The organism is Archangium violaceum (assembly GCF_016859125.1).
Lineage (GTDB): Bacteria > Myxococcota > Myxococcia > Myxococcales > Myxococcaceae > Archangium > Archangium violaceum_A.
The window spans coordinates 11,973,849-12,030,222 of the sequence record NZ_CP069338.1 but is presented as its reverse complement, the minus strand read 5'-3'; the positions used below and the strand labels follow the sequence as shown (position 1 = coordinate 12,030,222).

Sequence of the window (56,374 nt, the reverse complement as noted above, 5' to 3'; positions counted from 1 at the left end):
GAAGGACCGGCAGGCCATCACCCGGCAGCTCCTCTCCGTGCCCGCTCGGGCCGAGGCGCGCGTCGCGGACTTCACCCTGGATGGCGTGCGCGTGCTGTGGACGCGGCGCCATGGCAACAAGCTGCGCACCGGACACCTCAAGGGAAACCGCTTCCGGCTGCGCCTGAGGGGCGTGAAGGACCTGGGGGCCGCTCGCGAGAGCTTCACCCGGCTGAGCGCCGGGGGCGTGCCCAACTACTTCGGCGACCAGCGCTTCGGGCGCGAGGGCGACAACGCGGACTTCGGCCGGCTGCTGGTGCTGGGCCAGCGGCTGCCGCGCCGCCCCGACAAGTTCCAGCGCAAGCTGTACCTCTCGGCCTTCCAGTCCCGCCTCTTCAACCGCGCCCTGGTGGACCGGCTGCGCGCGGGCACCTTCGACAAGGCGCTCCTCGGTGACGTGCTGCGCCGCGAGGACTCGGGGGGCCTCTTCGTCTGCGAGTCCCCCGAGGTGGATGGGCCTCGCGTGGCCGCCTTCGAGGTGAGCCCCGCCGGGCCCCTCTTCGGGCCGAAGATGACCTCGGCCGCTCACGCCGTGGCCGAGGCCGAGGCGAAGCTGCTCGCCGACGAGGGCGTGACGCTGGATGACTTCAGACGTGGAGGCGACGAGACCCAGGGCGGGCGCAGGCCCTACCGGGTGCGGCTCGGGAACCCCTCGCTGGAGGTGGAAGGGGAGGACCTGGTGCTCACCTTCGAGCTGCCCAAGGGGGCCTACGCCACCGAGGTCCTCCACGAGCTGCTGAAGGACGGGTGAGGAAGCGACAGCGGATTGCTGGCGAGCCCTCCCGCCAGCCGTCCCGTGGAGCAGGAGATCAACCAGGCGCTCCCTGACGGGAATGGACCTGCTGAGCAGCTTTCTGGCTCACATCGCTTCCTCTCAAGGAGAGACACCATGTCCAGGACCAGGCTTCTTCTGACCGGCCTCCTCGCTGGCGCCATGGCCTTCGGTACCGCGTGCAAGTCGGACAGCGCCGCGCAGCGGGGTTCGTCCACGGATCCGGCGCAGACCCCGGCCGAGAACCAGGGCGGCACCACTCCGGACTCCACCAGTCCCGGAGGCACGGGCGGCGCCGGCACCGAGGAGCGTACCCCTGGCATCTATAAGGGCTACACGGTGCCTCAGGAGGACCGGGGAAGCACGGGCGGCTCCGGTTACGAGGACCCCGTGACCGACCCGGATGCCATCGATACGAGTGGCTCCAGGCTCGAGCCCCGCTCGCAGGACGACCTGGGCACCGGCGGTGCCGGCGCCGAGGAAGACGACTCCTCAACCACGCAGGAGCCTCAGTAGCCGATCGGATGCCGGAGAACGGAGTCGAGCGGGTTCTCCGGCATCCCCGCCGGGCTCGAGTCAGGGCGCCCAGGGGGCGGCCACGCTCCAGCTCACGTCCTGGTTGAAGCTGGTGGGGCTGTTCCAGGTGCTCCCCGCGCCTTCGGTGCTCCACAGCTCCGCGCTGTAGTGGCGGATGAAACGGCCGGGGTAGTTGTAGGACTCGAACGAGACGCCGCTACCGGCGCGACCCGGCTGGGCACAGAACGTGGCGTCCTGATCGAACAGCGCCGAGCCATCGCGCGCATCGTTGCGGATACGGGAGTTGGCATGCCGCAGGTAGCGGCCGGGGTAGTTGCGCGACTCGAAGGAGTAGCAGCTCCCTTCTGCCAGGCCGGCCACGATCTTGAAGGTCGCGTCCTGCTTGAGCGTGCCACTGCTCGTGGCGCTGACGAGCGCGGTGGCGCCCAGACTGTCGGCGTGGCGCACGTAGCAGCGGTCGGTGTAGCCCGGTGTCACCACCTGGAGCGAGCGGTACTGGTTGAGGGGCAGGGGACCCTGGTTGTTGAGCTGTCGCGACGCGGCGATCAGGGTGTCGTGGACCGCGCGCACCTGGGCGGCGTCTGGCTTCACCACGGCCCGATCGTAGGTCAGGATGCCGTTGATCTCATTCTCCACGTCGGTGATCACGGAACGGTGAAGGTGCGCCGGTACCACATGCGATCCTGGTGACGCTGGATGCCGGAGAGCGCCGACTCGATGGGAAATGGGACCAGCACACTCTCCGCCAGGTTCTGGCCGAAGGGCGGTGTCTGGCCCGCGGTGGCATTGGCGAACTGCCACTCACCATTGAGGTTCAACCAATGGGCCCGCACCATCTGCGGGCGCGGGTACTCCGGCAACGCGTTGCTGGGGGAAACCTGGGCAGTCCGAGGCGTCGACAGCGGAGGCGTCTTGGGCGCCCAGGCCCGCGAGTGAGCCCCCGGGCGAGAACAACCCGCCCAGCAGCGGTAGCAGCACCAGGAGACGCCCGCCGACGTTCGTGGCTCCAACGTGACGATTCATGACCTATCCTTTAAGCGGGAAAGACGGGATGTCCCCGTATTCCCCGAGGAGGTCCATGAAAACGTGACGTTTGGTTGAGTAGTGGATGGATGTCTCGAGCGAGGCGGCGCGCTCGAGAGTCGCTATCTCACCGTGACGCTGTCCATGTTCGAGTAGGCGGAAGACGTCGCCCCCTGGAAGGCCTTGGCCCGGTACAGGTAACTGCCCGGGACCACCGTGTCCACATACGTCGTGACGTTGGTGCTCACCCGCCCGATCTCCACGAACTGTGGAGGCCAGGTGTCGGGTGAACGCTCGAGGATGAAGCCCTCTTCCGTCAGGGAATTGTCCGTCCAGCGCAGCGTCACCGTCGGGCTGGTGTACTGGGTGTAGAAACCGGTCGGTGCCGCCAGTGGGATGGGGGTGAGCACCGAGATCGTCACGGTGTCGGAGGCGGAGGCTCCCTCATTGTCCGTCACCGTGAGCGTCGCGGTATAGGTACCCGGCTGTGTATAGGTATGGCTCACCGTGGAGCCCGTGCCCGACTGGCCATCGCCAAAGCTCCAGGCGTACGACACGATCGTTCCGTCCGAGTCCACCGAACCCGCACCGCTGAAGCCCACCGTGAGTGGCGCCGGGCCCGAAGCGGGGGTCGCCGTGGCGTTCGCCACCGGGGGCTGGTTGACGCGGCCGGCCGCGATGACGAAGAGCGTGACGCTCTGCGGAGGCACGCGGGTGGTCACCTTCCCAGCCGAGACGGCGACATCCGGCAGTCGGGTGATCGTGTTGGCCGACGTGAGCTGCCAGCGCTGCGCCCCCCCCGCATGGGTGAAGCCCGGCAGGCTCAACGTGACGGGGGTCTCTCCCGTCAGCACCTTGTTGATGACCATGACGGTGAGGGCTCCATCGCTGGAGCGCTCGGAGGCGAACGCCGAGAGCGTGTCCGGGTTGGGCACGGTGCACGAGACGCTCACGTCCCCGAAGGTCGAGTTGAGACCGTCATAGTTGCGGTACAGCTTCATCGCCTTGAAGGTGGGCGTGGAGGCGGCTGGCGACTCCCACCGGACACCATAGTCGAGCCCCTCGCGCCCGAAGAGGCCCAGGATGTCGGCCTGCGCGGTGGCTCCGTTGATGTGGGCATCCGCGCCCCAGTTGTATTCGGTGATGCCAATCCTCGTCCCGGGGTAGTAGCTCTGGACCCAGCTCTTCAGACGGGGAATCAGCATGACCTCGTCCTGGATCCACGACTCGTCCGTGTAGCTGGGATCCCACAGCGCACGCGTCGAGCGGTTGCGCCGCAGCTGCATGGCGGTGGTGGTGTCGCTGCTGAATTCGCCGCCCTGGGGGTAGTAGTGGACGGTGAAGATGTCCAACAGCCGCCGCCCGGTGGACTGCTCGTTCTGGCGGAACTGGTCGAGCAGCCACGGCAGGTAATCCCAACCGCCATGGGCGATGCGATCCGGAAGCCAGCCCCACCCGTTCGCGGCGCCATATTGCTGGTCATACCCGCTGTAGATATAGCCGCTCCACCCCCACTCCTCGGGTCCGAGCACGAGCGCCCCCGGAGCCGTGTCCTTCACCATGGCCGCATGGTTCAGCAACCGGTTGCGCACCTCCTCCATGGTGGCTCCCGTGGGATGGACGTCGCGGTGGGTGACGTGCCAGATGCTCGGTTCGTTATCCATCGTGAAGAGTCTCACCCCACCGGAGACTGGCGAGCCCCAGCGCGCGAGGAGGTGGAGCACCCAATCCCGCTGGAAGAGCTGATCCACCGGCATGTTGGCGTCGTTGGGGTCGTTGTTGGTGATGTACTGCCCATTGGTCCGGATGCCATTGCCCGCGTCGGGGAACCACTGCACGTCGCGATCCTGCTGCGGGCCATATTTGGCGATGGAGAAGCTGGCCAGGCCGGAGCGGTTGGCTCCGAGCCGTGCCACCCACCCTATCATGGGCACGGTGATGAGGGGCTCGGCACCCGCGGCCCGGGTGCTGGCGATGAAGGCATCCACCTCCGCGCCAGGTTGCGTGCCGGAGGAGAGGGGGAGGCTCTCGAAGTACCAATCCCTGGCCCGACTGGTGGCGTTCAACCGCCAGTTGTAACGGGTGGTGGCGTTCCCTCCGCTGCGGTTGAGTGGAGCATTGAGCTCATCCAGATCGGCCTGGCTCGCATGGGCCACGCCGTAGATGAAGGGGCTGATGGGATGCCTGCCGGCGCTCACGTCCACGTTCACGGTCACGGCCGGGTTCTGCTGCGCGAAGGCGGGAAGGGCCATGATGACGAGCAAGCCCGCGAGCCAACCCGCCATCCCCGTCCGTTGTCCGCAATGCCTGTCCTCTTGTGTTTCCATGGTACCCCCCGCGCTACGAGTTACACGGCTAGGTGCGCTTTCCTGTCGCGCGCGTGCGGAGATTGTCGAGCAGCACCGCGAGCAGCAGGATCACGCCGCGAACGACGTATTGGTAGAAGGCCTGGATGTTCATCAGGTTCATCACGTTCTCGGCGATGCCCATGATGAGCACGCCCACCAGCACGCCGGAGATCGCGGCCCGCCCGCCGGCCAGCGACACACCACCCAGGACGCAGGCGGAGATCACGGACAGCTCGAGTCCCTGTGCCGCGTTCGGCTGACCGCTGGTGATGCGTGAGGACAGCAGGATGCCCGCGACCGCGCAGGCCAGTCCCTGGAGGGTGAAGATCCAGATGCGGATGGTGCCGACGTTGACGCCGGCCAGCCGCGAGGCGTCCGGATTGCCGCCGATCGCCAACGTGTTGCGCCCGAAGACCGTGCGGTTCAGCACGAAGCCGAAGATCAGGAAGAAGAGCCCCATCACGACGATGGGCCGCGGGATGCCGAACAGGGCCGTCTGCGCGATGTCGAAATACGCCGGGTCGTCGACGCCGACGGCGCGCCCATCCGAGGAGATCAGCGCCAGACCGCGGACGATCTGCATCGTCGCCAGCGTCGTGATGAGGGCGTTGATCCGCAGCCGGGCAATCACCAGGCCATTGATGGCGCCGACCACCACTCCGGACAGCAGGGCGGCCAACAGGCCCAGCCCGATGTTCTCCGTGTGGTTGGACACCATCACGGCGATCATTCCGGAGAAGGCCACCGTCGAGCCGACGGAGAGATCGAAGTCACGCGACGCCAGACAGAGCATCATCGTGCAGGCGACGATGCCGATGGTCACCACCGATTGCAGCAGACCCAGCACGTTGCGCTGGGTCATGAAGTTGGGGACGGTGACGGAGACGATCACGAGGGCCAGCAGGAACAGGATGACCAGCCCCTGTTCTCCGAGCACGACTCGTTTCAGGCGATTCATTGCAAATCCTCTTGAGCCGCCGAGCGGTCGGGCAGTGCCGCCGCCAGGAGTTTCTCCTCGGCGAAGTCGGGGCGTTGGAATTCCGCGGCGATGCGGCCGCCGCACATCACGAGAACGCGGTCGCAGATGCCCATGACCTCGGGCAGTTCGCTCGAGATGACGATGAGGGCGATGCCCTGCTCGGCCAGCCCGTAGAGCACCTCGTAGATTTCGCTCTTGGCGCCGACGTCGATGCCTCGGGTCGGCTCGTCGATGATGAGGACCTTGATGCCGCGCTCGGCCAGCCAGCGTGACAGGATGACCTTCTGCTGGTTGCCGCCCGACAGGTTGACGATGTCCTGGTGGCGCGAGGGGGTCCTCACCCCCATCCCCTTGATGAAGTCGTTCGCCGTTTCGGCTTCCCGGGCCATGTTCAGCACGCCGAGAGGCGAGAAGTGTCGCCGGCAGGAGATGTTGATGTTCTCCTCGACGGACCGGCCCTGGAGGATGCCGTCGCTCTTCCGGTCCTCGGGGCAGAGGACGAGCCCGGCGCGCACCGCCTGCCGGGGGTTGTCGATCCGCACCACCCGACCGTCGATCCGGAGCTCCCCCGCATGGCGCTCGTCGGCTCCGTAGAGCAGTCGCGCCAGCTCGCTGCGTCCCGCTCCCACCAACCCGAAGAAGCCGAGGATCTCCCCGGCGCGGACCTCGAAGCTCGCGGGGGCCGACAGCCGCGCGCCGCTCACTCCCGACACGGAGAGGCGCACCGGGCCCAGGGTCCGGGGCCTCCAGCCCCAGATGTTCTGGATCTCCCGTCCCACCATCTCGCGCACCAATGTCTGGCGCGTCAGGCCCTCCATGGTCTCGTGCCAGGCGACGAGCCGGCCATCGCGCAGGACGACGCAGCCGTCACACAGGCGGAAGAGCTCGTCCAGACGGTGCGAGACGTAGAGGATGACCTTGCCAGCCTTCCGGAGACGGTCGACCAGCCGGAAGAGGATCTCGCTCTCGTGCGCGGAGAGCGACGAGGTCGGCTCGTCCAGGGCGATGACCGAGGCGTCGAACATGGCGGCCTTGGCGATCTCCACCATCTGGCGGGCGCCAATCGACAGGTCCACGACCTTGGTGCGCGGATCCACGTCGATGCCGAGGTCCCGCAGCACCGCGCCCACCTTGGAGAACAGCTCCCGATAGTTGATGACGCCGAACCGCTTCGGGAAACGGCCCAGCATGAGGTTCTCGGCCACCGTCAGCTCGGGCACCAGTTGCAGCTCCTGGTGCACGACCGAGACCCCCGCGGTGATCGACGCGCGCGTCGAGGCGAAGCGGTGGACCTTGCCGGCGATGCGGATCTCCCCGGTATCGGGCAGATGGTCGCCGCCGAGGATCTTGATGAGCGTGGACTTGCCCGCTCCGTTCTCACCCAACAGACCGATGACGCGTCCGGCTGGAACCGTGAAGCTCAGATCCTTGAGGGCTCTGACGCCAGGGAAGCTCTTGGAGATGTTCGTGAATTCGAGAAAGGCCGTCATGCACCCTCGCCACGTTCCGGGACCACTGCTACTGCAGGCCGAGCTCCTTGCGGACGTCCTTGTACGTGTCGCGGGTGGCGAGCTTGCCGGAGGTGAGGATGAGCCTCTCCGGCTCCTTGTTGGCGGTCACCCAGTTGTACATGTTGAGCGTGGTCTCGTAGCCGTGACGCTTCGGCGAGATGATCACGCTGCCGTAGAAGCCGGTGGGAGAGGGCTTCTTGAACTCGTTGATGGCCGCGTCCGAGCCGCCGATGCCCACGGCCACCACGTCCGTGGCCTTCAGGCCGGCCACCTCGGTCGCGCGGACGGCGCCCAGCACGGCCTCGTCGTTGAGGCCGAACGCCACCCACTTCTTGATGCCGGGATTCTTGTTGAGGACGACGGTGGCGGCGTTGAGCGCCGCCTCGGTGTCCGTCTTGCTCTGCGGCGCGTCGAAGATGTTCTGCGCCAGGAAGCCATTCCGCTTCAGCACGGAGATGGCGCCCTCGACCCGGTCCTTCGCGGTGGGGAGCTGATCGTAGGACACGCGGATGGCTCCGACTTCCTTCATGTTCCAGCCACGCGCCTTGATCTGATCCACGATGGCCTGGCCAACGGTCTCGCCAATCCTGGTGGCGGAGATGCCCATGTGGGGCACGTTCTCGAGCGGCTTGCCCTTGCTGTTCACCAGGCGGTCATCGACCGTCATGAGCTTGAGCTGGTTGGCGTTGGCCCGGGCCACCAGCCCCGGGCCAAGCTTGACGTCAGGGGTGCAGATGATGACCCCCTGCGCGCCCTGGACACCCAGGTTGTCGAGTGCGGAAAGGGCCTTCTCTCCGTCCTCGGCGGCAATCTTTACCAGGGTGAAACCCTTCTCCTTGGCGGCGATGTCCGCGAACTTCCACTCATCCTGGAACCACGGCTCCTCGGGCTGCTTGACGACGAAGCCGATCTTCACGTCGGCGGCAGCCGCCACGGCCGACACCACGAGCACGGACATGGCACCAGCCATGAGCAGATTCTTCCAGAGGCGCATTTTTCCTCCCTGAGCTGTCAATCTCTGACGCCTGGGTGTTGTGTGGTCCACGATTGGCGGGGATCAATCGTACGACGAGCGTAGTGTACGGACGGTATGAGTCAATACAAACCAAGGGGCTGTACCCGTGGAGCGCGATTCGCGCCGCGCAACGCTCGTCTGTAACGCGAGGCGTCATCCTCGGGACGGGCCTTCCCGTGTGAGGTATTGGACAGAGTGCTCGAGGGCGGGCGGTGGTGGGTGTCTGTGTTTTTGATGCGGGCAAGTACAGACACTTGTGGATGTATGGATTTTCAGCGGTCCGAATGGAGCCTGGAAAGAGGCTTCATCACGGAGTAGGGGGTGGTCTCACTCAGGAGGGTGATGTGACGACACTGTTGGGTGGCATCGAAGCGGGTGGGACCAAGTTCGTGTGCGCGGTGGGAACGGGTCCGGATGACATCCGGGCCATGGTGCGCATCCCCACCACGACGCCCGAGGAGACGATCGGTCAGGCCCTGGCGTTCTTCCAGGAGCAGACGCGCCAGCGGGGTCCTCTGGCCGCCCTCGGCATCGCGTCCTTCGGCCCCGTGGAGCTCCACCCGGGTTCACTCCAGTACGGCTTCATCACCTCCACGCCCAAGCCGGGCTGGAGGAACGCCGACGTGGCCGGTCCGTTCCGGCGGGCCCTGGGGATTCCGGTCGGCTTCGACACCGACGTGAATGGCGCGGCCCTGGGCGAGCATCACTGGGGCGCGGCCCAGGGGCTCGACACGTTCGTCTACCTGACGATCGGCACCGGCATTGGCGGGGGAGGTCTGCTCAACGGCCGGTTGATGCACGGCCTCATCCATCCGGAGATGGGCCACATCCGCCTGCCGCGAGACCCGAAAGCGGATCCCTTCCCGGGCGGCTGTCCCTTCCACGGCGACTGCTTCGAGGGACTGGCCTCCGGTCCGGCCCTGGAGAAGCGCCTGGGCCAGCGCGCCGAGTCCCTGCCGGTCGACCATCCGGTCTGGGCGCTCGAGGCGCACTACATCGCGCTCGCCCTGACCAGCTACATCTGCACGCTCTCACCCCAGCGCCTCATCCTCGGCGGAGGGGTGATGGCCCAGCAGCACCTCTTCCCGCTGGTGCGCGCCGAGGTGCGGAGACTGCTCAACGGCTACATCCAGTCTCCCGCCATCCTCGAGCACATCGAGTCGTACATCGTCCCGCCCGCCCTGGCGGAGCGCTCCGGGGTGTTGGGGGCCCTCGCGTTGGCTCGCGCCGGGCTCTCCTCCCCAGCCCCCACGAGGTAGGGGAGCGCGCATGCTCCCTCTCCCTCTGGGAGAGGGGAGCTCGCCTCAGGGCTGGAGCTGCGCCGTGGCGCAGGCGCTCGCGTAGGCACCCTCGCAGATCTGCGCGGCCGTCCAGAATCCGTCCGCGATGACGGTGCTCTTCACGTTGTCCTTCGTCACGATCTGGGCGGGCAGGAGGATGGACGGCACGTCCTTGGTGCCATTGTTCACCTTGCCGTTCACCCGGCCCTCGGGCGGCTGGCCCCCGCGCATCAGCGCCACCGCGACCTCGGCGGCGATCTCTCCCTCCTTCTTGATGGCCTTGTAGACGGTCATGTACTGCTCGCCGGTGATGATGCGCTGGATGGCGGCCAGCTCGGCGTCCTGACCCGTGACGGGCGGCAGCGGGTTGATGCCGGCGGCCTTCATGGCCGAGATGGCCCCGCTGGCCGTACCGTCGTTGGCCGCGTACACGCCGACGATCGTGTCCTTGCCGAGCCGGGTGAGCGCCTGCTCCATCTGCTGCTGCGCCTTGTCCGGGCTCCAGTCGGGGGTGTCGTACTCGACGCCCACCTTCAGGCCGCTGCCGTCGATCACGCTGTGCGAGCCGGACTTGTAGAGCTTCGCGTTGTTGTCGGTGGGCGAGCCGTGGATCATCACGATGGTGCCGGTGCCCTTGCCGTCCGCCTTCAGCTTGTCGACCAATGCCTGGCCCTGGAGCTTGCCCACCTGCTCGTTGTCGAAGGAGATGTAGTAGTCCACGTCCGCGTTGAGGATGAGACGCTCGTAGCTGAGGACCGGCACCTTGGCTTGTTTGGCGCGCGCCACGATGGCGGCCGCCGAGGCCGAGTCCACCGGATCCAACACGAGCACCTGGGCGCCGTTGGTCAGGGCCGCCTCGGCCTGGTTCTGCTGCTTCGAGGCGTCCTGCTCCGCGTTGCTATAGAGAATCTGGCAGTCCGGACACAGCTCCTTGACCTTGCGCTCGAAGTGCGGGCGGTCCTGGGTCTCATAACGCGCGGTCTTCGATTCCGGCAGCAGCAGGGCGATCTTCCCGCCGGAGGCGGCCTTCTCCGCGGCCGGGGCCGCGTTTCCCTTCGCCTCCGTGTTGTCACGCTTGCAGGCCGGTGCGAGGAACATCAGCGCGGTGAGCACCCCCACGGTGCGAATACGAGACGTCGATGAATGCATGTCCACCCGTCCTTCTCCGATGAGAAGATCCCTTCATGGGACCGGGGCTCATCCTGTGATTCTCCTTGTCGATGCGACAAGTTTCTCTGTGTTCATGCGGCACCCAGGGATGCAACTCCGCTGCAAACTTCTGTCTCTGGCTTTGGCGGGATGCGTCACGCTGGCATTGACACATCATTTCTACCTTTGACCCTCAGGTTTTTGAGTTCGACAGGGCTCGGTGGGCGGGCGCTTCCGGGGTCCGTTCCTCTGGAGCACCGGACGGGGTGGCCATGGCATCCGGGTTGCTTCATGAGGAGCGTCTCTCTTTTGGAGTCCTTCATGGAATCGCCTCTGCTTCGCCGTATCTTCTCTCGCGCCCTGCGTGCGTCACTCGCTTCGCCGTTGGTGCTGGCTGGATGTGGGCACCTGGACCTGTCAGATTACTCCGCGCCCGTCTGCGAGGGCGGGTCGCTCGCGGTGAGCGGATTGTCACCCGCGTCGCGGACGGACTTCGTGCAGCTGCGGCGCATCTACTTCTCCCCGGGAGCCGATGAGAGGAATGAGGTGGCGACGTCATCCTCGGGCACGGCCTGCGCGACAGCCTCGGACCGGGGGGCTTGTGAGTCGGCCCTGAGCGCCCTGTCCTCGCGCAGCGGCTTCAATTCCTCCTGCGTGGATGCGTGCACTGCGTACTACCTCGCGGTGACACGGGGCGACGAGGTGGCGGCCCTCACGACGTTGGAGTCGCTCAGGAGCTTCCTGGGTACCATCGAAACGCAGCAGGAGGCCGCGCTGCTCGCCTTCGCGGAAGGCTACGACCTGAGCTGTGGCAACCTGCAGCGTGGCGCGGTGAGGGCGAACGCCGACGGCAGCTTCAACGTCGTCGCCACCCGGGGTTTTGCCTGTGGGGAGAACACGGCGGTGACGCGCTTCGTCCTGGAGGTATCCGCCTCGGGCGACGTGAGGGAGGCGCACCGCGACGTGGTCGAGCGTGGCAGTGGGGGTTGTGCCATCGGCCGGCGGCCGGTGGGGTTGCGCGTCGCGGGCCGGGTTACGTGCGAGGACGCGCTGGGTCTCCACTTCGCTCGGGCCGCGCACCTGGAGGCGGCCTCCATCAATGCCTTCCTGCGGCTGCGCGAGGAGCTCGCGTTGCATGGGGCGGATGTCTCCCTGCGGGACGCGGCGCTGGTGAGCGCACTGGAGGAGGTGGTGCACACGGACGTCAGCACGCGGCTCGCCCGCCGCTTCGGCGCGACGCCGCCGCGGCCCGAGGTCGAGACGCTGCCGCTGCGCTCGCTCCGAGAGGTGGCGCTGGACAACGCCGTGGAGGGCTGTGTGCGCGAGACGTTCGGGGCGCTGGTGGCGCACCACCAGGCGCTGCACGCGCGCGACGCGGAGGTGCGCGAGGCCATGGCGCGCATCGCCGAGGACGAGACCCGGCACGCCGAGCTGTCCTGGGCCATCGATCGCTGGGCGCGGGAGCAGCTCCCCACCGCCGAGCGCGAGGCCCTTCGCGAAGCCCAGCGTGAGGCCATCGCGATGCTGCGGGAGGAGGTGGCCTCGCCGCTGGACGCCGCGCTCGTCACGGAGGCCGGCATGCCCGCGCCCGAGGTCGCCGCTTCCCTGGTGGACTCGCTCGAGCGGGAACTCTGGGCCTGAGTCTGGAAGAGGGTGCTCGCGGCCCGGTGGCGCGCGGCACCCTCTCCTCGTCCCCTCCCGGTGGAGGAGGGGATGACTACTCGGCGATGTTGAACTCGGTGCGGCGGTTCTCCGCGCGCCCCTTCGCCGTCCCGTTGGTGGCGATCGGCTTCTCCTCACCGTAGCCGATGGCCTGCATCCGGCCCGGGTCGACGCCGCGCTTGATGAGCTGCGCCATCACCGCGTCCGCGCGCGCCTGCGACAGCTTCAGATTCGTCAGATCCTTGCCCAGCGAGTCCGTGTGGCCCTCGATGCGGAGCTTCTTGATGTTGGGCATGTCGCGCATCACCTGAGCCACGTCGTCGAGGATGGTGAAGCTCTCCTTGCCGATGATCTTCGAGGAGCCGGCCGCGAACTTGATCTGCTTCTTGATCTCGATCTTCTGCTTCTTGACGACGACCATCTTGTACTTCTTGGCGCACCCGCGCTCGTCCTTCACGCCGGGCTCATCCGGGCACACGTCCACGCGATCCGGGATGCCGTCCTGGTCCGTGTCGGGATCCGGGCAGCCGCGCATCTCCTTCGGGCCGGCCTGATCCGGGCACACGTCCATCCGGTCCACCAGGCCGTCGCCGTCCTTGTCCTCGTCGGGGCAGCCCGCGTTCTCGAGCGGGCCGGACTGCAGTGGGCAGCGATCCAGGCCATCCGGGATGCCGTCGCCGTCGTTGTCGAGGTCCGGGCAGCCGTCCTCGTCCTGGAAGCCGTCCTTGTCCTCGGGCTCATCGGGGCACTTGTCCTGCGAGTCCTCGATGTTGTCCCCGTCCTTGTCGGTGCGGGGGCAGCCCAGGTTCTGGATGGCGCCAGCGGCGTCGGGGCACTTGTCCGCGCTGTCGATCAGGCCGTCCTGGTCATTGTCGGGATCCGGGCAGCCGTCCTCGTCCTGGAAGCCGTCCTTGTCCTCGGGCTGGTCGCGGCACTTGTCCACGTTGTCGGGGATGCCGTCCCCGTCGGTGTCCGCGGGCGCCTCCTCGGGGCAGCCCTGGTTGGAGAGCGGACCGGGCGTCAGCGGGCACTTGTCGTTGCCGTCCAGCACCCCGTCCTTGTCGTTGTCCGTCTCGGGGCAGCCGTCCGAGTCCTCGAAGCCGTCGCGATCCTCCGCGCGGTCCGGGCAGGGGTCATCCTTGTCGAGGATGCCGTCCCCGTCGGAGTCCCGCTCCTCGATCTGCACCACGACCTGCTGGGGCGGCTTGGGGGTGATCTCCACCTGGGTCTGCGGACCGGGCTCCTGCGTGGTGGGCGCGTCCCGCTTGTCCTTGACCAGGACCTTCTGGGGCGCGCAGCTCTTGGAGAGCTCCAGCGCCTTCTTGATGGCGGTCTCGGCGGTGCGGATGTGCTCGGAGGCACGGTAGCTGGTGCCCTGGCTGAGCTCGCCGCGGGCGAAGTCGAGGTTGGCCTCGGCGGTGGCGAGCTCCACCGGGGCGCAGCGCATGGCGCCACTGCGGCGGGCGCGCTCGATATCGGCCTGGATGACCTCGGAGTCCGCGCGGACCTTGTTCCCGCTCACGCAGGCGGCGGAGAGCAGGAGCAACGAGGAGGCGAAGAGACGTCGCATCGGTGGGGACTCTCGCGTCAGGGGTTGGGACTGGAGGAGGAGGACTCGTCGCCGTTGGCGTTGGCCATGGCCTTTTCACGGGCCTCGGCGGCGAAGCGGGCTGCCTTCTCGGCGAAGTCCACGCCGGCCTGGTAGTCGGAGTAGCTGACCTCCTCCCGGGCCTTGTGGATGTAGAGGTTGGCGGCCGTCCACTCGTAGGGGGCCAGTTTCGGGGCGCCGGCGGTGCGGGCCGCCTGGATCTGCACTTCGGCGTCCAGCAGGTGCGAGGTGGACTTCACGGGGCCGCATCCGGCGAGGGCTCCCGCCGCAGCCACCAGAACCAGGAGTCGCTTCATGGAAGGGGCCTCGGGATAAGGGCTGGAAGACACTGGGCCCCGGTCGTATCAATCACGTCGGTGAGGGTCAAGAATCGGGCAGTCGTACATCCGCGAGGGAGGGAGCGGGCCCGGCCGGGGTTTTGACAGCCTCGCGCCAGCCTTGTCATCGTGGCCGACCGTGCGCAACCTGCCCGCCTGCCTGCTACTCGTCCTCGCACTGACCTCTCCGGCCGTCCTGGCCGCCCCCCCCTCCGTCCAGAAGCGCATGGAGCGCCAGGGGGAGACGCGCGGGCTCGTCCAGGCGCTGCTGAACGGGAACCTGCCGGTGCCCACCGCCACTTCCCGCCTGCGCATCCTGCGTGAGGAGGCCTACGCGGCGGGGCTCATCATCGAGGCGCTCCCCGCGGTATTGGAGCCCCGGCGGCTGCGGGACGTGACGGCGGTGCTGGCCGGGCTGGAGACGCGCGTGGCCGAGCCCACCCTCCTGCGGCTGAGCGGGCACGAGGACGGCGCGGTGCGCATGTACGCCGTGCAGGGCCTGGGCAGGCTGCGCAGCCAGCGCGTCGACGTGCTGCTGCCGCTCCTGGAGGACAAGTCGCTCGGGGTGCGCCGGGAGGTGGCGCGCGCCCTGGGGGCCACCCACAACCCCAAGGTGGGCAAGGCGCTCCTGAGCACGGCGAGCACGGAGTCGGATCCCCAGACGCGTGTCCTGCTGCTGGAGGCGGTGGGGGCCTCGGGTGACAAGAAGCAGGCGCCCGCCCTGAAGGCCTTCCTCGACGACAGCTCGGAGAGCACCCGCTTCGCCGCCGCTCGCGGGCTGTGCCTGCTGGGTGCTCCCGAGGGCTTCGCCTTCGCGCGCAAGCTGCTGGCCTCGGAGGACAAGCTGGTGCGCCGCCAGGGCCTGGCCCTCTACGAAGGGCTGCCCGTGAAGCAGACCGGGACCGCGCTCCGGCCGCTGCTGGAGGACAAGGACAGGACGCTCGCGGCCGGCGCGGCCCGCGTGCTCCACCAGGGGGGTGACAAGACGATGAAGTCGTGGCTGGTGCTCGCCTCGTGGAATGCCCAGGGCGAGGAGAAGCTCACCTACGAGAAGGAACTGGAGACGCTCCAGCTCGCGGATGACGAGCGCAAGGCCATCCTCCGGAAGGCGGGACTGGTGAAATGAAGGCATTCGCCCTGATCTCCACGCTGCTCGCCCACACGCCGGCCCCCGGGGCCGCTCCGGCCGCGGTCAAACCCGGCTCGCCGGTGCGCAACAAGATCACGGAGCCGGTGGTGGTGTGGGCCTCGCTCAGCCCGCAGGAGCGCGCCGCCTTCATCACCGGCGCGGCGGCGCTTCCGCTGAAGGATCGGCTGCTGCGTGTGAGCGAGCGCTTCCTGGGTACGCCCTATGTCCACTCTCCGCTGGGGGAGGGGAGCGGGGTGGATCCGGATCCGACCTTCCGGCTGGACGCGGTGGACTGCCTCACCTTCGTGGAGCAGGCGCTGGCCATGAGCCTGGCCCACTCGGAGTCGGAGGTGCCGGGGATTCTCGAGCGCCTGCGCTACGCGAGCACTCCCCGCTACGAGGATCGCAACCACCTGATGGAGGCCCAGTGGTTGCCCAACAACCAGCGCAAGGGCTTCCTGGTGGACGTGACGCGGCGCTACGGCGGCGCGGACACGGTGCGCGTGCAGAAGACGCTCACCGCGCTCACCTGGACGTCGCGCTCCTCGATGGCGCTGGGGTTACCCAAGACACATCAGCCGCGGGGCACCTACAGCCTCGACATGATACCCCTGGACCGGGTGCTGGAGCACGCGCGTCTGGTGCCCTCGGGCACCATCCTCGTGGTCCTGCGGGAAGATCTGCCGCTGAAGGCCACGCGGGTGACGCACCTGGGCTTCGTGGTGCAGAAGGGCAAGCGCACCTGGTTGCGCCATGCGCGGCGCGGCGCGGACGGCAACGGCCGGGTGGTGGACGAGGATCTGGAGACGTTCCTCGCGCGCAACGCGAAGTACGACAAATGGCGGGTCTCCGGCGTGAGCCTCTACGAGCCCCACCAGCCCGACTCGAGCGGTGACGAGCTCGTGCGCTCTCCGTAGGCGGAGTCCTCGCGTCCGGCCCGAGCGGCCCCCCGGCGGATGTCTCGGGGGGCGGCCCTCCCGGGATGGTTCAGAGGGTGCCCGCCGGTGGGGCGGAGCCCTCCGTCTCACGCTCCTCCTCCTCGGCGGCACGGGCGGCCTCCTCGGCGGTGGCGTCCAGCTGGGCCTTCTCCCGGGTCAGCAGCTGGGTGGCGCGCTCCAGGAACTCCTCGCCGACCATGATCTCCCACCAGGGCTCCAGGCTCCCGGTGGTGAGCACGTCCACGGTGCCGGTGCGACGCGGCCGGACGAACACGGGGATGTGTTGGAGTTGGAGCAGGCGGGCGTAGTCCTCCGCGGTGAATGGATCCTCCGCGGTGGCCGCCCGGACGAACTTGCGGGTGTCCCCCTCGCCGGGCAGGGGGATGTGGTGCTCGCGCATGGTCTCCGCGTCCACCAGCGCGCTGCCAGGACAGTCCGCGCACTCCTTCACGCCATCCTGGTATTCGGAACCGCACTGCATGCAGTACTTCATCGTGCCTCCCTCCAGGAACAACACCCTGGCAACCGAGCACGAAGTTAGCACGTCCCGCTTCAGTGCCTGGCTGCTTCCCCCAGGCTCCCCACGGCCGCTGACAGCCGCTCGACATCGATGGGCTTGCGCAGCACCACGTCACAACTGGTGGAATCCACGTTCGTGTAGCCGGAAACGAGGATGACCCCCGCCTTGGGTTGACGGTGTTTCACTTCCTGTGCGAGTGCCGTGCCACACATGCCGGGTAGTGACTCGTCCGTGACGACCACATCCGGGTGGTCCGCCTCGAAAGCCTGTAATCCCGAGACCCCGTCCGCCGCCGTGATGACGTCGAAGTCGAGCTCGAGTAGCTCCGCGAGGAGCTCACGACTGTCGCCATCGTCCTCGACCAGCAGCACCTTGATTCGCTCTCCCATGCGAGTGGGCAACCCGGGAGCGACGACAAAACGTCCGCGCGGGTCGTGCACTCCGCCCCTCGCCAGGGGAGCGGACGAGGGAGCCTGCGCGATGACGGCTCACCGAATGTCACCGGGCTGCCCATTTTGAGGGGCCAAGGGAGGTGACGCCATGAAGGTGTTGCTGCGAGGAGTCCACCTGGATCTGTCGGATTCGCTTCGGGATTACGCCACCCAGCATCTGGTGGAGCCCATCGCCAGGTACATCGAAGACGAGGCGAGCGAGATCGAGATCGCCCTGGTGGACATCAACGGGACCAAGGGGGGCGTGGACCAGGAGTGTCGGGTGACCGTGCGCATGCCCGGCTTCGCGGGTATTCACATCACGGAGACGGCGGAGACCATGTTCCAGGCGATCGACGCGATGCGTGACCGTCTGGAGAGGACCATCAAGCGGACCGTGGAGAAGCGGCGGGAGGCGAGCAGCCAGGGCCTCCCCGACGACGTGCGCTTCTAGCTCGCGAGCGGAGCCCGGACCCCCTGCCTGGTGTCCGGGCTCCCAGGCGGATCTCGTCCGATTCTTGCTGGCCCCGAGCGGTGGACGCTATAAGCGGGACCCTTCACCCCGGGCTAAAGGTCGGCGATGGTCCGCTTCAAGTTCTTCCTCTTCGCGCTCCTGGTCCTCGGACTGGGGTTGGCTCATCTCCCCCTGGTTTCCGGACCGCTGAGTGTCCGGGCCACGGAAGGAGCATCCGCGCCCGCCACGGCGGCCATCTCCGAGATGGCGCGCTCCCTGGTGACGCGGCGGCTCGCCGTGCAGGGCGTGGCGCTGAAGCTGGCGGCGAGCCCGGATGTGGCCACCGCGGTGCATCCCCAGGTGGTGCCCCTGCCCAAGGGCAAGGGCGTGCGCATCGTGGAGCCGCCCATGGGCGAGCGTTTCTCCGGTCTGCGCGCCGCCGCCCGGGGCCTGGTGCCCGAGTCACTCGAGGGCTCGCTCATCCTCGCGCTCGCCACGAACGACGGCTCGCTGTACGCGCGCGCCGGCGGAGAGCCCGCCTCGGACGAGCAGCTCGACGTGCGGGCGTTGGTGAAGGCGGGGAACGAGGGCCTGGTGGTGGACGCCTTCGACGCGCCCCACGTCTTCTACTCCGTGCCGGTGCTGTGGAACGCCGAGGGAGGCCCCTCGCAGGTGGTCGCGACCCTCGTGGTGGGCGCCCCGCTGGTGGATGGCAAGGCCCTGGAGTCCGCGGCCCTGGCTTCCGGTGTCGCCGCGGTCGCGCTGGTGAAGGGGGACAAGGTGCTGGGCACCGCCGGCTCGCAGCCACAGCTCGCCGCCGAGGGTCTCGAGAAGTTGTCCGCGGGCCAGTCCGGTCGCGTGGTGCAGCGCGGCAGCGTGCGCGGGTGGCTCCCCCAGGTGCCGCAGGTGAAGCTGCCCGTGCTCACCCACCTCGATGACACCCGGGGCGGCGATGCTCCGCTCGCGGTCGGCTCGCGCCGGGCGCTCGAGGAGGGCCTCGAGGTCGTGGCCGTGGTCAGCCTGCAGCCCTTCATGACGGCGCTGGCGGACTACCAGCAGATCGCCCTCCTCGGGCTGATGTGCCTGCTGGGCTTCTCCCTGGTGTGGACGCTGGTGATGGGCTCCAGCCGCGGTGCCGCCGCTCCGGCCCAGGCTCCCGCGAAGGAGAAGAAGGACAAGAAGAAGAAGGGCAAGAAGGGTCAGGAGGCCGAGGCCCCGGTGCCCGCTCCCGTGGCCGCGGCGCCGCTCCCGGTGGCGCCCGTGCAGGAGCCGCCCGTGCCCGGTCCGGACGACTTCCCCTTCCCCGCGTCTCCCGCTCCCACTCCCACGCGGGCCGCTCCCGACTCCGACTTCCCGTTCCCGCCGCCTCCGGTGCCGGGCGTGGATTCGTACGCGGCGGCTCCGGCTTCGGGGGGAGATGCCTTCCCGTTCCCGGCGGCTCCGGCTCCGGGCGCGGATCCGTATGGATCGCCCACGGTCCCGGGCAAGGATCCGTTCGCCGCGCGGGCCTCGGCGGGGGATGCCTTCCCCTTCCCCTCGTCGGAACAGGGCGTCGGCGTGGCCACGGCGTCGCCTCGCGGCGCGTTCGCCTTCGAGGATCAGCCCACGGCGGCCTACTCGCTGAAGCAGGCGGCGGATCCCTTCGCGGCCGCCGCCGCGCAGGCGGGCCTCCCGCCCTCGGGCTTCGGTGCGGAGACGGCTCCCGAGACGACGCGCGTGGCCGCCATCCCGCAGGAGCTGCTCGCGCGCTCGGCCCGTCCCAACACGGCCGAGGTCCCGCTGCCGGGTCACCCGGGCGTGGCCGCTCCCTCCTCGCAGGGCCTTCCGCCGCCCCCGCCTCCTCCCACCGGCGGCGCCAACGTCCTGTCCGAGGAGAGCCACTTCCAGGACGTCTTCCGCGAGTTCGTGGCCACGAGGGATCAGTGCGGTGAGCCCAACGACGGCCTGACCTACGACAAGTTCGTGGCCAAGCTGCGCAAGAACAAGGAGCAGCTCGTCCAGAAGTACGCCTGCAAGACGGTGCGCTTCCAGGTGTACGTGAAGGAGGGCAAGGCCGCCCTCAAGGCCACGCCCGTCAAGGACTGACGCGCGCGGGCACGGACACTGTTATCCAGAGGGCTCCAGGTCTCCATGGCCTGGGGCCCTCGTGCTTTTTCCTGTTAGCTCTGGCGCCTCGCTCTCGAGGAGGAAGCACATGAAGGTTGGCTTCATCGGTCTGGGGAACATGGGCCACGCCATGGCGAGGAACCTGCGCGCGGCGGGGCATGAGCTCGCGGTCTACAACCGCACGGCCGGGAAGGCCGAGTCGCTGCGCCAGCAGGGCGCCCGGGTCGCGGACTCGCCCGCGGACGCGGCGCGCGGGGCGGAGGTTGTCTTCTCCATGCTCGCGGATGATCCCGCCGTGGAGGCGGTCGTCTTCGGCGGCTCGGGCCTGCTGGCCGGACTGGAGCGGGGCGCCCTCCACGTCTCGTCGAGCACCATCTCCGTGGCGCTCTCGGATCGCCTGGCCCGGGCGCACGCGGAGGCCGGGCAGCGGTACGTGGCGGCACCGGTGTTCGGCAGGCCGGACGCGGCGGAGGCGAGGCAGCTCTGGGTGCTGGCCGCGGGCGCGCGGGACGACGTGGAGCGATGCCGGCCCCTGCTGGAGTCCCTCGGGCGCGGTCTCACGGTGCTCGGGGAGAAGGCCTCCGCGGCGAACGTGGTGAAGCTGTCGGGTAACTTCCTGATCGCCTCGATGATGGAGGCGCTCGGCGAGTCGTTCGCGCTCACGCGCAAGTCCGGCATCGAGCCGAAGGTGTTCCTGGAGGTGTTCCAGTCCGTGTTCGCGCGCTCGCCCATCTTCGAGCGCTACGCGGCGCTGATCGCCCAGGAGCAGTACGCGCCGGCGGGCTTCAAGCTGCGGCTGGGGCTCAAGGACGTGAAGCTGGCGCTGGAGGCCGCTGACACGGCGGCGGTGCCGATGCCGCTGGCCAGCCTCCTGCGTGACCACTTCCTCGAGGGGGTGGCCCAGGGGAGGGGGGACCTCGACTGGTCGGCGCTGGGGGCGCTGGCGGCGGAGCGGGCGGGCCTGGACGGGAAGTGAGGGCGGTGCTCGAACTCTCGATTTCCCGAGAGCCAAGAAAAATCGCTTGGAGCTGCATTAAGGTAAGGAAGCCGCGCCTTTTTCACGCAACTTCTCGCCGTTTTCGGCGACAATGATCCCGAGAACCGAATTTCGCCATCCTTCCGGTCTTCTCCTGTATCGCCGGGGACCGGGGTTGCTCAGATGCTGGGAGAGAGCCATGGGGTCGAATGTCAACAGGACGAACTACACCCGTTCCCCTATCGCGACCGAGTCAGTCCGGAAGGCACTGACGGAGGAAGTCCAGAAGGCACTGACGGAGGAGCTCCAGAAGGCACTGACGGAGGAAATCCAGAAGGTACTGACGGAGGAAGTCCAGAAGTCCCGATGGAAGGACGTCCGGGTCGTCGATCAGCTCAATCCCGAGGGAGCCACTCCCCAGACCTACCGCAACGGCGTCTACAACTGCGCGGGAGCGGTGGCCGCGACGGTGGCGCGCGCGCTGGGGACGAGGGAGGGCCAGTCGGACGCGGACCTCATCAACGACCTGTCGAGGGATCGCACGTCGAGCAAGGGCACCACCGCCGCGAACATGGTCTCCATGCTGAAGGAAGTGGGGGCGAAGGTCGACGGCAAGGTCATCACCGGGCGCTACACGGACAACCGGCTGGATTCGCTCCTGGCCAAGGGTGACAAGGTCGTCGCCCAGGTGGGCGTGCGCAACGAGAGCACCGGCAAGTACGACCCGCACTACGTCCTCGTCGACGGCAAGCTCAAGAACGGCAACTACATCATCAAGGATCCGATCAAGGGCACCTACTCGGCGACCGCGCAGCAGTTGCGCACGGCCGTCAATCACGCGCCGGGTGCCGGAGGCGTGCTCATCCCCATCAAGCCGGCCGATGAGGGCATCGCCAAGGTGGCGGAGAAGTCCGCCAAGGAAGTCAGGGAGGCCAAGAAACCGGTCGCCCCCGAGCCCTTCAAGACCGACAACAGCAAGGTGGCGGGGAAGGAGACGACCTTCAAGCCGTACCTGACGGACAGCTTCCAGGACTACACGCCCCCGGCCCCCGTCGAGCTCAAGCCTCAGGACACGTCCGACTTCAAGCCCCAGGCTCCGACGGTGAACGAGGCCCCGCAGAAGGTCACTCCGGGTATGTCGCCAGAGAGCTACGCGCAGTCCGTGCTGGGCATGTTGAACAGCGAGGACCTGGCGCTGAAGGAGCAGGGGCAGGCGCTGTACGCGGACCTCAAGATGAGCGGCAACCCCGTGGACAAGGCGGCCAGCGAGGTGATCCTGGCCGAGTTCGCGAAGCAGCCGGGCATCGGCCAGAAGGTGAAGTACAACGGCTACGGCGACTGACGTGCCCCCGTGAGCGGGTCGGTCTAGAGTGCCCACATGTCTCGCTCATGGCCCCCAGAAGGTAGAGATTCCGAGCAGCACGAGGAGGAGACGGAGGAGACCCAACCCCTGACTCCCGTGCCGGTGAGGGAGGCCACGATCGCCGCGGGCCCGCGTGCGAGGCAGGCCCGGACTCCCTATCCGATCGACGGTGAGGCCTCGCCGGGGGGAGAGCTGCTGCGGGGGGCGCGCGTCGACCGCTACGTCGTCCTCAAGTCCGTGGGCGAAGGCGGCATGGGCGTGGTGTATGCCGCCTATGATCCGGAGCTGGATCGCAAGGTGGCGCTCAAGCTCCTGCGCCTGGAGACGAGCGATGTGGAGAACGGACGGGCCCGGTTGCTGCGCGAGGCGCAGGCCATGGCGCGCGTCTCGCACCCCAACGTGTGCTCCGTGTACGACGTGGGGACGTTCGGCGATCAGGTCTTCATCACCATGGAGTTCATCTCCGGCTCCACGCTGCACCAGTGGATGAAGCAGGAGCACTCGTGGCGGGACATCCTGCGGGTGTTCCTCCAGGCGGGCCGGGGGCTCGAGGCGGCGCACGCGGTGGGACTGGTGCACCGCGACTTCAAGCCGGCCAACGTGCTGCTCGGCAAGGGCGAGCGCGCGTACGTGACGGACTTCGGCCTGGCCCGGCTGGTGTCCTCCCCCGAGGAGGATGAGCCCTCCGTCGCGCTCGCTCCGCCGCCGGGCTCGGTGTCCGGGAGCATGCCCGGGGCCGCCGCGTCCGTCACCCAGGCCGGAGTGGTGGTGGGGACTCCCAACTACATGCCTCCCGAGCAGTACCTGGGGCAGATGCCGGATGCGCGCTCGGACCAGTTCAGCTTCTGCGCGGCGCTCTTCTGGGCTCTCTACGGAAAGCGTCCCTTCGAGCCCTCGAAGGTGGCCCAGGCCGCCGAGAAGCTGGGCGACCACACCACGGCGCCGCGCTCGTTGACCTCCCGGGTGCGTGGGGATTCGGAGCTCCAGGGTGTCATCCATGAGCCTCCCTCCAACACGAAGGTGCCCGCATGGGTGCGGCGCGCGGTGCTCAAGGGGCTGTCGCTCCACGCGGAGGATCGCTTCGGCTCCATGACGGAGCTGCTGACGGCGCTGTCGCAGGAGCCCCGGCGGGCGGCGAGACGGCAGGGGCTGCTGGTGACGGCGGGCCTGGTGCTCGCGGGGAGCATCGCCGCGGGTGTGCAGATCCATCAGCAGAGCCAGGTGTGCGCCGGGTCGGATCAGCTCATGGCCCAGGTGTGGAACCCGGACGTGCGACGCAAGGTGGAGGCGGCGTTCACGGCGACGGGCCGGGCCTTCGCTCCGGAGGTGGCCCACAGCGTGAGCCGGGTGCTCGATACGTACGCGGGCGAGTGGGTGCGCCAGCACACCGAGGCGTGCGAGGCCACGCGGGTGCGCGGCGTGCAGACCGAGGAGCTGCTGTCGCTCCAGGTGGTGTGTCTGGAGCGGCACCGCCAGGACTTCCAGGCGCTGGCCCACCTGCTCACGGAGGCGGACCGCAAGCTGATGGAGCGCTCGGTGGACGCGGTCAACGGCCTGCCCTCGCCTCGGGAGTGCCAGGACATCGTCTCGCTGTCCAACCAGGTCGGCATGCCGACGGACCCGGCCCTGCGTGGACGGATCGATCAGCTCGGCAAGGAGCTGTCCGAGGCGAAGGCGCTCGGCAGGGCGGGGCGCTACAAGGACGCGCTGAGCCGGGCGAAGGAGCTCGAGCCCAGGGTCGTGGCCACCGGCTACCTCCCGCTCCAGGCCGAGCTGCGCGCCAGCCTGGGGTGGTACCAGCAGCTCACGGGCGATGCCGACGCCGGGGCGGCCCACGTGGAGCAGGCGCTCAACGACGCGGAGGCGGGGAGGGCGGATCGTCTGAAGGTCGAGGCGCTCAACCGGCTGGTGTTCATCCGAGGCATCCAGGGCCGCCAGGAGCAGGCGGAGCAGTGGGCTCGGCTGTCGGGCTCGGTGCTGAGCCGCCTGGGCGGCGACACGCTCCTGGCCAGCGAGCTGGAGGGCAACCTGGGCAACGTGGCCCTGCGCCAGGGCAACTACGCCGAGGCCAGGCGCCACTTCGAGAAGACGCGCGAGCTGCAGCAGCAGGTGCTGGCGCCGGAAGATCCCCGGCGGACGAAGACGACGTACAACCTGGGCGTGGCCGCCCTGATGCTGCACGAGCGCGAGCGCGCCCTGGAGTTGCTGACCGAGGCGCTCGGACGGATGGAGGCCACCCTGGGCGAGGGCCACCCCCAGGTGGCGGACTGCCACTCCATGCTCGCCTGGACGAACCGGGAGCTGGGCCGCATGGAGCCGTCGCTGGAGCACGCGCGGGCGGCGGTGGCCATCCAGCGGGCCTCGTTCGGCGAGGAGCACCCGGCCGTGGCGGATGCGCTGGATGCCGTGGGGATGAGCCTGCTCGCGATGAAGCGCCACGACGAGGCGCGGAAGACCTTCGAGACCGCGCTGGCGATGAAGGAGAAGGCCCTGGGGCCCGACAGCCCGGACCTGTCCTTCTCGTACGATGGCATCGGCCAGGCGTTGCTGGCGGCGGACCGCGCGGAGGAGGCCATCGCTCCGCTGGAGAAGGCGCTCTCCTTCGAGGACGTGGAGCCGGAGCCGCTGGCGGAGAGTGGTTTCGCGCTGGCGCGGGCGCTCTGGCAGGCGGGGAAGGAGCCCCTCCAGGCCCACGCCGTGGCCGCCAAGGCCCGCGAGCGCTTCGCCCAGATAGGCGAGAAGGAGCGCGTGGCCGAGGTGGACGCGTGGCTCCAGTCCCATCCCGTGCCGGAGGAGAAGCCGAAGCGCTCGCGCTCCAAGGCCGCGGCCCAGATGCGGAAGAAGAAGGGCCCGGGGCGCCTCGCTCGCCCGTAGGCGCGTGTCCCCGGAAAGGGAGGAGCGCCGCCTCCGTCTCCGGAAGCGGCGCTCCTCGAGTCACCTCACGGCGGTGACGACCCCGGCGCCGATCGTCTTCCCACCCTCACGGATGGCGAAGCGCATGCCGGGCTCCACGCCGATGGGGTGGATCAGGCGGAAGCCCACCTGGGCCCGGCCCCCCGGCTGCACGAGCCCCTCGCCCTTCACCTCGATCGTCCCCGTCACGTCCGTGCTCCCGAAGAAGAACTGCGGCGTGTAGCCGGTGCCGAACGCCGTATGGCGGCCACCCTCGTTGGCGGAGAGCACGTACAGCTCGGCCTCCCCGGCGTTGTGCGGGTGGATGGAGCCCGGCGCGCAGAGCACCTGGCCGCGAGCCACCTCCTCGCGCTTGAGACCGCGCAGCAGCAACCCCACGTTTTCACCCGCACGAGCCTCCGGCCGCTGCCGGTGGAAGGACTCGATGCTGGTGACCACCACCTCCCGGGTGTCCGGGCCGCCCGTCCCCACCAGTTCCACCGCCGACCCCGCCGTGAGAACCCCGCGCTGGATGCGGCCCGTCACCACCGTGCCGCGCCCCGAGATGGTGAAGACGTCCTCGATGGGCATCAGGAACGGCGAGGTGTAGTCCCGCACCGGCTCCGGGATGTGCCTGTCGAGCGCGTCCACCAGCTCCCGGATGCACCGGGTGGCCTCGTCCCGCACGCGCCCGGCGGTGACGGCCTCGAGCGCCTTGAGGGCCGAGCCCTTCACCATCGGCACGTCCGCGTAGCCGTGCGCCGCCAGCAACTCCTGCGTCTCCAGCTCCACCAGCCCGAGCAGCTCCGGGTCCGCCACGTCCACCTTGTTGATGAACACGACCATGTGCTCCACGCCCACCTGGCGGGCCAGGAGGAGGTGCTCACGCGTCTGGGGCTGCGGCCCCTGCGAGCCGTCCACCAGCAGGATGGCGCCATCCATCTGCGAGGCGCCGGTGATCATGTTCTTCACGTAGTCCGCGTGACCGGGGCAGTCGATATGGGCGTAGTGACGCGTGGCCGACTCGTACTCGACGTGGGTGATGTTGATGGTGATGCCGCGGGCCTTCTCCTCGGGCGCGCTGTCGATCTGGTCGTAGCCGAGACCCTTCCCGCCATGCAGTGCGGCCATCACCTGGGTGAGGGCGGCGGTGAGGGTCGTCTTACCGTGATCCACGTGGCCGATGGTGCCAACGTTGACGTGCGTCTTGGTGCCCATGGGATTGCTCCTGGTGGTGGGCCGGGCCGGCCCGGTTGAAGGCGCTGGAAAAGAAAAACCCCTCGAGCCACGCGGGCCCGAGGGGTCGGACGGGGAAGACCCTGACGGACTCAGCCGGTCAGGGCGCCTCCTCGCGCCGCACACGCGGGCCTCGCGACGAGCGGGTCGCCGCTGAGACTGAGACTGATGACGTGGGCGCGAAGGAGGTCATGGCCGTCGGAAGGAAGATGAATCCAGGGAGCACTGACGCACCGGGCCGCCGGAACTGACACGCCCCGGCGCGGAGGCACCGGTGCGTGGTTCATCCACCGAGCGGGCGGGCAGCTGGAGCTCCCTGGGCGGCTCCACCCAGGTGATGCGCACGGGGATGCGCTGGACCACCTTCACGAAGTTGCCCGAGGCGTCGTCCGCCGGCAGCAGGGAGAAGCGCCCCCGTGCCGCCCGACAGATGGTGACTTCTACGAAGTGTCGCTCGCTAAGGTGGGACTGCGAGCACCCGGGAAGCAACACGTGTGCTAAGGCCACGGATGAACCACACCGAGCGGAGGCTCGCCGTGTCGACATGCGTGGCCGTGCGGTGGCTGTTGGCGCTCCTGTTCCTGCTCCCCGTCGTGGCTCGGGCCGGGGAGGGGATGCGCTGGGATGTCCCCAGCCGAGGGGCGGAGAGGAGCCATGGGGAACTGAGGCTCGTGCAGGAGCCGGTGGTGGACTCGCCGAGGCTCTTGCCGGATGTCGTGCGGGTGCCGCCCCCCGTGCATCCCTTGGGGCAACGGCTGCTCGTCGAGGGCGTGGCGGGAGTGGGGACAGGACTGGCGGGAGCCCTCGTGGGCGTGGGGGTGTTCATGCTGGGGCGCGGAATTCAACTCCTCGTGCCCGGTGACGGCCTGACGGTGCTTCCCTTCGCGCTGGCGGGCATGGCCATCGGTTTCCCCCTGGGCGTCTGGTGGGGCGGCGAGCTGATGATGGGAAACGGGAGCCTGCTCGCGACACTCGGGGGCTACGCCGTGGGGGGGCTCGCGGCGGCGGGGTTGTGGGCCCTCTCGGAGCCCGCGAGCCAGCCGCTCTCCAGTGTCCTCAAGGGAGTGGCCATCCCCCTGCCCGTGGTGGGGGCGTTCCTCGGATACGAGGTCTCCTCCGGCCTCCGGAAGAAGGCCAGGGGACTCGAGGTGCAACCGGCTGTCGTCGTGTCCACGGAGCGTCAGGCCCTGGTATTGGCCGGCCGGTTCTGAACCACGGCGGAGGGGAGCCCGCCGGGCGCGATCTCCGGCGACTTGTCCGACAGTCGGACAAGTTCGCGCGAAACGTGCCCGGGAGGCCTTCTGGCTCGTGGTTCTCACCGTCATGGCGTGGTACCCCCGTGCCGTGAGCGACACCTTCGACCAACTCGGCCTGTCCCCGGAATCCCTCGAGGCGCTGCGCCGCGCTCGGTTCGAGAGGCCGACGCCCATCCAGGCGCGGGCCATACCTCCGGCGCTCGCGGGCAAGGACGTCATCGGCTGCGCCGCCACGGGGACGGGGAAGACGGCGGCGTACGTGCTGCCCCTGGTGGAGCGGTTCGCCGGCCGGAAGGGGACACTGGGGTTGGTGTTGGCGCCCACTCGCGAGCTGGTGCAGCAGATCGCCGGACCGGTGGAGTTCTTCGGAGGACCGCGAGGTGTCTTGCACGCGGTGGTCATCGGCGGCGAGGACATGGCGGCACAGGCCGAGGCGCTGAAGCGGAAGCCCACGCTGGTGCTGGCCACGCCGGGGCGGCTGGTGGACCTGCTGGAGTCGAGGGTCGCGTCGTTCCCGCAGCTGGAGGCGCTGGTGCTGGACGAGGCGGACCGGATGCTGGACATGGGCTTCCAGCCGCAGCTGGAGGCCATCCTCGCGGCGCTGCCCCGCCGCCGGCAGACGCTGCTGTTCTCCGCGACGCTGGGCCCGGACGTGAGCCGCTTCGCCCGCGAGGAGCTGCACCGGCCGGTGCGCGTGGAGGTGACGAGGAGTGGGACGCCCGCCGAGCGCGCCGAGCAACGGCTGTACGTGGTGAAGCCCGAGGAGAAGTCGGCGCTGCTGCTCACGCTGCTGGCGAGGGACGAGGCGACGGCGCTCGTCTTCACGCGGACGAAGGAGCGGGCGGACAAGGTGCACCGGGGGCTGGAGCGAGCGGGGTACCGGAGCGGGGTGCTGCACGCGGACCGGACGCAGAACGAGCGAAACCAGACGATGAAGGCCTTCCGCGAGGGCAGGTACCGGTGCCTGGTGGCCACGGACATCGCGGCGCGAGGGCTGGACGTGGAGGACGTGGGGCACGTCATCAACTACGACCTGCCGCACGTGCCGGAGGACTACGTGCACCGGATTGGCCGCACGGCACGAGCCTCCGCGAGTGGCGTGGCCTCGACGTTCGCGACGGCGAAGGACCGGCAGATGGTCGAGCAGATTGAAAAGCTCATGCGGGGAGGGATTCCCCGCGTGACGGTGCCGCGCGAGGACCCCGTCTTCCAGGCGGAGTGGGAGCGCCACCAGGCCGCGCAGCGAGACCCGGGCCCGCCGCAGAAGGACCATGGGGTGTCAAAGAAGGCTCCGGGACAGGCCCCAGGGCGGCACGCGAGGTCGCACGGAAAGGGCCCGCGCTCGGGCCCAGCGAAGGAGTGACGCTCAGGTTCAGGAGCGAAGCCGACCTGGCGGATCCCACGTGCCCTCTGAGATGAGGTGGGTCCACCCCATTCGCTGAGTCCTTCACTGTCTCTGGCTCGAGACCCTCCACTGCGGGCATGGAGACACGACGTGCCTGGTTGGCGCTCTCTCTGGGGGCAGAGCGCGAGTACGCAGGGAACGTGGGATATGACGATGAGTTGGACACGGTCTATCGCTACGACGACTATGTTCCGAACCACCTACAAGTGGCGAAGGGGGATCTGCTGATCCTCTGCGACCGAAAGGCCGTCTTGGGCATCGCCAGGATCTCCAGGATTTCTTCCTCGGAGGAACTCAAGAAGTTGAGGCGTTGTCCAGAATGCAGGATCGCGACCATAAAGGAGCGCAAAAAGAAGCGCCCGTCGTTCAGGTGCAGGGATGGCCATGAGTTCGATGAGCCAGTGCCGGATGAGATGCCGATCGTCAAGTACGAGGCTCATTATGATGGGGTTTTCCAAAGAGTTCCTGGGCACATCCCCGTACAGGCGGTTCGCCGGGCTTGTCCGAATTACAACCCGCAGCTTTCCATGCAGAAGGTGGAATTGGAGCATTTGGAAGAGGGGCCAGCGAAGCTCTTGCTTCGCTTGGCGGAAGCGTTGCCCGAGGCAATCCTGGGCCTTGGTCTCATGGCAGAGGATTCGTCAGAAGAGCCGTATGTTCTTGATGAGAGGGATGAAAGGAGGCGCATCGCACGTCAGATCCGCGAGCGCCGAGGACAGGGGCTATTCCGTCAGGAGCTTCGTGAGCGTTTCGGTGACACCTGCTTGGTGACCCGGTGCAGGCTTCCTGACCTGCTCGAAGCGGCTCACATTTCTCCCTATCGGGGAGAGAAGGACAACCATCCCTCGAATGGGCTACTGCTCCGTGCGGACATCCACACGCTCTTTGACTTGGACCTGCTTGGGATCAATCCGGAGACGCTCCAAGTCAGCCTGCATCCCAGATTGAGTGGCATGGGGTACGAAGACTTTGGAGGCTCGGAAAAATAAATGTTCCATTGTGCGTGAAATTCAAACCACGTTGGGTATGAATACGTAGTTCCATTCCCCATGGAACTTGTTCCTTTTTATTCGGAGCGACTCCATCTCATGGTTGGTTACCTTTATGCCAAGAGGGTAGTCGTCCGTATCGAGTGCTGCCTGAATGTGTAGGCCCTTTTCGGTAGTCGTGCTCCCGATGAGGTTGACGACGATCTCTCGACTCTCCAGGGGACGCCCTCTCCAGTTGTGGGTGATATGGCAGAACATCCGATGCTCTATCTTGTTCCACTTGCTCGTTCCGGGCGGTAGGTGGCTGACGCTGATTCGCAGCCCCATCTCGTCCGCCAGGTGCTGCAACTCCACTTTCCACAACCGAGCACGAGCGCTGTTGCTGCCACCGCTGTCTGCGATGATGAGCAACTCCTTCGCTCGCGCGTAGCGCTCTCGGCCCATCTCCAACCACCAGGTTCGGATGGTGGACGTGGCGAAGGCGGGCGTGTCGTGTGTCACCCCTACGCTCACCCATCCCTCATTGGCGCCCACGTCATAGACGCCGTACGGCAGGACTTTACCCAACTCCTTATCTACGAAGTCGTATACCCGAACCTCGGACGGCTTGGCTTTCGGGTGCCACTCCCTTCCTGCGTTCTTGAAGTCCCCCACCAACTCCTTTTTCTTGGCATCCACCGAGATGACAGGCTCTCCGCGCCGGTGGAAGGCCCGCACCAGCGCGTTGATGTGCTCGAATTGTGCGTTTCGGTCGGGATGCTTGCCGCCCTCACGCGTTTTGCGGTTACTCTGGAGGCTGTAGCCCGTCTGGCGCAGAAGTCTCCCCACGGTGCTGGGATCGATGGCATGGCCTCGATGACTCAACTCAGCGGCCAGTTTCACGGTGCTCTTGCAAGTCCAGCGCAAGGGCGACATCGGATCGCCGCGCGTGGCTGGCTCCACCAACACCTCGAGGTCCGACAGCAACGTTGTGTCTTTCTCTGTCGCTTTCTTCCGGCCTCCACCATGGCGGCGTGCGCGGTGGATGTCGAGAGTCACCCCCTGTTCAAGCTCTTTCAACCCCCGCCGTATTGCCGACCGGGACAGTCCTGTGGCCTTTGCCACCAAACTGATGCCTCCCCTTCCCAAGGACCTGGCCTCCGCAGCCGCCCAGCGCCGACGAACCACCTCGTTCATTCCCGCACGCAGCGCCTCGAATTTGCGTTGAACAGCCTCTATCGATGGCGTTACGTTCATCTGTCACCCGTTTGCTGAGTTCAGACACTCAACACGCCGTGTGGAACATTTATTTTTCCGAGCCTCCTTTGCAGGCGCTGTGCTTGCCTGTGATTCGCGCCTGCTGAGCAAGGATGCTCTGGCATCCCGCTGGAGGAGATTCCAGGCAGGTTTGCCACAATAGTCAGGGTGATGTGAGGAACGGTCATCGCTCGAGAGGTCGCGACAGATTGATGCAGGTGCCGCTGTCTGGCTCACCACCCACGTCCTGCTTGCTGCCGTGCTCTTGGATGATTTGCTCGGCAATCGCCAGTCCCGGGAGTGCGTGCCTCCGTCCTTCGTCGTGGAGCAGGGCTCGAAGATACGTGGTCCGGTGTTCGAGCGGAATCCCCTGGCCGCTATCCTGTGGACATTGGGGCTCTTCAGTTGGCCGTAGCCGTGAGTGGAACAGAGGAAATCTCGTTGCTCCGGTTGTCCCCTCGCTATAACGAAGACCACGGGCGTGGGGAGGATCTTTTGCGACGGCTGTGGTGGTTTGTTCTACTGTCACTTCTGCTGGCATGTGCTTCTGGGCGGTCGAGACCGGTAGCGCCGCAGGGGTATGGTGCCTCCACGGAATCGCCTGATCGCAGTGAGGTCGTATCCGATCTGGTGCCAGCCGGGTCCTGTCCGCAGGTGATTCTGGCTGGGGGGCGGAGCAAGTCGGGCAGTCCCTCCATGCTCGGGGCCAGGCCACTCACGATGGTCCTATTGCGGCAATTGGCCTGGAGTCGGGGAATCGGTATTTTTGGCGCATCAGTGACGCGCAACCGCGAAATCGGACGTGCTCTTCAACTCGCCGTAGGACGGAGCCTCAACATCCCAGAGAACTTCCAACGGTTTCCGACCGTTGCACGTAGCCGGTTCTCCAGTGTCGTGCCGGACGGGTTGTTGCTGGCTGGCTGCCTCCACCTGCCCGGTGGTGTGTCATTCAATCCCCAGGGGGCGTTCCTGGAGGTCGTCGGCCCGGACTTCCTTGAGGTGAAGGGTCGAGACGGTCCCCTCAATCTCTCGACGGCTCATGGACAGCTCCTGGGCCTCGTCGACGCACTTGCTCTGATACGCAAACCCTCCAGTTCTCTATTGGGGGCCAAGCGCCACGCCCAGCACTGCTGCTTGTGACGACGGAGGATGCGAAGGTGAACAAGGATCTGGTTTGGGAAGCTGCGAAGCGCAATGTCGCCCTCTACCAATCCATCGTCCTGGAGAAGGAAGGTTGGTTGGTGGTCGGCCCCTTCCACCAACTTACCCGTTTTGCGGATGTTCCACCCCGATTCGAGCTCGCCTCCGAGCCAGAGCAGTTGGATCCGGAAAGGAAGTAAGCCGATGGCGGGATGGATTGGTCTCTACGTGGATGAACCCGATATCGAGTTGCTGCGGGAACATCTCAATGATGATCCAGAGATTGCCTTCATTCTCCCCGAAGGACAGGGCCGCTGGCGTGCGGCCTGGCGGATCGATGATGCCCAGGGGCAGACGATGCTCTGGCATGTACCGGGCGGCCCGTTGCCTCTGCTCGGACACGGAGCAGAGGGAGACACGTTCATCGAAGATCCCTTCGTGGGTTGGACGGAGCGCCGTGCGGGTCGCGATAGGACCGTGCCGTACTTCGGCCCGAGCTGTCCCTCGGCGCTGCTGCTGAGTCTCTTCCCTCCGGGCTGGCGGGGGATGCCACGTGATTCCATCCCGGTGTCGGGCCTCGGATGGTACGGGCGAATGACGGGCGTTTCTCCTCTTCCACCCGCCGCTGGTGGCGGCGCTTCGGGGATTGGGTACGGCGCCGCTCGGTACGGGTGACTCGCGACGGGCCGCTGTTCGAGCCTCATGCCGACATCTGGGCCATGCCCGCAGGTCTTCGCGCCATCCAGTCAGGGGTGGAGCGTCGCCCTTCCTCGTACCACTTCGGGTGAATCGGTACCGCGAGCCAGCGTAGATGGGCAAGAAAGGAGTGCTCGCCCTTCTGCGTCCGAGCTCCTCGCCTGATATCCTACCCGTACACAGGGGCCGCTCCATGCCAAAGAGACTGCTGACGCTGTTGTTGGTGCTCGCCGTGGAAACGGGTTGTCCGCATGCATGGGGTCGAGGAGGTACCATCGAGATGGCCGTACGTAGGGACATGACGCAGTATCAGGCGAATCGGACCTGCCACATGTCTGAAAGCCGATGGCTGGAGATTTGTGACAACCGGGGTCCTAAAGAGACCTCACCCAAGTGCCCGAAGGAGTGTCGCTCTCCCCCCGAGGTCGATTGAGGCGCGGGCACAGCATGAAGTGGCGAACGCTCCTGACCGTCCTGTTCGGCCTCTCTCTTCCGCTACCGCTGGCGTGGTTGCTGCACACCTCCCTTCTTGGGCACACGGGTGAGGAGCGTTCATCTCTGTTGCAAGCTCAAAGCCCGCGCATCCTTCCCATGCTCACGCTCGAGGAGCGCTTGGGTTTGCCCACGTATGAGCGGGACTGCGACTCGGATGCCGATTGCGATCCGCAACTGCGCTGCTTCTTCAACATGCGTACCGTTCGTAGCTACTGCACGGACAGCATGTGCATGACGGACCGGCAATGCCCTGAGGGGTTTGCCTGCCGCATCATGGACACTCAGAGTGGAGAGGATCTTCTTCGTGCCTGCTCGCTGGTGGGAGTGCGCGGTGAGGGGGAGGTATGCGAACCACTGCCTCGCGAGCCATCGGATGGCTGTCGGAAGGACCTGCTCTGCCGGGGCCGGTGTGGCCGGCCGTGCAACCCGCTCGAGCCCGCGGACTGCCCCAATGGCTACTTTTGTGAAGAGGCCCCAGAGGGGCCCACCTGCCAGCCCACTTGTGAAGGTCGCTCCTGCCCTGCGGGCCAACAGTGCGTCTACCGTGGAGAGCGCATTTCCATTTGCGCCAGGGTTCACGGTCCGAACTGTCAGCAAACTCCCTGTCCTCAGGGACAATTCTGCTCGGTCGACGACTATCCACAACGTGTGGACGAGGTGTGGATGCAGTGCCTGCAACCCTGCGGCTCCCTTGCGGATCGCTCCTGCCCCGATGGGACCGTCTGTTACTTCCACAGCTGTCGTAGGTCCTGTACTCCCGAGGATTCCTCGGCCTGCGGATCTGGCTTCACCTGCAAGCGCCGTCCCGAAGAGCCATGGACGTGTGTGCCAGACTTGCGGTCCGGTAGTCGAGAGTGATTCGAACCTGATTTCCGTCAGTGCTCGCGCGGCAGGGAGAGGGTGAAGCAGGCGCCCTGGCCAGGCTCGCCGCCCACGTCCAGCTTGCCGCCGTGCTCCTGGAGGATGCGCGCCGCAATCGCCAGTCCCAGGCCCGTGCCGCCGTCCTTCGTCGTGAAGTAGGGCTCGAAGATGCGTGCCCGGTGCTCGGGTGGAATCCCCGGGCCGCTGTCCTGCACCTCCACCACCGCCTCCCGCTCGTCGCCTCGCACGCGCACGCGCAGGTCCCCGCCTCCCTTCGCCATCGCCTCCTCGGCGTTCTTCACCAGGTTCACCAGCACCTGCGTGAGCTGGTCCCGGTCCGCCTTCGCCACCACCCCGGGCTGTATCTCTGAGTGGATGTGGATGCCCTCCGGCGGTGTGGCGTAGAGCGACAGCACGTTCTGCGCGAGCTCCCCCAGGTCCACCGGCTCCAGCTGCGGCTTGGGCAGGCGCGCGAAGCGGCTGAACTCGTCGACGATCCGCCGCAGCCGATCCACCTCTTCCAGGATGACGCCCGCGCTGTCCCGGAAGAGCGCGGGGAAGCGCGCGTCCTGCGCGTCCTGCACCGCCATCAGCGTCTCCAGCGACATGCGGATGGGCGTCAGCGGATTCTTGATCTCATGCGCCAGCCGCCTCGCCACCTCCTGCCACGCGGCGACCCGCTCGCTGGCCACCAGCCGCTCGGTGGTGGAGCGCAGCTCCGTCGTCATGTGGTTGAACGTCTTCACCAGCTCGCCCACCTCGCCCGTGGCCTTCACCTGCACCTGCACGTCCAGCGCGCCCTCTCCCACCCGTCTCGCGCCCGAGGTGAGCGCCTCCACTGGCTGGGTGATCCGCCGGGCCATCAGCAGCCCCAGCAGCACCGCGAAGCTCAGCCCCAACCCGGCCAGCAGCAGGAAGGAGCGGAACACGCCCACCGTGGCCTCCCGCTCGGCCGCGCGGCTGAAGACGAGCCGCACCGTGGCGACCTCGCCCAGTGGCAGCACTCGCGCCACCGTGGGCGCCGTGACGCTTCCCGCCCTCGCCACCTCCGTGTCCCCGGACAGCAGGGACACCTCCGCCCCCGTGAGCCGCGACAGGTGCGCCGCCAGCCCCTGGTCCAGCAGCACCCCTCCCACCACCCACAGCCGCGAGTCCCCGTAGTCCACCGGTCTCGCGGTGACGAGCGCGGGCACCTCGCGCAGGCCCTGGTCTCCTCGGACCGACACCTTCACCGGTACGGGCTTGGAGGACTTCTCCCGCGTCACCGCGAAGAGCACCGGGTCCGGATCTCCCCGGCGCGCGGGCAGGTGCCCCGAGGACAGCGTGGTGCCCTTCCGGTCGAACAGGGACAGCACCGTGAGACCCCGGCTCTTCATCAGCGGCTGGGCGGTGTCGGCGCGGATGGCTCGGGCGGGGGACTCGCGGGCCTCGCGCGCCAGGTCCTCCATGGCGGAGCTCTCCACCAACTCCTCCACCGCCCGGCGTGCGTTGGCGGCGGCTCGCTCGAGGGCCTCCTGCGCGGAGGCGGTGGCCCCGTCCATGCGCGCGTCCAGCCCTCGCGACAGCGTGGCGCGCAGCTGCGTCAGGGTGAAGGGCACCATCACCGTCAGCGGCACCAGCGCCAGCAGGGCGAAGGCGAGCGCCAGCCGCGTCCTCAACCTCATCTCCGCGCTCCCGGGACACCCGGCACGGTGGGGTGCAGCCAGGCGCCGTCCAGCATGGGCAGCCCCTGGGCGTCGAACACGAGCCCTCCCACCTCCGGTGCCGCGCGCAGTGCCAGCCCCTGCGCATATAGCGGCAGAAGCGGCACGGACGGGGCGAGTGCCAGGGCCCGCTCACGAGCCCTCGTGTCGCGCGCCGCCGCGTCCGGCAGGGCGCCGATGCGCGGCAGCTCCACCCCGAGCAGATCCTTCCGGCCCGCGGCGTCCAGCACCACGGCCAGGGCCGGGCCGGGCACGGGCGGCAGCAGCAGCGAGTGGAGCATCAGCTCGTAGTCGCCCTTCGCCCAGCGGGCGCGCAGCTCGGCGCGCGGCAGGCGCTCCAGGGCCACGGCGTAGCCTCGATCGTGCAGCCTCACCTGGAGGCGCTCGGCCACCGCGCGCTGGTCCTCGCTGCTCGCGTCGTAGAGCAGCGTCACCTTGCGCCCGGCCTGGGCGGGCGGCGGCGAGGGGCGTGGGCCCGCGGACTGGGAGAGGTGCGCGGGCGGCAGCAGGTGCGGCATGGGCACGGCCGGTCCTCGCACGAAGAGGCGCGTGAGGTCCTCGCGATCGATGGCGCTCTCCACCGCTCGCCGGAAGTCCGGAGGCACGCGCCTCGGTGACCAGGCCAGGTAGGTGGCGTATAGCGCCGTGCCCGAAACGGTTCCCGAGTCGGAGAGGACGCCGAGCGCCACCTGGGCCTCCTGCGTCGACCACAGGCGCGAGAGGCCGCGCTCGTCGGTGGGCATCAGGCGCACTCTGTCCACGTACGGCCGGCCCTGGCTCCAGGCGAGCCGTGCTTCCACGGTGTGGGTGCCAGCGGCGGAGAACGGGCCGAGCGCGGCGGGCACGGAGCGTGGCGGGGCGAGCGCCGGGTGGCACAGGGCTCGCTCCAGGTCCGGCCACGGGAAGGCGAGCGCGAGCTCCAGCGTGTCGCCGGTGGCGGAGAGCTGCCGGCCCTCGCCGCGCAGCGGGAAGAGCAGGGCGCGGTAGGGCGAGGGCGCCTCGGAGCCGGTGAGCCGGGCCCAGGCGCGGACGAGCGCGGTGGCCTGCGCGGGAGAGGGCAGGCTCAGGCGCACCACCTGCGCGGAGGGGCGCGACAGCTCCCGTGCGAGCGCGGGCGCGAGGTGCCCGTCCGGGGTCAGGTGACAGGGGGGCCGCGAGAGGAGCCCGAGCACGGTGGCCTCGGTGGGGGAGTCGGCGAGGGCCGGCTCTCCAGGCTCGGCGGGGCCGGTGTGGGCGACGCGCAGCTCGCCTCCGTAGGGGACGCGGCCGGCGGCGAGCGACGGCATGGCGCCGAGCAGGAGGAGGCTGACGAGGGCGTGGCGGAGCGTCATGGCGCACCCTGGCGCAGGAGGAAGAGCACGCCGGTACCATCCGGTTGTGAGAGGCCCACCACCACCTCGCGGCGTTTGTCCCCGTCCAGGTTGGCCGTCACCACCTGGAGGGCGCGGCCAGCGGGAAGGGGCCCCTGCCAGAGAGGCTCGTGGAGGGTGGGATCGCCACCGTTCGTCTTGAAGACGCGCAGCACGTCCGGCGACGGTTGGATTTCAGGCGAGGTGGTGAGCAGCTCCGGCGTCCCATCCCCGTCCAGGTCCCCGAGCGCGCTGCCGGCGCCGAGGCCGGAGAGCGGCAGGGGGGCCACCGAGGGCCGGGAGAAGAAGGAGGCCGAGCCATCCGGGTGGACGAGGAGGAGGCGAGCGTTGGCGGAGCTGAAGGTGGTGAAGCGGGACTGCACACCCGCCAGGCGCTGCTCGCCGTTGCCGAGCCGCACCTCGGGAGCGAAGGCCGTCTGGCCCGGCACGAAGGCGCCGCGCGCGTCCGGGGCCAGGGGCGCGGACTCGAGCCGGGACACGCCTCGCAGCGCGCCTCCCTCCAGGGAGAGCACCTCGCCGTGGGCGAAGCGGGTGGAGAAGGCGGCGATGCGTGGTGGCCCGGAGAGGATGGCCAGTGCGCCGAAGGGCTCGCGGGTGGGAGCGGAGCTGGGGGGCAGCGCCTCCAGCGAGCGCTCGGCGACGAGCTGCCCATCCGCGGCGAAGACGTGGACGGCCCGCTCGGTGAGCGCGACCACCTCGTCCTTGCCGTCCCCATCGAGGTCCCCCGCGGCGAGCGCGGCGGGCGGGGAGGGCAGATGTGCCAGCACGGCGCCCAGCAGGAGCAGGGGAAGCGGCTCCTCGGAAGGGGTGGCGGGCGTGCGCGGAGGCTCCACGGCGGCGAGCGCGAGCACCGCGGCATCCGCCTCCACGGACTGGGCGATGGCGGCGGCGGGAGACGGCGCGCGGGTGGCGGTGCGGCCGGACCAGAAGTTCACCCAGGTGCCGAACAGGTCGCCATGCGCGCGCAGCTCACCGGCCTCCACGCCGAGGGTGAGCCGCAGCAGGGCGCGGGTGCCCTGCTCGCGGGCGAGCGACTCGGCGGCCTCGGGGGAGGGGGCCTCCAGCACCACGGGGGCGAGCCCGGCGGAGGCGAGGCGCGAGGCGAGCAACGTCCCGAAGGCGCGCCGCAACTCAGGGGCTCCCCCGGAGAGGTACAGGGCCACGGGGGGCTCGGGCTTCACCTCGCGGACATCCGAGGCCACGGCCTGGGCGAGCCGCTCGAGGGCCGGAGTGACCGCGGCCTCCTGGGCGGGCCGCGCGGCCGGGGCGGGAGGCCGCTGCGTGGGCTTCGCGGCCGGAGAGGGGTGCGCGGCCAGGAGGAGCGCGGCGGCGAGGGCTCGGCTCACAGACCCCCCCGGCTACCTTCCTGGAGGAAGAAGTCGCTCGGGGTGACGTGGCCGGGCGGGGGCGCCTCGGCGGTGGGCTGGGTGCCGTCGAGGAAGGACTCGAGCCGGCCGGGCACGGCGTTGCCCGCGAGCAGTCCGGTGGCGGGGTCGATGCGCACCTGCACCACGCCGGGGGGCACCTCGAACTCGCGCGCGGGCAGACCCTGGTGGGCGGCGCGCATGAACTCCAGCCAGATGGGGAGGGGCGCGCGGCCACCCGTCTCGGAGCTGCCCAGGGGCGAGTGGTCGTCGAAACCCACCCACGCGCTGGCGACCCAGTCCGCGGTGAAGCCGGAGAACCAGGCGTCGCGGTTCTCGCTGGCGGTGCCCGTCTTGCCGGCGGCGGGGCGGTTGAGCTCCGTCACGGCGCGGGCCGTGCCCTCCTCCACCACGCTGCGCATCAGCGACGTGGTGAGGTAGGCCACCGCCGGGGGCAGCGTCTCCTCGAAGGCCGGCTGGTGCTCCTCGAGCACCTTGCCCTGCGCGTCCGCCACCTTCAGCAGCGTCAGCGGCTCGGCGTAGCGGCCGTTGGCCTGCAGCGTGGCGTAGGCGTTGGCGGCCTCCAGGATGGACACCTCACCGGTGCCCAGCGCCAGGGTGAGGTTCTCCGGCAGCGGCGAGCGGATGCCGGCGCGGCGGGCGAAGTCGATGGCGGTGGCGGGGGTGATGGCCTCGATGAGGCGCACGGACACGGTGTTCTTGGACTTGGTGAGGGCCTCGCGCAGCGTCATGGGGCCCTCGAAGGTGCGGTCGTAGTTCTGCGGCTTCCACGCCTTGCCGGTGTACGGATCGCGGATGGCCTCGGGGGCGTCGTTCACCGTGCTGATGGTGGTGTAGCGCCCGCTGCCGAGCGCGGCGCCATACAGGAAGGGCTTGAAGGACGAGCCGGGCTGGCGCCGGGCCTGCGTGGCGCGGTTGAAGGGCGAGACCTTGAAGTCATAGCCGCCCACCATGGCCACCACGTGGCGGTTCTGGGGGTTGATGACGACGAGGCCGCCCTGCACGAGTGGCACCTGGTCCAGCGTGGCCTCGAGCAGCGCGGGGGCGGGCGTGACGCGAGTGATGCGCACGAGCACGATGTCCCCGGGCTTCATCACGTCCGACATCTTCGAGGGCGCGCTCTTGCCCTTCATGCGTGCCCAGGTGACGGAGGAGAAGGGAATCTCCGCGGTGCGGCCCACCAGGTCCACGCGGGCCTTCTTGCCCGGGTCATCCACCTGGGTGACGAAGCCGGCCACGCGCAGGCCCTCCTTGAGGGGCGCGAGCTGCACATCCTGCGCGAGCTTCTCGTCGGCGGAGAGCTTCTCGTCCTCCTCCTGCTCGGCGTCGGTGGTCACCACCGGCTCCTCGACGGGGTTGGGCTGCGGCGCGCCCGTCTGCGCGAGCGAGGCGAGGTCGGCCACGTACGCGCCTTCCTTCTGACGCCGGCCGGCCTCTTCGATCTGCCGGGCGATGAGGGGCTTGAGGCGCTCGAAGCGCGCGGCCTCCAGCGTGCCCAGCGCGCCGCGGTAGCCCTGCCGACGGTCCACGGCCTCCAGCCCCTTGCGCACCGCCTCGTCGGCGATGGCCTGGAGCTTCGGGTCCATGGCGATGTCCACGCGCAGGCCCCCGGTGAGCACGGCCTGCTCGCCATAGCGGGCGACGAGCGTGCGGCGCATCTCCTCGGCGTAGTAGGGGCCCACTTCGGGGGGCGGCCGGGGGGCGAGCACGATGGGCTTCTCCTTCTCCTTGTCCACCTGCGCCCTGGGCGCGAAGCCGTGCTGCGCCATCTGCTCCAACACATAGCCCTGGCGCTGCTTGGCCTTGACGATGTTCTTCTCCGGGTTGATGCGGTTGGGCGACTGCACCGTGCCCGCGAGCACCGCGGCCTCGCCGAGGCTCAGGTCCTTGGCGTGCTTGCCGAAGTAGTAGAGGGCGGCCTCCTCGATGCCGCTGCGCCCCTGCCCGTAATAGACCTGGTTGATGTAGAGGCTGAGGATCTGATCCTTGGTGAGCGTCTGCTCCACGCGCGGGGTGAGGATCCACTCGCGAATCTTGCGCGAGAGGCTGCGCTCGGGCGACAGCAGCATGTTCTTCACCACCTGCTGCGTGAGCGTGGAGGCACCGGACTTGCGGCTGCCGGGGATGAGGTTCTTCACGGCGGCGCGGGTGATGCCGAAGAAGTCGAGGCCCTCGTGCTTGTAGAAATCCGCGTCCTCGGCGCCGAGGAAGGCGTTGCGCACGTGGGGTGGCAGCTCCTGGATGTCCACCACGGTGCGGCGCCCCTGGGGCATGAAGAACTCGGCGCACACGGAGCCGTCGGCGCAGCGCACCTTGGTGACCTGGGGCAGGGTGTAGTTGCGCAGGGCCTCGGGCGAGGGCAGGCCGCGGCTGAAGTAGAAGTAGGCGCCCGTGACGGTGAGCACGAGCAGCACCAGTCCCACGGCGGCGAGGACGAGGAGCCGCTTCGTCCAGTGCCACAGGAGGGCACCCAGGCCGGGACGGGCCGGGGGCGCCGGAGGAACCGGGGGCGCCGGAGGAGTGGCGGGAGTCGGGGATTGGGGCTGGGAGCTCATCTCGCGGGCCGGGTTCATGGGGCGCGGTGACAACGAAAAGGTGGGCGGACGTTAAACCGCCGGGCGGGGAACCGGAATGGGGCTGGTGGCCGGGTGGCTCGCGAGACGGCTGACGAGCACCGGCTATTCCGGGCACCCCGGGGAGCGCTTGTCTCCCAGGAGTGCCCGCACATCGACGGAGGCACGGGCCTCGCGATTCAGCCGGCCGAGGTTGAGGCGGGCCTTGCTGTCCCCGGGTGAGAGGCGCGTGGCGGTGTCGAAGGCCATGCGGGCCTCCTCGTAACGGCCAATCCGCTCGTAGGCGAGCCCCAGGTTGTTGTGGACGAAGCCCACATGGGGAAGCAGGTAGGCGGCCTGGGCGAGGGCCTCGGCGGCGAGCGCATCCTGGCCGGACCGCAGGTAGGCGAGCCCGAGGTTGTTGAGGGCATACCCATGGTACGGGTCGAGGTGCACGGCCTGTTTGAACCGGATGATGGCCTCGTCGAGCTGGCCAGCGGAGAGGTGGGCGCGGCCGAGCACCTGGTAGATCTCGGGATACTCGGGGTCGAGCTCGAGCGCGGCCTCGGCGGAGCGGAAGGCGCCCTCGAGGTCGCCGAGCTCCAGGAGGAGGCGGGCCCGCTGGACGAAGGGCTCGGGGCCATCCGGGAAGAGGACGGCGAGCTCCCCATGCGCATCGGCGGCGAGCTGCTTGTTCCCGGAGCGGAGGGCCAGGTGGATGAGGGTGTCGAGGGCCTTCTCGGCTGCATCGACATCCTCCGCGGCGTCATGGACGGCGCGGCGGGCCTCGGTGAGGGCACCGGAGAGGTCACCCTCGTCGCGCAGCGAGCGAGCGCGAGCGAGGTGGTCCACGGGGAAGAGGTGCTCCTCATGGGGGAGCGAGAGCGTGTCCACGGGCCCGGCGGGGGCGAGGTCCTCGGCGGTCTCGGGGAGACCCTCACCCCCCTCGGGGAGGAGCGCCACGGGGGTGACGGGAGTGGGCTCGGAGGAGGGGAGCACCCGGTTCTCGAGCCGGGTCGGGGAGGAGGGGAGGAGCGCGCGGGGCCGCCGGAGCTGGCCGGCATCGCAGGCAGCGAGGGAGAGGGCGGCGAGGCAGGCGGACAGGATGGTGTTCCTCATGGTGTGGCTCCTTGTCGGGAGGAGCCCACTGCGATGCGCGTGCCAGCCCCCTCTCCCTCTGGGAGAGGGCGGGGGGTGAGGGTCTACGAGGACGCCTCCCCGCTCCCCGGGCGGGCTCCGTGCGGCCCGAGGGCCACACCCGAGCTATCCGGAAACCCCAAGGGCCACCGTGCCACGGCCAAGGTCACGGAAAGACGTACGGAGACCAGGACCCACAAGGGAATACGCCCGAGGAGGAGGGGAAAAACCGTGGCGGGGGAGGAGGTGACGTGCGACGTTGGGCGGGATGAAGATCGCTGCCTGGAACGTGAACTCGGTCCGAGCCCGCCTGGACAGGCTGGTGGACTGGCTGAAGAGCGCTCAACCGGACGTGGTGTGCCTGCAGGAGCTGAAGTGCCAGGACACCGAGTTTCCGATGGAGGCCGTGCGAGCGGCGGGCTACCACGCCGCGGTGCACGGGCAGAAGACGTACAACGGGGTGGCCATCCTGGCGAAGACGGAGCCCACGGACGTGGTGCGAGGCCTGTCGGACGGGGTGGACGACACGCACGCGCGGGTGATCGCCGCGACGGTGAACGGGGTGCGGGTGCTGAGCGTGTACGCGCCGAACGGGCAGGCGGTGGACTCGGATCAATACAAGTACAAGCTGCAGTGGTACGGGCGGCTGAGGCGCTACCTGGACACGCGGCACAAGCCGGGTGAGCCGCTGGTGCTGTGTGGCGACTGGAACGTGGCGCCCGAGGACATCGACGTGTGGGACGTGGCGCTGTGGGAAGGGCAGACGCTCTGCACGGCGAAGGAGCGGGAGGCGCTGAAGGAGCTGTGCGCGTTCGGGCTGACGGACACGTTCCGCAAGCTGCACCCGAACGAGCAGCGCTTCAGTTGGTGGGACTACCGGATGCTGGCGTTCCCGAAGAACCAGGGACTGCGCATCGACCACATCTTCGCGACGGCGCCGCTGGCGGAGCGGCTGGTGGCGGCGGACGTGGACCGCGAGGCGCGCAAGGGCAAGCAGCCCTCGGATCACGCACCGGTGTGGGCCGAGTTCAAGGACTGAGTCACTGTCGTAGACGGAGGTGCCCCCGCCATGGACGAGCTGCTGCGATTCCTCCTCACCGAGTCCCCCGCTCCGGTGTCCCTCGGCTCCATCGAGGACTGGTGGACGCAGCACCTGCGGCTGGCCTCGCGCTTCTCCCTCCCGGTGGACGTGGCGTTCGCCGGAGGCTTCGCGGCCGACCGGCTGGGTTACGCCTTCGCCTCGGGCTACCACTCGGCCCTGCGCTCCCTGTTCCCCGCGCTGCCTTTTGAGCGCCGGTACGCGCTGTGCGTGACCGAGGCGCGGGGAGGACACCCCTCGGCGATGGACACCCGGCTCACCGGCGCGGGCGATGGCCCACTGCGCCTCGAGGGCACCAAGGCCTTCATCACCCTGGGCACCGCGGCGGACGAGCTGCTGGTGGTGGCGAGCGAGGGGCAGGACGTCCAGGGACGCAACCGGCTGCGGCTGGTGCGGATCGACTCACGCCGTCCGGGGGTGACGCTCACCGAGTTGCCGCCGACTCCGTTCGTCCCGGAGGTACCTCATGCGGAGCTGCGGCTGCACGAGGTGGAGGTGGCGCCCGCGGAAGTGCTGCCCGGCGATGGCTACGAGCGCTACGTCAAACCGTTCCGCACGGTGGAAGACTGTCACGTGTTCGCGGCGGTGCTCGGGTGGCTGATCCAGGTGGCCCGGCGCTCGGGCTGGCCGGACGAGGTACGAGAGGAATTGCTCGCACTCGCGGTGACGATGCGAGGACTCGCGCAGTCGGAGCCGGCTTCACCCGCGGTGCACCTGGCCCTGTCTGGGGCGCTCGATCTGTTCCGCGCGAGGGTGGACGGTCTGGGAACTCTCTGGGAGCGGGTGGATGCACCCACGTGTGAACGCTGGGAGCGGGATCGATTGCTGCTCAATGTGGCGGGCAAGGTGCGCGCGAAGCGCCGGGAAACGGCCCGCCAGAAGTTGATCACCCCCGGGTGAGCGAGGCGGTATAAGCGTCTCATGTTCAACAAAACGCAGAGCCGTTCACGTTCGCACCAGGCGCTCCGCCGCGCGCTGTTCACCTTGTCGTTCACGGGCGCCGCCGTGTGCACGGCGATGATGCCGACGGTGGCGGACGCGGCACCGCCCGCGCAGCAGAAGACGCAGGTGCCGGGCTTCTTCCGCATGAAGCTGGGAGACTTCGAGGTCACCGCGCTGTACGACGGTTACTTCGACCTCGACCCGAAGATCCTCAAGGGCGCGAGCGCCAAGGACATCCAGAACCTGCTCGCGCGGATGTTCCTCGCCACCACGCCGGGCGTGCAGACCGCGGTCAACGGCTTCCTGGTGCACACGGGAGATCATCTGATCCTCGTCGACACCGGAGCGGCCACTGCCTTTGGCCCGACCGTTGGCGCCATGCTGGGCAACATCCGCGCCGCCGGGTACGACCCCGCGCAGATCGACACGGTTCTGTTGACGCACCTGCATGCGGACCACTCCCGCGGCCTGTTGACCGCCGACGGCAAGGCCGCCTTCCCGAACGCCGAGGTGCGTGTCGCGAAGGCCGAAGCGGCCTATTGGCTCGACGAGCAGATCGCCGCCAAGGCACCGGCGGACGTTCAGCCCATGTTCAAACTGGCCCGCGAGGCGGTCGCGCCCTACGTGGCCGCGGGCAAATTCAAGACCTTCGCCGAGGGCGAGGCGCCGGTCCCCGGGGTCGTCGTCTCCCCGTCCCCGGGCCATACGCCCGGCCACAGTGGCTACCTGTTCACCTCGAAGGATCAGAGCCTCCTGGTGTGGGGCGATCTGGTCCACAGCCATGCGACGCAGTTCGCCCGGCCGGAGATCGCCATCGAGTTCGACCTCGATAGCAAGCAGGCGATCGCCTCCCGGAAGAAGGTGTTCGCGGACGCGGCGAAGAACAAGCTCTGGGTCGCCGGGGCGCACCTGCCCTTCCCGGGCATCGGCCATGTGCGCGCCGAGGCGAAGAACTACGCCTGGGTGCCGGTGGAGTACGGCCCCATCCGCTCGGACCGCTGAAGCTCGGGCGCGGCCCCTCCCAGTCATCTTCCAGTCACGCTCCTCGTGGTACCCGGACACCCGGGTTTCCAGCCTTTCGCGTCGACGAGGGGAGCAGCCGGCATGGAGGGGACAGTGGAGATGTCGTTGGGCCCCTCGCTCCGAGACGGGCCGTCCACCGCCCTTCCTCCGGTGGACGAGGCCCAACTCCTGATGCTCGTGCAGCGCGTGAGGGAGGGAGACCTCACCTCCTTCGACCGGCTCTATCATCTCACCCGAACCGACGCGGCCCGCATCCTGCGTCACCTGGTGGGCAACCGCACCGAGCTGGAGGACCTGCTCCAGGAGACCTACCTGCGGCTGCTGACCGCGCTGAAGGGCTTTCGGGGCGAGTCCCGCTTCCGGACCTTCTTCTACCGGGTCTGTGCCAACGTGGCGCTTTCGCACCTGCGGTGGAGGAGGCGCCGGCCAGAGGACCCCTTCGCGCAACCGCCCGAATCCATCCATCCCGGGGAGGACCCGGAGCGCGCGGTGGCCCGGCGCCAGGCGGCGAAGCTGGTGGAGCTGGCGCTGGAGCGGCTCAAGCCCAAGAAGCGGATCGTCTTCGTGTATTACGAGCTGTGCGGCATGAGCCCGGAGGAGATCGCCCAGGCCGTGGGAAGCTCACCCAACACCGTTCGCAGCCGCCTCCACCATGCGCGGCTGGAGTTCAACGAGGCCATGCGGCGACTGCTCGAGACTCGCGCTGGAGGTCCCCATGGCTCGCCATGAGGTGGAGGCGCTGTGGGCCCTGGCCTCGGGAGAGCTGGACGCGGAGGCTCGCGCCCGGGTGGAGGCGCACGTCGCCAGCTGCGGAGCGTGCGCGCAACGGCTCGTGGAGGTAGGGGAGACGCGGAACCTGCTGCGAGTGGCGCGGGAAGAGCCAACCACGGTGCGGTGGGCGAAGGTGGATGACCGAGTCCTGTCGATGGCCGCCCGGCGCTTCGGCCAGCGCGAGCACCGGTCACGCGGGCTGTGGATGCTGGCCGCGATGGGGGCCTGCGTGACGACGCTGTCGCTGCTGATGCTGGGTCCCGGCACGGCGCCCCGGGTGGAGGTCGGGCCTCCCACGCCCTGGGTTCGCGAGGCGGACGGCACGGAACGAGCGCTCCAGGCGGACTCGGGCCTGCGGGCTGGCAGCACCGTGAAGACTCCCGCTCGGGGAAGCGCCCGGCTGCGACTTCCCGACGCGAGCGGCATGCTGGTGTCGGCCGACTCGGAGGTGGTGCTCTCCCGCGTCTCGGCGGATGACGTGCACCTGCGGGTGATGCGGGGGCGCGTCGCGGTGCGGGCCTCGCACGCCGAGCGGCGCGGCTTCATCGTGGAAGCGGAAGGCCTGCGCGTCTTCGTGGTGGGCACCGTCTTCTCCGTGGAGCGCACGCCCGCGGGGCCCGCCGTCTCCGTGCTGGAGGGCAGGGTGAGGGTGGAGGCAGAGGGCTTGCGGCCCGGTTTCGCCACCGCGGGTCAGCGCGTGGAGCTCCACTCCAACGAGCGCACGTGGAGGCAGCTTCCGCTGTCCATCGAGGACCAGCGGGCCTTCGAGGCGCTCGGCGTCCAGGTAACGCCTCCCGCCATCGCCGAGCCCCCGGCGCCACCGGATCCTCCGGCTCCCGAGCGCTCCACGACGGCTCCCCGGAAGAAGCCCGTGTCCACGCCCACCCCGGTTGCTCCTGGGGAGCCCGAGACGCGGTCCTCGCCCGCCGGTACGAAGGATGCCGCGGAGCCCCCGCGGACATCTCCTCTCCTATCGGAGGGAGGCTCGCTCACGGCCGAGCAGGAATGGCAGCGCTTCCCGGCGCCGCGCGAGGTGGAGGAGCGCTTTCTCTCTCATGCCCGCACGGCGGTGGACACCCGCGGGTGTGAGAGCTTCCTCGTGGGGCTCGAGGAAATCGCCGAGGAGAGCCGGGAGCGCCCGTTGCGTGAGGAGGCGCGCTACCTGCGCGCCCGCTGCTTCGAGGCCCGACTCTCCCCGGCCCAGGCTACGGCCGAATATCGCCTCTACCTGAAGGAATTCCCCCACGGCCGCTGGTCCGAGGAGGCCCGCGGCTCGCTGTCGCCGTGAGGGGCTTCAGCGCTGGCAGTAGCTCGGCATGCTGCTCGGGAGGCCTCCCGCGTAGGGCGACGGCACGGTGCCGTAGGGATGCGCCTGGAAGAACTGCCAGACCGCCGCGCGCGCGTCCGTGGGGATCGAATGCCCGTTGCCGTGGTTGCAGAGCATGGCGAACTGGGACTTCGACTTCAGATCGTTGTAGTAGTTCTGGCTCATCGTCTGGAAGTTGATGAAGACCTGGTCGGACGGCCCTCCATGGAAGATCATGCTGGCGAACTTGTTCGCCGGGTACTGCGTGGGGATCGTGGACGTCCTTCCGCCCGAGTACGTCGCCACGCTCGCGATGTAGCCGGAGCGGCGATAGCTCATGTGCGTCGTGTTCAGGCCACCCGCGCTAAAGCCCATGCTGTGGATACGGCTCACGTCGATGCCGACCTTCTGGATGGCACAGGCCAGCACTTCGTCCGCCACGCGGAAGTCATCGTCGCGTGAGTTGGACGAGACATAGAACCAGGGGAAGGTCCCCGCGGCGGGATCCCGCTCCGGCGCCGCGACGATACCGCCCAGGGCCTTGATGGCGTTGATCTGCGTCGTGCCGATGCCCGTGGTGGCCTCCGTCGGAGAGCTGCCCGTGCCGTGCCAGTAGAAGACGAGCGGGCCATCCAGAGTCCTGGCCGCGTCCGACATCCAGATGCGAACGTTGCGTGCCTTGATTCCCGACGGCTGGAAGGTCAGCGTCCCCTCCTTGAACTCGGGACAGGGGCCGGTGGGTTTCGGAATGTAGGTCGGAGAGGGCTGGGCCAGGCTGGCGCCGCTGCTTGAAAGTGTTTCGGTGTGTCTGTCTTCCGCGCCACTCCTCTCGAAATCCTCTTCACCACCACATGCGGAAACGGTCGCGACGAGCACGGCGGCAAGAACTCTCTTCATGGCAACGACCTCCTGGGGGAGCGACAGCGGTCAATGGGAGGACTCCATTTGACCATTCTTCAATCCGCTTACAAAGCAAACCGCTATATCGGGAAAAATCCAGCAATTCGCGTTCTCCCTCCTCTGGTGCTTGTCACAATCGGGTTCCGCTCGTGACACATTCCCGATGTACAAGGACGCCACACCTAGGAAGGAGCATGCATCCCATGATCGACGCGACCCGGCCACCCATCACAGACCCGACCCCGATCTTCGATTTCTACCGGGGCAGTGCCGGCACCGAGTTGCTCACGGCCTCGGTTTCGCATTTCGGTGTCTTCGAGCGTCTGGCACGTGAGCCGCGCCGCTTCGAGGCACTGCGCGCCGATCTCCACCTCGCCGAGCGGCCCGCGGTGGTGCTGGTGACGGCCCTGCGCGCCATGGGGCTGATCTCGCTCGATGCGGAAGGACGGCTGTCCCTGACGCCGCAGGCCCGCGAGCACCTGGTGCCGGGTTCGCCCTTCGATATCAGCGGGTACATCGGGCTCTCCGCCAAGGCGCCCGGGGTCCTGGAGATGGTCGAGCGGTTGAAGACGAACCGCCCGGCCGGCAGCGGGCCCTCCCAGGAGGGGGCCGCCTTCATCTACAGGCAGGGGCTCGAATCGGCGATGGAGAAGGAGCAGAGCGCCCGGATGCTGACCCTGGCTCTCGCGGGGCGAGCGAAGAACGTCGCTCCGGTGCTCGCGGCCCGCCACCCCCTTCCGGAGGCTCGCGTCCTCCTCGACGTGGGCGGGGGCACGGGCATCTACGCCATCGCCTGGCTCCTGCGCCACCCGACGCTCCGGGCCATCGTGTGGGACCGCCCCGAGGTGCTCAAGGTGGCCACCGAAATCGCCACGGCTCACGGAGTGGTGGAGCGGCTCACGTGTGTACCCGGGGACATGTTCGCCGACCCGGTGCCCGAGGCCGACGTGATCCTGCTGTCGAACGTGCTGCACGACTGGGACGTTCCCCAGAACCGCACCCTCATCCGGCGCTGCGCCGAGGCCCTGCCTCCCGGGGGGAGCCTGCTCGTGCACGACGTGTTCCTGAATGATGCGCTCGATGGACCGCTTCCGGTGGCGCTCTATTCGGCCGTGCTCTTCACCCTCACCGAGGGGCGGGCCTACAGCACGGCGGAGTACCGGTCCTGGCTGCGAGAGGCGGGCCTCGAGCCCGGCGCGGTGGTCCCGACCCTCGTGCACTGTGGCGTGTTGCCGGCGCGCAAGCCGGGCCGGCCCTCGCTCTGACGGAGTCCCCGTCAGCCGGGCTTCCGGACCCAGGTCCCGAGGGTGGGCAGGAGCCGGCGGTAGGTCTCCAGGAGGTCCTCGGGCCATCGCCCGCTTCATCATCGTGGAGTCGCGGAATCTCTCCCATCAGCAGTGAGACGAAGCGCTCCACGCTCCAGAGGGGCCCCTCGCCCGCGTCAGCTCGCGAGCAGGAATCCACTGATGCGCTCCGACAGCCAGCGTCGGAATGCATCCGTCGTGGGGGGGCAGTGCCTGCAATTCTCGATGAGCTCCGTGCCAGCGAGCGTCGGAAAGAGCTCTGGCGCGCGTGCGAGGAGTTGCTGTCCCGGGAAGCTCACATCCGTGTCCGCGCCCAGCACGAGCGTGGGCGCTTTCAATCCCTCGAGCTCCTCCGGCTTCGCGAGCGCCGGTACCCGCATGTCCATGTTGAACGAGCGGAGGGCGTCGCCCAGGTAGGGGACCCAGTCGTCATCCGGGGTCGTGAGCAGGTGACGGACGAAGGCCTTCAGCCGCCGCTCGGAGGGTGACAGGCGATACAGCATCATCGGGAGGCCTATCTTGGTGAATCCCTCCCACGATGAGCCCCTCACCACACCCGCCGGGACGAGGAGCACGAGCCGATCGATGCGCTCCGGCGCGAACGCCGCGAGGCGGATGGAGACGAAGCCGCCCCAACTCACCCCCACCACGTGCGTCCGTTTCAGCGAGAGCCCATCCAGGACGTCCGAGAGCCACTCGCCGTACTCGTTGTTGGAGACGGAGGGCCGTGCGTCCACGCTCTTCACCGACTGGCCGATGACGTCGACGGCATGGACCCGGAATCGCTCGAGCAGCGGCTCCAGCTCCCTCAGCACGTGCGCCGAGCTCGCCATCGCTCCGTGGAGCACGACCACGGGCGGTGCCCCCTCCGGCCCTCCGACGAGGACATGGGTGTCTCCCAGTCGCGTCTTCACCCACCTGCTCTCGGTGGGCACCTCCAGCCGCTCCCGGAAGCGGTCGAACCATTGCAGGAGCACGGCCTTCGCCTGCTCGCCTCTGAACGCGGACTTCATGGCTTCCTCCTTCTGGGTGGCTTCTCACCCGGACGCAGGCCCTCGAGGTGCTGGTGGACCAGACGCTCGACCAGCGTCACCGGTGAGTCATGCGCGCCCTGCACCCACGAGATGAGGGCGAAGTAGAAGAACGAGAAGTACGCGACGGCGAACACCGCGCCGTCCACGCCGGGCCGGAGCTCTCCCCGCGCGCTCGCCTCCTCGGTCAGCCGGACGATGGCCCCATGAACCCCGTGGACCTGGGCGTTGAACTTGCGCGCCCACGGCTCGTCCGCGAAGAGCGACTCCTTGAGCAGGGTTCGCGACAGCTTGGGGCGCCGCTGGTAGTACCGGAACACGGTGCGGGTCAGCTCGGAGAGCTGCGTCTCCAGCGAGCCCGTGCCGAGCCCGGCGACCGCGCTCCGCAGCGTCTCCTCGAGGTCATCGAATAGCGCGGCGTGGAGCAACTCCCGCTTGTCTCCATAGTGGTGGAGCACCGTCCCGGCGGACACCCCCGCGCGCGCCGCGATCGCCCGCAGGTTCGCCGCTTCGAAGCCCACGCTCTCGAACTCCGCACGCGCCGCCTCGAGGACCGCCTTGCCGGTGGCTTCCTTCTGGGTGGCTCGGCTTCCGCCCTGCTTCCTGGGCTCGTTGGACATGTTCAATGAACATGTTTAATGAACTTCCGCGCGGTGTCCAGCGAAACGACGAAGCGGCTCGGGACTCTCACCGGCAGGCGACGGACCTCAGGCCCGGACGACGTACAGGACGGCGCCAGGGGTGAGCCCCGTCCGGCAGTGGACTCCGTGCTCCAGGTGTTTCCAGCGACGAAGGCCCGGAGTCAGCTGGAGGCCGCTCGGGCCGCCCTCGAAGCCGCGACGACGCGGGCAGAGAAGGCGCGGCAGCGGGTCGCGGTGGCCGAGGCTGCGGTGAGTGCTCCCAGGACGGCCGAGCGGATCGCCCGCTTCATCGAGGAGCGCATCACCTCCAATGAATACCGGCGGGAGTTGGGGGTCCTCCATCTGGTGCGCCGTGACTTCGAACGCCTGTCCCGGTACATCCTGGAGCATCGAGAGGGTTCGCGAAGGAATCAGCCTGGCGGGCAGCCGGGTCTGGGCGGACTGTCCTCTACATCGACGACCTCGACCGCTGCCCTCCCGAGCGGGTCGTCCAGGTCATCGAGGCCGTCCACCTGCTGCTCGCCTTCAAGCTCTTCGTCGTGGTCGTGGCTGTCGATGCGCACTGGGGGGGCGAGGCGCTCTCGAAGAGGTTCGACTACCTGGGCGATGGCCGACGTCCAGGCTCTGGCGCGACCGTCCATGACTATCTCGAGAAGATCTTCCAGATACCGTTCTGGCTCCCTCCGATGGATGTGGCTGGGTGCAAGGAATTGATCGAGGACCTCTGTCCCTCGCGTGCCCCATGGACGGGACTGGCGCGCCCCGTCGGCCGTTCTCCTCCCCAACAAATGAAGGCACCTCTCCGGTGCGAGAGTCGCTCCGAGCGTCCGGGCCGTCTGCTCCTCCCGAGGTGTCCGCGCAGTCGGATGCCCTGGAGATCGACGCTCTCGAGGTCCAGTACATGCAGCGCCTGGTGGGGCTCATTCCAAACTCGCCCCGACGGGTGAAGCGGCTCCTCAATACCTACCGCCTGCTCAAGGCCTCCACGACGCTCGAGGAGTACGCACGTTTCGTTCGCGGCGAGCGCGAATCGGGACCATATCTGGCCATCATCCATCACGCTGCTGGTGTGCGTCATGGGGGCGCCGGGGCTGTCGTCGGGAGAGGTGCTGCGTCGGCTGGGCAATGATTCGAAGCAGGGCCTGGACGAGCTCATCCGGGAACTCGAACGATGCGAAGGCCTCGAGCCCGTCGAGCGTCGGCGGGTGGTCGAGGCCTTCAGGGTGTACCGCAGGGCATGGCGGCTCCATTCACCCCCCTGGTGACAACTGACACCACCCCCGAAGAAGCGGTGAGAGCCCCTGGCACGGGCATCAAACCGACCTGTTCACGGGGGGATCCATGGATGACGACCTTCTTCCTTGGTCTGTGATGGCTTCCCAGGTGATGACAGGAGTCACCAGGGGGCCGGGCCTCGGCCTCGCCCGGATTCGACCCTGGTCGATGGCTCCGCGATGCCGAGGTTCAAGAACATCCGGCACTTGGGATTTTCCGGGAGCGCCCCACATGCCCTGGCATGTCTCCTGCTATCGACAGGACTCGCGCAATCTGACTCGAGAAGGTGGACCTATGAAGGCCGGATTCAAGTCCCCGAAGTTCTCCCTGCCTACCAACAACCCCTTGACCAGGAGCCCCACACCGCCGCCGAAGCCCTCCGTGTTCAGCAAGCCGGCCCCCGCGCCGCGCACGCCGAGCCCGAATCCTCCTGACGTCTGGAAGGGCAAGTCAGGGATGGACGCGCCCGGTGGTCTCAGGTCTCCGCCCCCTGTTCCGCCCAAGCCCGCCAAACTCTCCGCGCCTCCGGTTCCGCCCAAGCCCGCCAACCTTCGCCCCGGCGCGCCGAATCCGTTCGCGAGCCCCTCCGGTCCGCAGGTGACCCAGGGGCCGGTCACGAGGCCAACCACTCCGCTCGGGCCACCCACGGCGGCTGATTTCACGCCGCCCGCCAGGCCGTTCAAGAACACGAACCGGCCGGTCATCGGTATTCATACGTACAATCCCCCCAAGCAGGACATCCCTGGCACCCGGTTCGACCACATCAACCCGTCGCAGCAGCACGTCAGTAATCAGATCGTTCAGCAGAAGCTCGATTCCTGGAAGGCGAACGGGGTGCCTCAGCCGATCTCCGTGCCGGTGTACGTCGCGCCGAACACGGGCAAGTTGACGATCGCCGGTGACGGACACCACACGTTCGTCGCCGCGATGAAGGGCGGCTACCCCATGGATCTCCACCTCGTGAAGATGCCAGGAATGGGTCTGCCCGCGCTGCACTCTGACTGGCAGAAGTGCACGTACGCCGATTTCCAGAAGGGCTCGCAGTGGGTTGGCTGAGCCCGCGGACAGCGCGTCGCTGAAGTAGGGCGCCGTCCGCTCCTTCAGCTCGTCCGGCAACCGGGCCTGCCTGGCGTGGTAGTCCGTCTCTGAGAGGATGATGCTCCCGCGAGGCGCTCCTCTCATTGGCAGGTAACCCAGGAGGTGATGGACGGCGGGCAGGTCCTGCGTCCCCTGCTCGTCGCCCGGGTATTGTGACGCGGCGCCAGGACCCGGTTCTCGCCCGGGAACAGGGCCTGGCCGCCGAGCATCCAGGCTATCGCCGCTGTCCCTCGCGCCCCCCGGAATGGCCGGGTCCGGGGCAGTCCGTGAGCTCTCCTCGCGAGGAGGGGAGCGCATCCAGCGCGGTCCTTGTACTCTGTGAAGTATCCCCGGTGGGGGGGGAGGACACGATGGACTTCGACTGCGACTGGCTCATCATCGGCTCGGGCTTTGGCGGCAGCGTGAGCGCCCTGCGACTGACGGAGAAGGGCTACCGCGTGGTGATGCTGGAGAAGGGCCGGCGCCTGCGGGCGAAGGACTTCCCCAGGACGAACTGGAACCTGAAGCGATGGCTGTGGATGCCGCGGCTCGGGTGGCGTGGTCTGTTCAAGATGACCTTCTTCCGCCACGTCACCGTGCTGTCCGGCGTGGGCGTCGGAGGCGGCTCGCTGGTGTATGCCAATACGCTGCCCATTCCCAAGGATGACTTCTTCCAGGCCCGCTCCTGGGGAGGACTGGCGGACTGGAAGACGGAGCTGGCGCCGCATTACGCCACCGCGCGCAAGATGCTGGGGGCCACGGTGAACCCGCTGCGCACCCTGCCGGATGAGATCATCCAGCAGGTGGGCAAGGACATGGGCCGCGAGGACTTCCAGTCCACCATGGTGGCCGTCTACTTCGGTCAGCCCGGGGTGACGGTGCCGGACCCGTACTTCGGCGGCGAGGGCCCCGAGCGCACGGGCTGCAACTCGTGTGGCGGCTGCATGACGGGCTGCCGCTTCAACGCCAAGAACAGCCTGGACAAGAACTACCTCTACCTCGCCGAGAAACGAGGCCTCGTCATCCACGCGGACACCGAGGCCACGTGGGTGCGCCCGTTGCCCGGTGGCGGCTACGAGGTGGAGGCACTCGAGGGCACCTCGAGCTTCTCGCGCCGCGAGCGGCGCTTCACCGCGCGCCAGGTCATCTTCTCGGGCGGTGTGCTGGGGACGGTGGACCTGCTGCTCAAGCTGAAGGCCCACCCGGACGGGTTGCCCCGGTTGTCGGACCGGCTCGGCGATGGCGTGCGCACCAACTCGGAGGCGCTGATTGGCGTGGTGGCCGGCAAGCGCTTCCGCGACAAGGATTTGTCCAGGGGCATCGCCATTGGCTCCATCCTCCACACCGACGCGCACTCCCACCTGGAGCCGGTGCGCTACTCCGCGGGCTCCGACTTCTTCCGCACCCTGATGGCGCCCCACGTGGGCGGCGCCACCGTCTTCTCGCGCCTGGCGAACGTGGCGGGGCTCTTCCTGCGCCACCCGCTCAAGATGATCGGCTCCTGGTTCACCCGTGACTTCGCCCGGCGGTCGATGATCCTCCTCTACATGCGCACGCTGGACGGGCACCTGAAGATGCGGCGCGGACGTGGGCTCTTCACCGCGGGAACCAAGGGGCTCACCACAGGCCTGCAGGAGGGTCCCGCGCCCACCGCGAACATCCCCGAGGCCTCCGAGCTGGCCCACCGGGTGGCGGAGAAGCTGGACGGCATGCCCATGACCATGGCCACCGAGACGCTGATGGGCATCCCCACCACCGCTCACATCCTCGGGGGTTGCTGCATGGGGGACTCGCCCGAGACGGGTGTCATCGACCCGCGGCACCGCCTCTTTGGCTACGACGGCCTGTACGTCGTCGACGGCTCGGCCATTTCCGCCAACCCGGGCGTGAACCCCTCGCTCACCATCACCGCGCTCGCCGAGCGCGCCATGACCTTCATCCCCGCCCGCCAGCAGGTGGACGCCGGGACCGAGAAAACGGAAGCCGTCGCGCGGTCCACCGCGCTCGGGGCGTGAGCTCCAGGGGAAGGACTTCCGAGGACGATCGGATTCAGAGAAAACGAGTTTAGCGGGCTTGACCGCTTGGTCTCCGAGGACTTATTCCACGGAGTGCCCTCGTTTTCTTCACTCCCCGTTATCGCCTCGGAGGTTTGCATGAAGTTGAAGCTGACTCAGGCCCTGTTCACCTGCTCGTTGCTGGGTGTGGCCGCGTGTGGTGGCCCGCTGCCCGAGGAGGAGGGCCTTCTCCCGTCCAAGGAGGTGGGGCAGGTGGCCCAGCTCCTGCGCAAGGCGAAGTCGGTGCCGGACGAGTACATCGTCGTGCTGCGCGAGGACATGAAGGACGTGGCGCTGCGCGGCTCCGCGGACATGGCGCGTGAGATGGTGGTCGCGCGCGGTGGCCAGGTGCTGCACACGTTCGAGCGGACGCTCAAGGGCTTCTGGGTGAAGATGCCTCCGGCCCAGGTTCGCGAGCTGCTGGCGGATCCGCGGGTGGC

48 protein-coding genes and 1 pseudogene (2 of these 49 only partly in view) are annotated in these 56,374 nt (G+C 68.5%); 27 read left to right on the top strand and 22 right to left on the bottom strand.

The window, feature by feature from the left end:
- Window positions 1-790, top strand: the 3' portion of a protein-coding gene (gene truD / locus JQX13_RS50745) for a tRNA pseudouridine(13) synthase TruD (protein ID WP_203406558.1). It extends 230 nt beyond the left edge of the window; 790 of the gene's 1,020 nt are visible here — the last part of the coding sequence; its start codon lies off the left edge, out of view; its stop codon occupies window positions 788-790.
- A gap of 138 nt (window positions 791-928) precedes the next feature.
- On the top strand, window positions 929-1,327 hold the full coding sequence (locus JQX13_RS50740) for a hypothetical protein (protein ID WP_203406557.1): 399 nt from the start codon (window positions 929-931) through the stop codon (window positions 1,325-1,327).
- 60 nt (window positions 1,328-1,387) lie between these two features.
- Here the strand turns inward: JQX13_RS50740 and JQX13_RS55110 are convergent, their stop codons facing one another.
- The 6 genes from JQX13_RS55110 to JQX13_RS50715 form a co-directional block, all read right to left on the bottom strand.
- On the bottom strand, window positions 1,388-1,984 hold the full coding sequence (locus tag JQX13_RS55110; RefSeq protein ID WP_239014366.1) for an AbfB domain-containing protein: 597 nt from the start codon (window positions 1,982-1,984) through the stop codon (window positions 1,388-1,390).
- 8 nt (window positions 1,985-1,992) lie between these two features.
- On the bottom strand, window positions 1,993-2,184 hold the full coding sequence (locus tag JQX13_RS55105; RefSeq protein WP_239014365.1) for a hypothetical protein: 192 nt from the start codon (window positions 2,182-2,184) through the stop codon (window positions 1,993-1,995).
- Window positions 2,185-2,493: 309 nt separating this feature from the next.
- Complete coding sequence (locus tag JQX13_RS50730) at window positions 2,494-4,698, bottom strand: glycoside hydrolase family 44 protein (RefSeq protein ID WP_203406556.1); 2,205 nt, start codon at window positions 4,696-4,698, stop codon at window positions 2,494-2,496.
- A 28-nt stretch (window positions 4,699-4,726) separates the two neighbouring features.
- Window positions 4,727-5,677, bottom strand: a complete 951-nt coding sequence (araH, locus tag JQX13_RS50725) for an L-arabinose ABC transporter permease AraH (protein ID WP_203406555.1) — start codon at window positions 5,675-5,677, stop codon at window positions 4,727-4,729.
- Complete coding sequence (gene araG / locus JQX13_RS50720; RefSeq protein WP_203406554.1) at window positions 5,674-7,188, bottom strand: L-arabinose ABC transporter ATP-binding protein AraG; 1,515 nt, start codon at window positions 7,186-7,188, stop codon at window positions 5,674-5,676. Before araG ends, araH begins: the two co-directional genes overlap by 4 nt.
- 28 nt (window positions 7,189-7,216) lie before the next feature.
- Complete coding sequence (locus JQX13_RS50715; protein WP_203406553.1) at window positions 7,217-8,203, bottom strand: arabinose ABC transporter substrate-binding protein; 987 nt, start codon at window positions 8,201-8,203, stop codon at window positions 7,217-7,219.
- Between the two features lie 365 nt (window positions 8,204-8,568).
- Here JQX13_RS50715 and JQX13_RS50710 point away from each other — a divergent pair, with 365 nt between their 5' ends.
- The gene (locus JQX13_RS50710) at window positions 8,569-9,483 is read left to right on the top strand and encodes an ROK family protein (RefSeq protein WP_239014364.1); all 915 of its coding nucleotides are present in this window, start codon (window positions 8,569-8,571) and stop codon (window positions 9,481-9,483) included.
- Window positions 9,484-9,528: 45 nt separating this feature from the next.
- Here the strand turns inward: JQX13_RS50710 and JQX13_RS50705 are convergent, their stop codons facing one another.
- Window positions 9,529-10,653, bottom strand: a complete 1,125-nt coding sequence (locus JQX13_RS50705) for an ABC transporter substrate-binding protein (RefSeq protein WP_203406552.1) — start codon at window positions 10,651-10,653, stop codon at window positions 9,529-9,531.
- A gap of 321 nt (window positions 10,654-10,974) precedes the next feature.
- Here JQX13_RS50705 and JQX13_RS50700 point away from each other — a divergent pair, with 321 nt between their 5' ends.
- Entirely contained in the window at window positions 10,975-12,294 is a 1,320-nt protein-coding gene (locus JQX13_RS50700; RefSeq protein ID WP_203406551.1) for a ferritin-like domain-containing protein, read from the top strand.
- Between the two features lie 76 nt (window positions 12,295-12,370).
- On the opposite strand, the gene JQX13_RS50695 is transcribed toward JQX13_RS50700, so the two are convergent.
- Window positions 12,371-13,885, bottom strand: a complete 1,515-nt coding sequence (locus JQX13_RS50695; RefSeq protein ID WP_203406550.1) for an OmpA family protein — start codon at window positions 13,883-13,885, stop codon at window positions 12,371-12,373.
- 17 nt (window positions 13,886-13,902) lie between these two features.
- Entirely contained in the window at window positions 13,903-14,220 is a 318-nt protein-coding gene (locus tag JQX13_RS50690; RefSeq protein WP_203406549.1) for a DUF4398 domain-containing protein, read from the bottom strand.
- A gap of 160 nt (window positions 14,221-14,380) precedes the next feature.
- Between JQX13_RS50690 and JQX13_RS50685 the strand changes: the two genes are divergently transcribed.
- Both JQX13_RS50685 and JQX13_RS50680 read left to right on the top strand, forming a co-directional pair.
- Window positions 14,381-15,367 carry a HEAT repeat domain-containing protein gene (locus tag JQX13_RS50685; RefSeq protein WP_239014363.1) on the top strand — a complete coding sequence of 329 codons (987 nt, stop codon included), beginning with the start codon at window positions 14,381-14,383 and terminating at the stop codon, window positions 15,365-15,367.
- On the top strand, window positions 15,364-16,287 hold the full coding sequence (locus JQX13_RS50680) for an N-acetylmuramoyl-L-alanine amidase-like domain-containing protein (protein ID WP_203406548.1): 924 nt from the start codon (window positions 15,364-15,366) through the stop codon (window positions 16,285-16,287). The genes JQX13_RS50685 and JQX13_RS50680 overlap by 4 nt, the downstream gene beginning before the upstream one ends.
- 70 nt (window positions 16,288-16,357) lie before the next feature.
- Here the strand turns inward: JQX13_RS50680 and JQX13_RS50675 are convergent, their stop codons facing one another.
- Together JQX13_RS50675 and JQX13_RS50670 are read right to left on the bottom strand one after the other, a co-directional pair.
- Window positions 16,358-16,801 carry a DUF2007 domain-containing protein gene (locus JQX13_RS50675; protein ID WP_203406547.1) on the bottom strand — a complete coding sequence of 148 codons (444 nt, stop codon included), beginning with the start codon at window positions 16,799-16,801 and terminating at the stop codon, window positions 16,358-16,360.
- 59 nt (window positions 16,802-16,860) lie between these two features.
- Window positions 16,861-17,217, bottom strand: a complete 357-nt coding sequence (locus JQX13_RS50670; protein ID WP_203406546.1) for a response regulator — start codon at window positions 17,215-17,217, stop codon at window positions 16,861-16,863.
- Between the two features lie 151 nt (window positions 17,218-17,368).
- Between JQX13_RS50670 and hpf the strand changes: the two genes are divergently transcribed.
- From hpf to JQX13_RS50645, 5 genes are all read left to right on the top strand, one after another.
- Window positions 17,369-17,713: a ribosome hibernation-promoting factor, HPF/YfiA family gene (gene hpf / locus JQX13_RS50665; protein WP_203406545.1), complete on the top strand. Its 345-nt coding sequence runs from the start codon at window positions 17,369-17,371 to the stop codon at window positions 17,711-17,713.
- Window positions 17,714-17,839: 126 nt separating this feature from the next.
- A complete protein-coding gene (locus JQX13_RS50660; protein WP_203406544.1) occupies window positions 17,840-19,798 on the top strand; it encodes an MXAN_5187 family protein in 1,959 nt (652 codons plus the stop codon).
- A 109-nt stretch (window positions 19,799-19,907) separates the two neighbouring features.
- Complete coding sequence (locus tag JQX13_RS50655; protein WP_203406543.1) at window positions 19,908-20,795, top strand: NAD(P)-dependent oxidoreductase; 888 nt, start codon at window positions 19,908-19,910, stop codon at window positions 20,793-20,795.
- A 199-nt stretch (window positions 20,796-20,994) separates the two neighbouring features.
- Window positions 20,995-22,137 (top strand): hypothetical protein, encoded by a 1,143-nt coding sequence (locus tag JQX13_RS50650; RefSeq protein ID WP_203406542.1) that lies wholly within the window; start codon window positions 20,995-20,997, stop codon window positions 22,135-22,137.
- Between the two features lie 36 nt (window positions 22,138-22,173).
- The gene (locus JQX13_RS50645; protein WP_203406541.1) at window positions 22,174-25,032 is read left to right on the top strand and encodes a serine/threonine-protein kinase; all 2,859 of its coding nucleotides are present in this window, start codon (window positions 22,174-22,176) and stop codon (window positions 25,030-25,032) included.
- A 60-nt stretch (window positions 25,033-25,092) separates the two neighbouring features.
- Here the strand turns inward: JQX13_RS50645 and tuf are convergent, their stop codons facing one another.
- Window positions 25,093-26,268 carry an elongation factor Tu gene (gene tuf, locus JQX13_RS50640; protein ID WP_203406540.1) on the bottom strand — a complete coding sequence of 392 codons (1,176 nt, stop codon included), beginning with the start codon at window positions 26,266-26,268 and terminating at the stop codon, window positions 25,093-25,095.
- A gap of 207 nt (window positions 26,269-26,475) precedes the next feature.
- Complete coding sequence (locus JQX13_RS50635) at window positions 26,476-26,793, bottom strand: hypothetical protein (protein WP_203412642.1); 318 nt, start codon at window positions 26,791-26,793, stop codon at window positions 26,476-26,478.
- Between the two features lie 29 nt (window positions 26,794-26,822).
- Between JQX13_RS50635 and JQX13_RS50630 the strand changes: the two genes are divergently transcribed.
- From JQX13_RS50630 to JQX13_RS55100, 3 genes are all read left to right on the top strand, one after another.
- On the top strand, window positions 26,823-27,497 hold the full coding sequence (locus JQX13_RS50630; protein WP_203406539.1) for a hypothetical protein: 675 nt from the start codon (window positions 26,823-26,825) through the stop codon (window positions 27,495-27,497).
- A 133-nt stretch (window positions 27,498-27,630) separates the two neighbouring features.
- Window positions 27,631-28,905, top strand: a complete 1,275-nt coding sequence (locus JQX13_RS50625) for a DEAD/DEAH box helicase (protein ID WP_203412592.1) — start codon at window positions 27,631-27,633, stop codon at window positions 28,903-28,905.
- Between the two features lie 140 nt (window positions 28,906-29,045).
- Window positions 29,046-29,936 (top strand): HNH endonuclease, encoded by an 891-nt coding sequence (locus JQX13_RS55100; RefSeq protein WP_239014362.1) that lies wholly within the window; start codon window positions 29,046-29,048, stop codon window positions 29,934-29,936.
- A gap of 21 nt (window positions 29,937-29,957) precedes the next feature.
- On the opposite strand, the gene JQX13_RS50615 is transcribed toward JQX13_RS55100, so the two are convergent.
- Window positions 29,958-31,172 carry an ISAzo13 family transposase gene (locus JQX13_RS50615; RefSeq protein ID WP_203405739.1) on the bottom strand — a complete coding sequence of 405 codons (1,215 nt, stop codon included), beginning with the start codon at window positions 31,170-31,172 and terminating at the stop codon, window positions 29,958-29,960.
- A gap of 1,157 nt (window positions 31,173-32,329) precedes the next feature.
- Here JQX13_RS50615 and JQX13_RS50610 point away from each other — a divergent pair.
- Both JQX13_RS50610 and JQX13_RS50605 read left to right on the top strand, forming a co-directional pair.
- Entirely contained in the window at window positions 32,330-32,512 is a 183-nt protein-coding gene (locus JQX13_RS50610) for a hypothetical protein (protein ID WP_203406538.1), read from the top strand.
- 4 nt (window positions 32,513-32,516) lie between these two features.
- Window positions 32,517-32,987 (top strand): hypothetical protein, encoded by a 471-nt coding sequence (locus tag JQX13_RS50605; RefSeq protein ID WP_203406537.1) that lies wholly within the window; start codon window positions 32,517-32,519, stop codon window positions 32,985-32,987.
- 1,391 nt (window positions 32,988-34,378) lie between these two features.
- On the opposite strand, the gene JQX13_RS50600 is transcribed toward JQX13_RS50605, so the two are convergent.
- The 5 genes from JQX13_RS50600 to JQX13_RS50580 all read right to left on the bottom strand — a co-directional run bounded on the left by JQX13_RS50600 (window position 34,379) and on the right by JQX13_RS50580 (window position 42,493).
- Window positions 34,379-36,028, bottom strand: coding sequence for a sensor histidine kinase (locus tag JQX13_RS50600; RefSeq protein WP_203406536.1), 1,650 nt, complete (start codon window positions 36,026-36,028; stop codon window positions 34,379-34,381).
- Window positions 36,025-37,398 (bottom strand): peptide ABC transporter substrate-binding protein, encoded by a 1,374-nt coding sequence (locus tag JQX13_RS50595; protein ID WP_203406535.1) that lies wholly within the window; start codon window positions 37,396-37,398, stop codon window positions 36,025-36,027. The genes JQX13_RS50600 and JQX13_RS50595 overlap by 4 nt, the downstream gene beginning before the upstream one ends.
- The gene (locus JQX13_RS50590; protein ID WP_203406534.1) at window positions 37,395-38,783 is read right to left on the bottom strand and encodes an FG-GAP repeat domain-containing protein; all 1,389 of its coding nucleotides are present in this window, start codon (window positions 38,781-38,783) and stop codon (window positions 37,395-37,397) included. The genes JQX13_RS50595 and JQX13_RS50590 overlap by 4 nt, the downstream gene beginning before the upstream one ends.
- Entirely contained in the window at window positions 38,780-41,377 is a 2,598-nt protein-coding gene (locus tag JQX13_RS50585; protein WP_239014361.1) for a penicillin-binding protein 1A, read from the bottom strand. Before JQX13_RS50585 ends, JQX13_RS50590 begins: the two co-directional genes overlap by 4 nt.
- Window positions 41,378-41,500: 123 nt before the next feature.
- Entirely contained in the window at window positions 41,501-42,493 is a 993-nt protein-coding gene (locus tag JQX13_RS50580; RefSeq protein WP_203406532.1) for a tetratricopeptide repeat protein, read from the bottom strand.
- A gap of 286 nt (window positions 42,494-42,779) precedes the next feature.
- Between JQX13_RS50580 and xth the strand changes: the two genes are divergently transcribed.
- From xth to JQX13_RS50555, 5 genes are all read left to right on the top strand, one after another.
- Window positions 42,780-43,550 (top strand): exodeoxyribonuclease III, encoded by a 771-nt coding sequence (gene xth / locus JQX13_RS50575; protein WP_203406531.1) that lies wholly within the window; start codon window positions 42,780-42,782, stop codon window positions 43,548-43,550.
- A 30-nt stretch (window positions 43,551-43,580) separates the two neighbouring features.
- On the top strand, window positions 43,581-44,510 hold the full coding sequence (locus JQX13_RS50570; protein ID WP_203406530.1) for an acyl-CoA dehydrogenase family protein: 930 nt from the start codon (window positions 43,581-43,583) through the stop codon (window positions 44,508-44,510).
- A 21-nt stretch (window positions 44,511-44,531) separates the two neighbouring features.
- The gene (locus JQX13_RS50565) at window positions 44,532-45,554 is read left to right on the top strand and encodes an MBL fold metallo-hydrolase (RefSeq protein WP_203406529.1); all 1,023 of its coding nucleotides are present in this window, start codon (window positions 44,532-44,534) and stop codon (window positions 45,552-45,554) included.
- Between the two features lie 102 nt (window positions 45,555-45,656).
- Window positions 45,657-46,304 carry an RNA polymerase sigma factor gene (locus JQX13_RS50560; protein WP_203406528.1) on the top strand — a complete coding sequence of 216 codons (648 nt, stop codon included), beginning with the start codon at window positions 45,657-45,659 and terminating at the stop codon, window positions 46,302-46,304.
- Window positions 46,291-47,634, top strand: a complete 1,344-nt coding sequence (locus tag JQX13_RS50555; RefSeq protein ID WP_203406527.1) for a FecR domain-containing protein — start codon at window positions 46,291-46,293, stop codon at window positions 47,632-47,634. The genes JQX13_RS50560 and JQX13_RS50555 overlap by 14 nt, the downstream gene beginning before the upstream one ends.
- Window positions 47,635-47,640: 6 nt before the next feature.
- On the opposite strand, the gene JQX13_RS50550 is transcribed toward JQX13_RS50555, so the two are convergent.
- Window positions 47,641-48,549, bottom strand: coding sequence for a hypothetical protein (locus tag JQX13_RS50550; protein ID WP_203406526.1), 909 nt, complete (start codon window positions 48,547-48,549; stop codon window positions 47,641-47,643).
- Window positions 48,550-48,746: 197 nt separating this feature from the next.
- Between JQX13_RS50550 and JQX13_RS50545 the strand changes: the two genes are divergently transcribed.
- Window positions 48,747-49,817, top strand: a complete 1,071-nt coding sequence (locus JQX13_RS50545; protein WP_203406525.1) for a methyltransferase — start codon at window positions 48,747-48,749, stop codon at window positions 49,815-49,817.
- Between the two features lie 176 nt (window positions 49,818-49,993).
- Here JQX13_RS50545 and JQX13_RS50540 read toward each other — a convergent pair whose 3' ends face one another.
- Together JQX13_RS50540 and JQX13_RS50535 are read right to left on the bottom strand one after the other, a co-directional pair.
- Window positions 49,994-50,869, bottom strand: coding sequence for an alpha/beta fold hydrolase (locus JQX13_RS50540; protein WP_203406524.1), 876 nt, complete (start codon window positions 50,867-50,869; stop codon window positions 49,994-49,996).
- Window positions 50,866-51,507 carry a TetR/AcrR family transcriptional regulator gene (locus tag JQX13_RS50535; protein ID WP_203406523.1) on the bottom strand — a complete coding sequence of 214 codons (642 nt, stop codon included), beginning with the start codon at window positions 51,505-51,507 and terminating at the stop codon, window positions 50,866-50,868. The genes JQX13_RS50540 and JQX13_RS50535 overlap by 4 nt, the downstream gene beginning before the upstream one ends.
- 473 nt (window positions 51,508-51,980) lie before the next feature.
- Between JQX13_RS50535 and JQX13_RS56705 the strand changes: the two are divergent.
- The 5 genes and pseudogenes from JQX13_RS56705 to JQX13_RS50515 all read left to right on the top strand — a co-directional run.
- Window positions 51,981-52,163, top strand: a pseudogene (locus JQX13_RS56705) (P-loop NTPase fold protein); the annotation flags it as partial.
- Window positions 52,164-52,333: 170 nt separating this feature from the next.
- Window positions 52,334-52,657: a hypothetical protein gene (locus tag JQX13_RS55085; RefSeq protein ID WP_239014359.1), complete on the top strand. Its 324-nt coding sequence runs from the start codon at window positions 52,334-52,336 to the stop codon at window positions 52,655-52,657.
- 440 nt (window positions 52,658-53,097) lie between these two features.
- Window positions 53,098-53,859: a hypothetical protein gene (locus JQX13_RS50525; RefSeq protein ID WP_203406522.1), complete on the top strand. Its 762-nt coding sequence runs from the start codon at window positions 53,098-53,100 to the stop codon at window positions 53,857-53,859.
- A 392-nt stretch (window positions 53,860-54,251) separates the two neighbouring features.
- Window positions 54,252-55,895: a GMC family oxidoreductase gene (locus JQX13_RS50520; RefSeq protein ID WP_203406521.1), complete on the top strand. Its 1,644-nt coding sequence runs from the start codon at window positions 54,252-54,254 to the stop codon at window positions 55,893-55,895.
- Between the two features lie 138 nt (window positions 55,896-56,033).
- Window positions 56,034-56,374, top strand: the start of a protein-coding gene (locus JQX13_RS50515; protein WP_203406520.1) for a S8 family serine peptidase. 1,669 nt of this gene lie beyond the right edge of the window; the window shows 341 of its 2,010 coding nt (coding positions 1-341); it begins with the start codon at window positions 56,034-56,036; its stop codon lies off the right edge, out of view.

What these genes read in the sequence shown, in the direction of transcription:
- JQX13_RS50740 (WP_203406557.1), top strand. Translation starts at nt 929, where the DNA reads ATGTCCAGGACCAGGCTTCTTCTGACCGGCCTCCTCGCTGGCGCCATG.
- JQX13_RS55105 (WP_239014365.1), bottom strand. Translation starts at nt 2,184, where the DNA reads ATGGTGCGGGCCCATTGGTTGAACCTCAATGGTGAGTGGCAGTTCGCC.
- JQX13_RS50730 (WP_203406556.1), bottom strand. Translation starts at nt 4,698, where the DNA reads ATGGAAACACAAGAGGACAGGCATTGCGGACAACGGACGGGGATGGCG.
- araH (WP_203406555.1), bottom strand. Translation starts at nt 5,677, where the DNA reads ATGAATCGCCTGAAACGAGTCGTGCTCGGAGAACAGGGGCTGGTCATC.
- araG (WP_203406554.1), bottom strand. Translation starts at nt 7,188, where the DNA reads ATGACGGCCTTTCTCGAATTCACGAACATCTCCAAGAGCTTCCCTGGC.
- JQX13_RS50715 (WP_203406553.1), bottom strand. Translation starts at nt 8,203, where the DNA reads ATGCGCCTCTGGAAGAATCTGCTCATGGCTGGTGCCATGTCCGTGCTC.
- JQX13_RS50705 (WP_203406552.1), bottom strand. Translation starts at nt 10,653, where the DNA reads ATGCATTCATCGACGTCTCGTATTCGCACCGTGGGGGTGCTCACCGCG.
- JQX13_RS50700 (WP_203406551.1), top strand. Translation starts at nt 10,975, where the DNA reads ATGGAATCGCCTCTGCTTCGCCGTATCTTCTCTCGCGCCCTGCGTGCG.
- JQX13_RS50695 (WP_203406550.1), bottom strand. Translation starts at nt 13,885, where the DNA reads ATGCGACGTCTCTTCGCCTCCTCGTTGCTCCTGCTCTCCGCCGCCTGC.
- JQX13_RS50690 (WP_203406549.1), bottom strand. Translation starts at nt 14,220, where the DNA reads ATGAAGCGACTCCTGGTTCTGGTGGCTGCGGCGGGAGCCCTCGCCGGA.
- JQX13_RS50680 (WP_203406548.1), top strand. Translation starts at nt 15,364, where the DNA reads ATGAAGGCATTCGCCCTGATCTCCACGCTGCTCGCCCACACGCCGGCC.
- JQX13_RS50675 (WP_203406547.1), bottom strand. Translation starts at nt 16,801, where the DNA reads ATGAAGTACTGCATGCAGTGCGGTTCCGAATACCAGGATGGCGTGAAG.
- JQX13_RS50670 (WP_203406546.1), bottom strand. Translation starts at nt 17,217, where the DNA reads ATGGGAGAGCGAATCAAGGTGCTGCTGGTCGAGGACGATGGCGACAGT.
- hpf (WP_203406545.1), top strand. Translation starts at nt 17,369, where the DNA reads ATGAAGGTGTTGCTGCGAGGAGTCCACCTGGATCTGTCGGATTCGCTT.
- JQX13_RS50660 (WP_203406544.1), top strand. Translation starts at nt 17,840, where the DNA reads ATGGTCCGCTTCAAGTTCTTCCTCTTCGCGCTCCTGGTCCTCGGACTG.
- JQX13_RS50655 (WP_203406543.1), top strand. Translation starts at nt 19,908, where the DNA reads ATGAAGGTTGGCTTCATCGGTCTGGGGAACATGGGCCACGCCATGGCG.
- JQX13_RS50650 (WP_203406542.1), top strand. Translation starts at nt 20,995, where the DNA reads ATGGGGTCGAATGTCAACAGGACGAACTACACCCGTTCCCCTATCGCG.
- JQX13_RS50645 (WP_203406541.1), top strand. Translation starts at nt 22,174, where the DNA reads ATGTCTCGCTCATGGCCCCCAGAAGGTAGAGATTCCGAGCAGCACGAG.
- tuf (WP_203406540.1), bottom strand. Translation starts at nt 26,268, where the DNA reads ATGGGCACCAAGACGCACGTCAACGTTGGCACCATCGGCCACGTGGAT.
- JQX13_RS50615 (WP_203405739.1), bottom strand. Translation starts at nt 31,172, where the DNA reads ATGAACGTAACGCCATCGATAGAGGCTGTTCAACGCAAATTCGAGGCG.
- JQX13_RS50605 (WP_203406537.1), top strand. Translation starts at nt 32,517, where the DNA reads ATGGCGGGATGGATTGGTCTCTACGTGGATGAACCCGATATCGAGTTG.
- JQX13_RS50600 (WP_203406536.1), bottom strand. Translation starts at nt 36,028, where the DNA reads ATGAGGTTGAGGACGCGGCTGGCGCTCGCCTTCGCCCTGCTGGCGCTG.
- JQX13_RS50595 (WP_203406535.1), bottom strand. Translation starts at nt 37,398, where the DNA reads ATGACGCTCCGCCACGCCCTCGTCAGCCTCCTCCTGCTCGGCGCCATG.
- JQX13_RS50585 (WP_239014361.1), bottom strand. Translation starts at nt 41,377, where the DNA reads ATGAGCTCCCAGCCCCAATCCCCGACTCCCGCCACTCCTCCGGCGCCC.
- JQX13_RS50580 (WP_203406532.1), bottom strand. Translation starts at nt 42,493, where the DNA reads ATGAGGAACACCATCCTGTCCGCCTGCCTCGCCGCCCTCTCCCTCGCT.
- xth (WP_203406531.1), top strand. Translation starts at nt 42,780, where the DNA reads ATGAAGATCGCTGCCTGGAACGTGAACTCGGTCCGAGCCCGCCTGGAC.
- JQX13_RS50570 (WP_203406530.1), top strand. Translation starts at nt 43,581, where the DNA reads ATGGACGAGCTGCTGCGATTCCTCCTCACCGAGTCCCCCGCTCCGGTG.
- JQX13_RS50565 (WP_203406529.1), top strand. Translation starts at nt 44,532, where the DNA reads ATGTTCAACAAAACGCAGAGCCGTTCACGTTCGCACCAGGCGCTCCGC.
- JQX13_RS50560 (WP_203406528.1), top strand. Translation starts at nt 45,657, where the DNA reads ATGGAGGGGACAGTGGAGATGTCGTTGGGCCCCTCGCTCCGAGACGGG.
- JQX13_RS50555 (WP_203406527.1), top strand. Translation starts at nt 46,291, where the DNA reads ATGGCTCGCCATGAGGTGGAGGCGCTGTGGGCCCTGGCCTCGGGAGAG.
- JQX13_RS50550 (WP_203406526.1), bottom strand. Translation starts at nt 48,549, where the DNA reads ATGAAGAGAGTTCTTGCCGCCGTGCTCGTCGCGACCGTTTCCGCATGT.
- JQX13_RS50545 (WP_203406525.1), top strand. Translation starts at nt 48,747, where the DNA reads ATGCATCCCATGATCGACGCGACCCGGCCACCCATCACAGACCCGACC.
- JQX13_RS50540 (WP_203406524.1), bottom strand. Translation starts at nt 50,869, where the DNA reads ATGAAGTCCGCGTTCAGAGGCGAGCAGGCGAAGGCCGTGCTCCTGCAA.
- JQX13_RS50535 (WP_203406523.1), bottom strand. Translation starts at nt 51,507, where the DNA reads ATGTCCAACGAGCCCAGGAAGCAGGGCGGAAGCCGAGCCACCCAGAAG.
- JQX13_RS50525 (WP_203406522.1), top strand. Translation starts at nt 53,098, where the DNA reads ATGAAGGCCGGATTCAAGTCCCCGAAGTTCTCCCTGCCTACCAACAAC.
- JQX13_RS50520 (WP_203406521.1), top strand. Translation starts at nt 54,252, where the DNA reads ATGGACTTCGACTGCGACTGGCTCATCATCGGCTCGGGCTTTGGCGGC.